At 70.3% G+C, this 57,671-nt stretch carries 51 protein-coding genes, 2 tRNA genes and 2 pseudogenes (2 of these 55 cut by a window edge); 20 read left to right on the top strand and 35 right to left on the bottom strand.

Features of this window, described 5'->3' with window-relative positions:
* On the top strand, positions 1-1,315 hold the 3' portion of the coding sequence (gene pknB / locus OOK31_RS20390; RefSeq protein WP_267088716.1) for a Stk1 family PASTA domain-containing Ser/Thr kinase. The gene continues 737 nt to the left of window position 1, outside the view; the window shows 1,315 of its 2,052 coding nt (coding positions 738-2,052); the start codon falls outside the window, past its left edge; it ends in the stop codon at positions 1,313-1,315.
* Between the two features lie 90 nt (positions 1,316-1,405).
* On the opposite strand, the gene OOK31_RS20395 is transcribed toward pknB, so the two are convergent.
* The 6 genes and pseudogenes from OOK31_RS20395 to OOK31_RS20420 all read right to left on the bottom strand — a co-directional run bounded on the left by OOK31_RS20395 (position 1,406) and on the right by OOK31_RS20420 (position 5,382).
* A complete protein-coding gene (locus tag OOK31_RS20395; protein WP_267088717.1) occupies positions 1,406-2,137 on the bottom strand; it encodes a class E sortase in 732 nt (243 codons plus the stop codon).
* Positions 2,138-2,149: 12 nt separating this feature from the next.
* Positions 2,150-2,947, bottom strand: a pseudogene (locus tag OOK31_RS20400) (class E sortase); the annotation flags it as partial.
* A 29-nt stretch (positions 2,948-2,976) separates the two neighbouring features.
* Positions 2,977-3,615, bottom strand: a complete 639-nt coding sequence (locus OOK31_RS20405; RefSeq protein ID WP_267088718.1) for an aminodeoxychorismate/anthranilate synthase component II — start codon at positions 3,613-3,615, stop codon at positions 2,977-2,979.
* A complete protein-coding gene (locus OOK31_RS20410; protein ID WP_030011120.1) occupies positions 3,612-3,788 on the bottom strand; it encodes a hypothetical protein in 177 nt (58 codons plus the stop codon). Before OOK31_RS20410 ends, OOK31_RS20405 begins: the two co-directional genes overlap by 4 nt.
* 90 nt (positions 3,789-3,878) lie before the next feature.
* The gene (locus OOK31_RS20415; RefSeq protein WP_267088719.1) at positions 3,879-4,637 is read right to left on the bottom strand and encodes a class E sortase; all 759 of its coding nucleotides are present in this window, start codon (positions 4,635-4,637) and stop codon (positions 3,879-3,881) included.
* Positions 4,606-5,382 (bottom strand): DUF881 domain-containing protein, encoded by a 777-nt coding sequence (locus tag OOK31_RS20420; RefSeq protein WP_267088720.1) that lies wholly within the window; start codon positions 5,380-5,382, stop codon positions 4,606-4,608. The genes OOK31_RS20415 and OOK31_RS20420 overlap by 32 nt, the downstream gene beginning before the upstream one ends.
* Before the next feature lie 92 nt (positions 5,383-5,474).
* Between OOK31_RS20420 and crgA the strand changes: the two genes are divergently transcribed.
* Positions 5,475-5,729 (top strand): cell division protein CrgA, encoded by a 255-nt coding sequence (crgA, locus tag OOK31_RS20425; RefSeq protein ID WP_030225155.1) that lies wholly within the window; start codon positions 5,475-5,477, stop codon positions 5,727-5,729.
* 117 nt (positions 5,730-5,846) lie between these two features.
* Here crgA and OOK31_RS20430 read toward each other — a convergent pair whose 3' ends face one another.
* Both OOK31_RS20430 and OOK31_RS20435 read right to left on the bottom strand, forming a co-directional pair.
* The gene (locus OOK31_RS20430; RefSeq protein WP_267088721.1) at positions 5,847-6,722 is read right to left on the bottom strand and encodes a rhomboid family intramembrane serine protease; all 876 of its coding nucleotides are present in this window, start codon (positions 6,720-6,722) and stop codon (positions 5,847-5,849) included.
* A 121-nt stretch (positions 6,723-6,843) separates the two neighbouring features.
* A complete protein-coding gene (locus OOK31_RS20435; protein ID WP_267088948.1) occupies positions 6,844-7,371 on the bottom strand; it encodes a peptidylprolyl isomerase in 528 nt (175 codons plus the stop codon).
* A gap of 172 nt (positions 7,372-7,543) precedes the next feature.
* Here OOK31_RS20435 and OOK31_RS20440 point away from each other — a divergent pair, with 172 nt between their 5' ends.
* Positions 7,544-8,221, top strand: coding sequence for a DUF5324 family protein (locus OOK31_RS20440; protein WP_267088722.1), 678 nt, complete (start codon positions 7,544-7,546; stop codon positions 8,219-8,221).
* A gap of 66 nt (positions 8,222-8,287) precedes the next feature.
* Here OOK31_RS20440 and OOK31_RS20445 read toward each other — a convergent pair whose 3' ends face one another.
* Together OOK31_RS20445 and OOK31_RS20450 are read right to left on the bottom strand one after the other, a co-directional pair.
* The gene (locus tag OOK31_RS20445) at positions 8,288-8,806 is read right to left on the bottom strand and encodes a LysM peptidoglycan-binding domain-containing protein (RefSeq protein WP_267088723.1); all 519 of its coding nucleotides are present in this window, start codon (positions 8,804-8,806) and stop codon (positions 8,288-8,290) included.
* Between the two features lie 125 nt (positions 8,807-8,931).
* Positions 8,932-9,411: a MarR family winged helix-turn-helix transcriptional regulator gene (locus OOK31_RS20450; protein WP_267088724.1), complete on the bottom strand. Its 480-nt coding sequence runs from the start codon at positions 9,409-9,411 to the stop codon at positions 8,932-8,934.
* 123 nt (positions 9,412-9,534) lie between these two features.
* Here OOK31_RS20450 and OOK31_RS20455 point away from each other — a divergent pair, with 123 nt between their 5' ends.
* Positions 9,535-10,995 carry an MFS transporter gene (locus OOK31_RS20455; RefSeq protein ID WP_267088725.1) on the top strand — a complete coding sequence of 487 codons (1,461 nt, stop codon included), beginning with the start codon at positions 9,535-9,537 and terminating at the stop codon, positions 10,993-10,995.
* A 125-nt stretch (positions 10,996-11,120) separates the two neighbouring features.
* Here OOK31_RS20455 and OOK31_RS20460 read toward each other — a convergent pair.
* Positions 11,121-11,193, bottom strand: a tRNA-Ala gene (locus tag OOK31_RS20460).
* 161 nt (positions 11,194-11,354) lie between these two features.
* On the opposite strand from OOK31_RS20460, the gene OOK31_RS20465 reads away from it, so the two are divergent.
* A complete protein-coding gene (locus OOK31_RS20465) occupies positions 11,355-11,903 on the top strand; it encodes a DNA-binding protein (protein WP_267088726.1) in 549 nt (182 codons plus the stop codon).
* A gap of 33 nt (positions 11,904-11,936) precedes the next feature.
* Complete coding sequence (locus tag OOK31_RS20470; protein ID WP_267088727.1) at positions 11,937-13,169, top strand: serine/threonine-protein kinase; 1,233 nt, start codon at positions 11,937-11,939, stop codon at positions 13,167-13,169.
* Here OOK31_RS20470 and OOK31_RS20475 read toward each other — a convergent pair.
* The 11 genes from OOK31_RS20475 to dnaA all read right to left on the bottom strand — a co-directional run bounded on the left by OOK31_RS20475 (position 13,166) and on the right by dnaA (position 28,176).
* Complete coding sequence (locus OOK31_RS20475) at positions 13,166-14,494, bottom strand: hypothetical protein (RefSeq protein WP_267088949.1); 1,329 nt, start codon at positions 14,492-14,494, stop codon at positions 13,166-13,168. The two genes, OOK31_RS20470 and OOK31_RS20475, sit on opposite strands and share 4 nt — an antisense overlap.
* Before the next feature lie 131 nt (positions 14,495-14,625).
* Entirely contained in the window at positions 14,626-14,760 is a 135-nt protein-coding gene (locus OOK31_RS20480; protein WP_208809277.1) for a DLW-39 family protein, read from the bottom strand.
* 146 nt (positions 14,761-14,906) lie between these two features.
* Positions 14,907-14,980, bottom strand: a tRNA-Ile gene (locus OOK31_RS20485).
* A gap of 83 nt (positions 14,981-15,063) precedes the next feature.
* Positions 15,064-15,714 carry a DUF3566 domain-containing protein gene (locus tag OOK31_RS20490; RefSeq protein ID WP_267088728.1) on the bottom strand — a complete coding sequence of 217 codons (651 nt, stop codon included), beginning with the start codon at positions 15,712-15,714 and terminating at the stop codon, positions 15,064-15,066.
* A gap of 2 nt (positions 15,715-15,716) precedes the next feature.
* Positions 15,717-18,329, bottom strand: a complete 2,613-nt coding sequence (gyrA, locus tag OOK31_RS20495; protein WP_267088729.1) for a DNA gyrase subunit A — start codon at positions 18,327-18,329, stop codon at positions 15,717-15,719.
* A gap of 40 nt (positions 18,330-18,369) precedes the next feature.
* Positions 18,370-20,439, bottom strand: a complete 2,070-nt coding sequence (gyrB, locus tag OOK31_RS20500) for a DNA topoisomerase (ATP-hydrolyzing) subunit B (RefSeq protein WP_267088730.1) — start codon at positions 20,437-20,439, stop codon at positions 18,370-18,372.
* 1,129 nt (positions 20,440-21,568) lie between these two features.
* The gene (locus tag OOK31_RS20505; RefSeq protein WP_267088731.1) at positions 21,569-22,102 is read right to left on the bottom strand and encodes a DUF721 domain-containing protein; all 534 of its coding nucleotides are present in this window, start codon (positions 22,100-22,102) and stop codon (positions 21,569-21,571) included.
* Positions 22,099-23,235, bottom strand: a complete 1,137-nt coding sequence (recF, locus tag OOK31_RS20510; protein ID WP_267088732.1) for a DNA replication/repair protein RecF — start codon at positions 23,233-23,235, stop codon at positions 22,099-22,101. Before recF ends, OOK31_RS20505 begins: the two co-directional genes overlap by 4 nt.
* 64 nt (positions 23,236-23,299) lie before the next feature.
* A complete protein-coding gene (gene gnd, locus OOK31_RS20515; RefSeq protein WP_323188241.1) occupies positions 23,300-24,178 on the bottom strand; it encodes a phosphogluconate dehydrogenase (NAD(+)-dependent, decarboxylating) in 879 nt (292 codons plus the stop codon).
* A 207-nt stretch (positions 24,179-24,385) separates the two neighbouring features.
* Positions 24,386-25,516, bottom strand: a complete 1,131-nt coding sequence (gene dnaN / locus OOK31_RS20520) for a DNA polymerase III subunit beta (RefSeq protein WP_267088734.1) — start codon at positions 25,514-25,516, stop codon at positions 24,386-24,388.
* Positions 25,517-26,379: 863 nt separating this feature from the next.
* Complete coding sequence (gene dnaA / locus OOK31_RS20525) at positions 26,380-28,176, bottom strand: chromosomal replication initiator protein DnaA (protein WP_267088735.1); 1,797 nt, start codon at positions 28,174-28,176, stop codon at positions 26,380-26,382.
* 359 nt (positions 28,177-28,535) lie between these two features.
* On the opposite strand from dnaA, the gene rpmH reads away from it, so the two are divergent.
* From rpmH to OOK31_RS20570, 9 genes and pseudogenes are all read left to right on the top strand, one after another.
* A complete protein-coding gene (gene rpmH, locus OOK31_RS20530) occupies positions 28,536-28,673 on the top strand; it encodes a 50S ribosomal protein L34 (RefSeq protein ID WP_008741645.1) in 138 nt (45 codons plus the stop codon).
* A 21-nt stretch (positions 28,674-28,694) separates the two neighbouring features.
* Positions 28,695-29,069, top strand: a complete 375-nt coding sequence (rnpA, locus tag OOK31_RS20535; protein ID WP_267088736.1) for a ribonuclease P protein component — start codon at positions 28,695-28,697, stop codon at positions 29,067-29,069.
* Positions 29,066-29,320 (top strand): annotated as a pseudogene (yidD, locus tag OOK31_RS20540) (membrane protein insertion efficiency factor YidD); the annotation flags it as partial. The gene rnpA and the pseudogene yidD, both read left to right, overlap by 4 nt.
* 30 nt (positions 29,321-29,350) lie before the next feature.
* Positions 29,351-30,457: a membrane protein insertase YidC gene (yidC, locus tag OOK31_RS20545; protein ID WP_267088737.1), complete on the top strand. Its 1,107-nt coding sequence runs from the start codon at positions 29,351-29,353 to the stop codon at positions 30,455-30,457.
* Positions 30,458-30,472: 15 nt separating this feature from the next.
* A complete protein-coding gene (locus tag OOK31_RS20550; RefSeq protein WP_249766856.1) occupies positions 30,473-30,985 on the top strand; it encodes a R3H domain-containing nucleic acid-binding protein in 513 nt (170 codons plus the stop codon).
* A 110-nt stretch (positions 30,986-31,095) separates the two neighbouring features.
* Positions 31,096-31,815, top strand: a complete 720-nt coding sequence (gene rsmG / locus OOK31_RS20555) for a 16S rRNA (guanine(527)-N(7))-methyltransferase RsmG (RefSeq protein ID WP_267088738.1) — start codon at positions 31,096-31,098, stop codon at positions 31,813-31,815.
* A gap of 244 nt (positions 31,816-32,059) precedes the next feature.
* Positions 32,060-33,157 carry a ParA family protein gene (locus OOK31_RS20560; RefSeq protein ID WP_267088739.1) on the top strand — a complete coding sequence of 366 codons (1,098 nt, stop codon included), beginning with the start codon at positions 32,060-32,062 and terminating at the stop codon, positions 33,155-33,157.
* On the top strand, positions 33,154-34,275 hold the full coding sequence (locus tag OOK31_RS20565; RefSeq protein ID WP_267088740.1) for a ParB/RepB/Spo0J family partition protein: 1,122 nt from the start codon (positions 33,154-33,156) through the stop codon (positions 34,273-34,275). The genes OOK31_RS20560 and OOK31_RS20565 overlap by 4 nt, the downstream gene beginning before the upstream one ends.
* Positions 34,276-34,354: 79 nt before the next feature.
* Positions 34,355-34,978, top strand: a complete 624-nt coding sequence (locus tag OOK31_RS20570; RefSeq protein ID WP_267088741.1) for a GNAT family N-acetyltransferase — start codon at positions 34,355-34,357, stop codon at positions 34,976-34,978.
* Positions 34,979-35,065: 87 nt separating this feature from the next.
* Here the strand turns inward: OOK31_RS20570 and trxA are convergent, their stop codons facing one another.
* From trxA to OOK31_RS20605, 7 genes are all read right to left on the bottom strand, one after another.
* A complete protein-coding gene (trxA, locus tag OOK31_RS20575; protein ID WP_267088742.1) occupies positions 35,066-35,401 on the bottom strand; it encodes a thioredoxin in 336 nt (111 codons plus the stop codon).
* Positions 35,402-35,451: 50 nt separating this feature from the next.
* Positions 35,452-36,417, bottom strand: a complete 966-nt coding sequence (trxB, locus tag OOK31_RS20580) for a thioredoxin-disulfide reductase (protein ID WP_267088743.1) — start codon at positions 36,415-36,417, stop codon at positions 35,452-35,454.
* A gap of 144 nt (positions 36,418-36,561) precedes the next feature.
* On the bottom strand, positions 36,562-37,542 hold the full coding sequence (locus tag OOK31_RS20585; protein WP_267088744.1) for a hypothetical protein: 981 nt from the start codon (positions 37,540-37,542) through the stop codon (positions 36,562-36,564).
* Positions 37,539-38,240 (bottom strand): RNA polymerase sigma factor SigM, encoded by a 702-nt coding sequence (gene sigM, locus OOK31_RS20590; RefSeq protein ID WP_267088745.1) that lies wholly within the window; start codon positions 38,238-38,240, stop codon positions 37,539-37,541. Before sigM ends, OOK31_RS20585 begins: the two co-directional genes overlap by 4 nt.
* A gap of 26 nt (positions 38,241-38,266) precedes the next feature.
* Positions 38,267-39,988 (bottom strand): protein kinase family protein, encoded by a 1,722-nt coding sequence (locus OOK31_RS20595; protein WP_267088746.1) that lies wholly within the window; start codon positions 39,986-39,988, stop codon positions 38,267-38,269.
* A 126-nt stretch (positions 39,989-40,114) separates the two neighbouring features.
* On the bottom strand, positions 40,115-42,289 hold the full coding sequence (murJ, locus tag OOK31_RS20600; protein WP_267088747.1) for a murein biosynthesis integral membrane protein MurJ: 2,175 nt from the start codon (positions 42,287-42,289) through the stop codon (positions 40,115-40,117).
* Between the two features lie 46 nt (positions 42,290-42,335).
* Positions 42,336-44,594, bottom strand: a complete 2,259-nt coding sequence (locus tag OOK31_RS20605; protein WP_267088748.1) for a DUF6049 family protein — start codon at positions 44,592-44,594, stop codon at positions 42,336-42,338.
* Positions 44,595-44,778: 184 nt separating this feature from the next.
* Between OOK31_RS20605 and OOK31_RS20610 the strand changes: the two genes are divergently transcribed.
* Positions 44,779-46,230, top strand: a complete 1,452-nt coding sequence (locus tag OOK31_RS20610; RefSeq protein ID WP_267088749.1) for a CCA tRNA nucleotidyltransferase — start codon at positions 44,779-44,781, stop codon at positions 46,228-46,230.
* A 118-nt stretch (positions 46,231-46,348) separates the two neighbouring features.
* On the opposite strand, the gene OOK31_RS20615 is transcribed toward OOK31_RS20610, so the two are convergent.
* From OOK31_RS20615 to OOK31_RS20625, 3 genes are all read right to left on the bottom strand, one after another.
* Positions 46,349-47,623 (bottom strand): MFS transporter, encoded by a 1,275-nt coding sequence (locus OOK31_RS20615; protein WP_267088750.1) that lies wholly within the window; start codon positions 47,621-47,623, stop codon positions 46,349-46,351.
* A gap of 103 nt (positions 47,624-47,726) precedes the next feature.
* The gene (locus OOK31_RS20620) at positions 47,727-48,809 is read right to left on the bottom strand and encodes an inositol-3-phosphate synthase (RefSeq protein WP_215139796.1); all 1,083 of its coding nucleotides are present in this window, start codon (positions 48,807-48,809) and stop codon (positions 47,727-47,729) included.
* A 50-nt stretch (positions 48,810-48,859) separates the two neighbouring features.
* Positions 48,860-49,462: a PadR family transcriptional regulator gene (locus OOK31_RS20625; protein ID WP_267088751.1), complete on the bottom strand. Its 603-nt coding sequence runs from the start codon at positions 49,460-49,462 to the stop codon at positions 48,860-48,862.
* 271 nt (positions 49,463-49,733) lie between these two features.
* Between OOK31_RS20625 and OOK31_RS20630 the strand changes: the two genes are divergently transcribed.
* Together OOK31_RS20630 and OOK31_RS20635 are read left to right on the top strand one after the other, a co-directional pair.
* The gene (locus tag OOK31_RS20630) at positions 49,734-52,337 is read left to right on the top strand and encodes a transglycosylase domain-containing protein (protein WP_267088752.1); all 2,604 of its coding nucleotides are present in this window, start codon (positions 49,734-49,736) and stop codon (positions 52,335-52,337) included.
* 88 nt (positions 52,338-52,425) lie between these two features.
* Positions 52,426-53,910, top strand: a complete 1,485-nt coding sequence (locus OOK31_RS20635) for a glycosyltransferase family 87 protein (RefSeq protein WP_267088753.1) — start codon at positions 52,426-52,428, stop codon at positions 53,908-53,910.
* Positions 53,911-53,916: 6 nt separating this feature from the next.
* Here the strand turns inward: OOK31_RS20635 and OOK31_RS20640 are convergent, their stop codons facing one another.
* From OOK31_RS20640 to OOK31_RS20650, 3 genes are all read right to left on the bottom strand, one after another.
* Positions 53,917-54,948: an alanine racemase gene (locus tag OOK31_RS20640; RefSeq protein WP_267088754.1), complete on the bottom strand. Its 1,032-nt coding sequence runs from the start codon at positions 54,946-54,948 to the stop codon at positions 53,917-53,919.
* A 73-nt stretch (positions 54,949-55,021) separates the two neighbouring features.
* Complete coding sequence (locus OOK31_RS20645; protein ID WP_267088755.1) at positions 55,022-56,140, bottom strand: peptidoglycan bridge formation glycyltransferase FemA/FemB family protein; 1,119 nt, start codon at positions 56,138-56,140, stop codon at positions 55,022-55,024.
* Positions 56,141-56,272: 132 nt separating this feature from the next.
* Positions 56,273-56,587 (bottom strand): hypothetical protein, encoded by a 315-nt coding sequence (locus tag OOK31_RS20650; RefSeq protein ID WP_267088756.1) that lies wholly within the window; start codon positions 56,585-56,587, stop codon positions 56,273-56,275.
* A gap of 248 nt (positions 56,588-56,835) precedes the next feature.
* Between OOK31_RS20650 and rpsF the strand changes: the two genes are divergently transcribed.
* Both rpsF and OOK31_RS20660 read left to right on the top strand, forming a co-directional pair.
* Positions 56,836-57,126 (top strand): 30S ribosomal protein S6, encoded by a 291-nt coding sequence (gene rpsF, locus OOK31_RS20655; protein ID WP_004950685.1) that lies wholly within the window; start codon positions 56,836-56,838, stop codon positions 57,124-57,126.
* Positions 57,127-57,198: 72 nt separating this feature from the next.
* Positions 57,199-57,671: the 5' portion of a single-stranded DNA-binding protein gene (locus OOK31_RS20660; protein WP_267088757.1), read on the top strand. It continues 136 nt past the right edge of the window; 473 of the gene's 609 nt are visible here — the first part of the coding sequence; its start codon is at positions 57,199-57,201; the stop codon falls past the right edge of the window.

Genomic DNA, 57,671 nt, shown 5'->3' on the forward strand with positions numbered 1-57,671 from the left:
GATGGACGCCATCGTCCTGAAGGCGCTGGTCAAGGACCCCGACTACCGCTACCAGTCCGCCGACGAGATGCGGGCCGACATCGAGGCCTGCCTCGACGGCCAGCCCGTCGCCGCGACCGCCTCCATGGGCACCGCCGGCTACGGCTACCCCGACCAGGGCGGCTACGGGCACCAGGGCTACGACCAGGCCACCACCTCGCTGCGCTCCCAGGACGCCGGCCAGACCTCGATGCTCCCGCCGATGCCCCCCGGCGGGGACGGCGGCTACGGCTACGGGGACCAGGGCCACGGCGGCTACGACCAGGGCCGCGGCCGGCGCCAGCAGCCGAAGAAGAACCGGGCCTCGACGATCCTGCTGGTCCTCGCCGGCGTGCTCGTCCTCGTCGGCGCGATCCTCATCGGGCGCTCCCTCTTCGACAAGGCCGACAACCGGCCCAACGTGCCCCAGCTGGTCGGCGAGACCCTGGAATCGGCGCAGCAGAGAGCCTCGTTCGTGGGGCTCAAGGTCGAGAAGGAAGCGGACGCTCCCTGCGACAACCAGCCCAAGGGCAAGATCTGCTCGCAGAACCCGGCGCCCGATCTGAAGGTGGACAAGAACTCCACGATCAAGGTCAAGGTGTCCGCGGGCGCGCCCAAGGTGACGGTCGTCGACGTCCTGCGGCTCCCGTTCAACAAGGCCGAGCAGACGCTCAAGGACAAGAACTTCCAGGTCGAGAAGAAGCTGGTGGAGTCCGAAGGGACCCCCGGCATCGTCCTGGAGCAGTTCCCCAAGGCCAACACCGAGGCCGAGAAGGGTTCGACGGTCACCCTGACCGTGGCGAAGGAAGCCGCCAAGGGCGTCGTACCGAACCTGGCCGGCCTGGACAAGGCCGCGGCGGCCAAGGCCCTCACGGACGCCAAGCTGAAGCTCGGTAGCACCACCGAGGTCGACTCTCCCGGGTCTCCGCCGCAGACGGTCGTCGCCCAGCAGTACAAGCCGGGCGAGGAACTCCCCAAGGACACCCCGGTCAACGTCAGCATCTCCAAGGCGTCCGTCGCGCCGACCGTGGTGCCGGCGCTGGTCGGGCGGACCGTCGCGCAGGCCAAGGACGACCTCAAGAAGGCCAACCTGACCTTCGGGGCGGTCCTGGGTGGCCCGACCGACGACAACGCCGTGGTGATGCTCTCCGAGCCCGTCGCCGGTACCCCGCTCGCCGCGGGCACGGTGGTCAACGTCCGCACCATGGCCGGCACCGGTCAGCAGGACGGCGGGAGCAACGGCAGCGACGCCGGAGGCGGCTTCTTCGGAGGCCTGACCGGCGGCGGCCGCCGCTGACCGGTCCACCCGCACGATGTTTCACGTGAAACAGGCCCGGCCCCCGTCGAGGGGGGCCGGGCCTGTTTCACGTGAAACGTAGGAGAAGGATCAGCGCAGCTCCGCCGGCGGGGTGCGCTTCGCGTCCACCTTCTCCGTCCGCACCAGCTCGCCCCACACCACGTAGCGGTACTTCGAGGTGTAGACCGGGGTGCAGGTCGTCAGGGTGATGAAGCGGCCGGGGGCCGTCCGCCCGGACTCCTTCGGGACGGGGTTGATGACGTCCACGTTGTACTTCGAGGTCTGGCGCAGGTCGGCGAAGACCTTGTAGACGTACCAGGTGTCCTTGGTCTCGAAGACGATCGCGTCGCCGTTCTTCACCTTGTCGATGTTGTGGAACTTCGCCCCGTGGCCGTCGCGGTGCGCGGCGAGCGCGAAGTTGCCCTTGTCGTCCCAGGGCAGGGCCGACTTCACCGGCTCCGTGTAGTAGCCGGCCACGCCGTCGTTGAGGACCTCGGGATCGGTGCCCGTCTTGACCAGGACCTCGCCGTTCTTCATGGCCGGTACGTGCAGGAAGCCGATGCCGTCCTGGGTGTCCAGGGCGCCGGGCCGGTCCGGGGTGCTCGCGGCCGGGGCGGGCGTCTGCCAGCGCTGGCGGACCTCGTCGCCCCGCGCGGAGGCCTGCCGGTCGGCGAGGACGTTCGTCCACCACAGGGAGTAGGCCACGAACAGGCCGAGGACCAGGCCCAGCGTGATCAGGAGCTCGCCCAGCAGGCTCAGGAACCCGGCGAGCACACTGCGGTGGGGAGGCGGCGGTGCGGAGCGGCGGCGGGCACGAGACACTGCGGGTCGTCCTTACGGGCTGGTCAGCGCGGGCGGAGCGCCCTGGCTGCGAGGGCGTTCCTCGATCATCCTGCCCCATACGATCATCCGGTAGGTGCTCGTGAACTCGGGGGTGCAGGTCGTGAGGGTGATGTACCGGCCGGGGCCGGTGAAGCCGGAGCCCTCCGGGACGGGCTTGATCACGGACACGTTCGCCGGGGAGGTCTGCGGCAGCGCCGAGGCCATCGCGTACGTGTAGTAGGCGTCCCGGGTCTCCACCACGATCGTGTCCCCCGGCACCAGCCTGTTGATGTAGCGGAACGGTTCGCCGTGGGTGTTGCGGTGTCCGGCCACTGCGAAGTTGCCCTGCTTGTCGGCGGGCATCGCCGTCTTCAGCGCGCCTTCGCCGTAGTGCCCGACCATCCCCCGGTCCAGCACCTTGGCCTTGCTGATCCCCTCCGCCACGGGCACCTTCAGGTCCAGCTTGGGGATGTGGAGCATCGCGAAGCCCTGACCCGGCTCGAAGGCGGCCACGGGCGGTGCGGCGGCCGCGTCCGGCGGCGGGTGTTCCCAGGTCTGACGCAGGGAGCCGGCGGCCCCGTCCGCGGCCCGCCCCGCGAGCACGTTCGTGTACCAGAGCTGGTAGGTGACGAACAGCAGCATCACGAGGCCGACGGTGATGAAGAGTTCACCGGCCGCCCGGCTCAGCACCACCACCGGGCCGCCGGAGCGCGGACGGCCGCGCCGACGGCCCCCGCCGCCCCGCCTGCGCGCCCGCCCGTGGGAGCGTTTCGCGGCCGCCTGCGCTGCCTTGCGCCGCGCGGCCCGGCCCTCGGTGGGGGCGGACGGCGCGACCGTCGTCACGCGACGGCCTTGCCCACCACCGGGGCCAGCCCCACCGACCGCTCGACGGCTCCGGCGTCACCGCAGCGCACGAGCCAGTTCGCGAGCATCCGGTGGCCCCACTCGGTCAGCACCGACTCGGGGTGGAACTGCACGCCCTCGACGTCGTGCTCCCGGTGCCGCAGGCCCATGATGATCCCGTCCTCGGTGCGCGCGGTGACCTCCAGCGCGTCCGGCAGGGTCTGCGGCTCGGCGGCCAGGGAGTGGTAGCGGGTCGCGGTGAAGGGCGAGGGGAGCCCGGCGAACACACCCAGCCCCTCGTGGACCACGGGCGAGGTCTTGCCGTGCAGCAGCTCGGGGGCCCGGTCCACGACGCCCCCGTAGGCGACCGCCATGGACTGCATGCCCAGGCACACCCCGAAGACGGGGACGCCGGTGGCGGCGCAGTGGCGGACCATGTCGACGCAGATGCCCGCCTCCTCCGGCGTACCGGGGCCCGGGGAGAGCAGGACGCCGTCGAAGCCGTCCTGGGCGTGGGCGAGTTCGACCTCGTCGTTGCGCAGCACCTCGCATTCGGCGCCGAGCTGGTAGAGGTACTGGACCAGATTGAAGACAAAGCTGTCGTAGTTGTCGACAACCAGAATGCGCGCGCTCACGGAGTGGCTCCCGATCCCTCGTCCACCGTCACGTCGTTGAACGGGAGGAGCGGCTCGGCCCACGGGAAGACGTACTGGAACAGCACGAACACCACCGCGAGGACCAGTACGAGAGAGATCAGCGCGCGTACCCACGCGTTGCCCGGCAGATGCCGCCAGATCCAGCCGTACATTCCGTCTGTTTCCTTCTTCGTCCACGATCGTTCCACGCACCGCGGAGGCGGTACCGCAACAGCCTAAAGGCAGCGGCCCCGCGGGGTGGGTCACCTGGGCAATCCCTCCGTCCTGCCCGGTGCGGCGGGACGGGTTCCGGTCAGTTCCGCCCAGACGACGAGGCGGTGGCTGTGGCCCCACTCGGGGTCGCAGGTGGTCAGGGTCAGGTATTTGCCGGGGGTGGTGAAGGGGGAGCGGGCGGGCACCGCCTCGACCACGCCGACCTCGCTGGGCAGGGTGCGCAGCGGCCGGGCTCGGACGGTGTACGTGTACCAGTCGGTCGCGTCGCGGACGATCACCGTGTCCCCGGGGCGCAGCTCGGGGATGTCCTTGAAGGGGTCCCCGTAGGTGCGCCGGTGCCCCGCCACCGCGAAGTTGCCGTTGCCCCCGGGGCGGGCCGTGCCCGGGTAGTGGCCCAGGCCCCTCTTCAGGAGTTCGGGGTCCGTGCCCTCCAGGACGGGCTTGCTCCACTCCTGGCCGAAGCGGGGGACGTACATCTCGGCGAAGGCCTGGCCTGCGGCCGGAGCGGCCGGAGCGGCCTGCTGCGGGGCCTGTGAGGGCGGTGTGGCGGCCTGCGGGGCGGCCGGCCGGTCACCCCGCGCCCCCGCCGGGGCGGCGGCCTCCCAGCGGTCGCGCAGCCGGGCGCGCTCGCCGTCCATGGCCCGGTCGGCCTTGACCCCGGTCCACAGCAGGACGTAGGCCACGAAGAGCACGATCAGTGTCCCGGCCGTCAGGCACACCTCGCTGAACGTCCGTACCACCAGGCGCAGTACGACGTCAGGGCGCGGCGGACTCCAGCGGCTTCGCATAGTGGAGGTCCACTGTGCCGGAGTAGCCCGGCAGTGTCAGCCTCTTGTCCTCGTCCACTTTCCAGCCGAGCCCGTACGCGTTGACGTACAGCTGATAGTTCTGCAGGGCGGGGGAGGCGGCGAGGGCCTTGCGCAACACGCCCGGGTCGCCGACCGCGGCGACCGTGTACGGGGGCGAGTAGACGCGGCCCTGGAGGATCAGCGTGTTCCCCACGCAGCGCACGGCGCTGGTGGAGATCAGCCGCTGGCCCATGACCTCGATGCCCTCGGCTCCGCCCTGCCACAGGGCGTTCACCACGGCCTGGAGGTCCTGCTGGTGGATCACCAGGTCGTTGGGCTGCGGTTCGGGCACGCCGGGGACGCGGGCGGTGGCGTTCGGCGGCGCGTCGTTGAGGGTGACGGTCAGGCCCTTGCCCGAGAGCTCCTCGGTGCCCGACGCCGTGCGCAGGGCGGCCAGCCGGGCGTCCTGGGCCTTGGTACTGCCGTCGTCGCGGTCGGCGAGGGCGTCCACCTGGGCGCGCGCGGCCGCGGCACTCTTCTCCAGCTCGGCGTTGTTGGCGCTGCGCTCGTGGATGAGGTCCGACAGCTTCAGGAGCGACGCGTCCGTCCGGATGTTCGTACCCTTGGAGGTGTTGAAGCTGGTGACGAAGATCAGGCCGGCCAGGGCGAAGACGGCGGCCGTCAGCAGCCGCACCGGTCCGGCCCGGCCACGGGGACCCGCGGAGGAGTCGTCGGAATTGCTCAACGTACCCTTCTCCTTCAACGCCACAGGTCCACTACGCTAACGGACGCCCGGGGCAGGCAAGGTCCCCCAGCGCATCGACAGGAGAGCCCCTCGTGCCGAAGTCACGTATCCGCAAGAAGGACGACTACACGCCGCCGCCGGCGAAGCAGGCGCAGACGATCAGGCTGACCAACCGCAGCTGGGTCGCCCCGGTCATGCTGGCGTTCTTCCTCATCGGTCTCGCGTGGATCGTCGTCTTCTACGTGACCGACACCCAGCTGCCCGTGGAGGCACTGGGCAACTGGAACATCGTGGTCGGTTTCGGCTTCATCGCGGCCGGATTCGGTGTCTCCACGCAGTGGAAGTAGTGCGCAAGTAGAGCCGGAACGCAAGCTCTCCCCATGAGTTATCCACAGCGTCATCCACACCTGAGGAAAAGACAGAAGATCTGTGGATAACTCTGTGGAGAGTTGACGCCGGTGTGATCAGGTGAGTTCGAGCGTCCGGACCACGATCAGCGCCGCTGCCAGCAGGAACACCGCCACGCAGGTCCCCGCCTGTACCAGTGTGCGCTTCCTGCCGGTGGCCGGCGCGAGCAGGCCCAGCGCGAGCAGGGCACCGGTGACCAGGCCTCCGATGTGGGCCTGCCAGGAAACCGACCAGCTGCCGCCGAAGGGCACGAAGGTCACCAGAAGCATCAGCGCGAGCGTGACCAGGACCGGCCGCATCTCGTAGCGCAGCCGCCGGGCCAGGACGACGGTGGCGCCCAGCAGCCCGCAGATGGCGCCCGAGGCGCCGAGGGTCGGCGTGTTCGGCGCGGTCAGCAGGTAGACGAGGGCGCTTCCGCCCAGACCGGACAACAGGTACAGGGCCAGGTAGCGGACCCGGCCCAGGGCCGCCTCCAGCGGGCCGCCGATCATCCACAGGGCCAGCATGTTGCCGAAGATGTGCCACCACTCGACGTGCAGGAACATCGAGGTCAGCAGCCGGTGGTACTGGCCGGTGGCCACGCCCTCGACGGGAGCCCCGGCGTAGAGCACGTACTGGCCGAGCAGCTCCAGCTGGACCGCCAGGCCCGGCATCAGGTACGCCGCGAGGAACACGGCGACGTTGAGCCCGATGAGGATCTTGGTGACGAGCTGCGGATCGGTCGCGACCAGGCCGCCCGCGACCGTGCGCGGGGCGTTCGCGGCCGCCGGGTGACCGGTCCCGGAGCCCTCCCGGACGCACTCGGGGCACTGGAAGCCGACCGAGGCGCTGATCATGCACTGCGGGCAGATCGGGCGCTCGCAGCGGGTGCAGCTGATCCCCGTGTCGCGGTCCGGGTGGCGGTAGCAGCCCGGCAGACGGTCGGTGTCCATCGGTCTCCTCGATCAGCGGCGAGGAAGAGAGGCTACGCCCCGCCGGTCCAGTACGTAACGAGGACGGACGGGCGGGGCCCAAAGGTTCCCGGCGGCGGGCAGCCCGCGGCCGGGAGCCCGGTCAGCGCCGCTCGACGACGACCGACTGGATGATCACGTCGTCGAGGGGCCGCTCGGTGCGCGGGTTGGTGGCGCCCGACGCGATCTTGTCGACGACCTTGCGGCTGACCGGGTCGGTGACCTCGCCGAAGATGCTGTGCTTGCGGGTCAGCCAGGCGGTGGGCGCGACCGTGATGAAGAACTGCGAGCCGTTGGTGCCCGGGCCGGCGTTGGCCATCGCGAGCAGGTACGGCTTGGTGAAGGCCAGGTCGGGGTGGAACTCGTCGGCGAACTGGTAGCCCGGGCCGCCGGTGCCGTTGCCGAGCGGGTCGCCGCCCTGGATCATGAATCCGCTGATGACGCGGTGGAAGACGGTGCCGTCGTAGAGCGGGGCGGTGGTCTTCTGGCCGTCCGTGGGGCGGGTCCACTCGCGGGCGCCCGTGGCGAGCTCCACGAAGTTCCGGACGGTCTTGGGGGCGAAGTTCTCCAGCAGCTCGATCTCGATGTCGCCGTGGCTGGTCTTCAGGGTGGCGTAGAGCTTCTCGGCCACGGGTCTGCCTTCCATAGTCATCACTGTCGGTTCCGATCCTCCCACGGAGGGCAGTACGGCGGAGAAATCGTCCACGGATGCCCTGTCACGCATGCCGGGCGGCGCTATGGCAGGCATGATCCGACAAAGGGTGGAAAGGTGAACTGTGTCCGCCACCGAGGAGGAGGATCCCGTGACCCGCAAGGACAGCGTGCGCCTGGCCGCCGAGAGCGCCAGGGACACCGTGAAGCACGCGGCGGATGTGGTGGCGCCGTACGCGGAGACCGCCAGGGACGCCGCCGTGCACTACGCGAACGAGGCGAACGAGCGGCTGGCGCCCAAGGTCGCGTACGTGGCCGGTGAGGCATCGCGCCAGGCCCGTACGGCGTACGACGTCCATCTGCATCCCAGGATGAAGGCGGCCCGCTGCCACGTGCCGCCGAACGTGGACCGGGCCGCGACGCAGGCCGTGGTGCAGACGCGGCTGGCGGCGCGGCACGCCGCCGAGTACACGCAGCCGCGCATCGAGAGCGTGATCGCGGCGGCCACTCCGATGGCCGAGGAGGCCGCGTCCCGGTCGACGGCGGCGCTGGCGGCGCTGCGCGGCCAGATCTCGGCGAAGGAGGTGCACCGGCTGGTACGGCGCCACGAGCGGCGGGCGCGCGCGGGCCGGGTGTTCAAGGGCGTGGCCCTGGTCGGCGTACTGGCGTGCGCCGCCTTCGCGGCGTGGCGCTGGTGGGACCAGCAGTCCAACCCGGACTGGCTCGTGGAGCCGCCCGCGGCGACGGAGCTGTCCCGGGACGCCGAGCCGGCCAGTTTCGACGACGAGCTGGCGGAGACGGAGCGCGAGGCGCAGGACAAGAACCACTGAGGCACGCGTCGCAACGGCAGGGGCCCGGATCCTCCACGGATCCGGGCCCCTGCCGTTGCGCCGGTGTCAGCTGGGGAGGGTCAGCACCATGCCCGGCCGGATGAGGTCGGGGTTGGAGCCGACGACGCTGCGGTTCATGGCGTAGAGCTCGCGCCAGCGGGCCTCGTTGCCCAGCTCGCGGCGGGCGATCGCGGAGAGCGAGTCCCCCGGCTTGACCGTGTAGGTGCGCTTCTTGGCGGCCGGCGCGGACTTGGGCGAGACGGGCACCGCCTTGTGCGCGGCCGACGTGGGGCTCGGCGTCGCGGGCGCCGTGGCCCTGGGCGGCATCGCGGCGGGCCTGGGCATCGCGGCGGGCTTCGGCGCCACGGGCACGGCCTTGTGCGCGGCCGACGTGGGGGTCGGCGAGGCGGGAGCGGCGGCCGCGGGCTTGGGCGGCGCGGCCGCGGCCATCCGCTCGGCCGCCGCCCTGGTGGCAGCCGCCGCGTCCGGGTACTTCTGCTCCGCCTGCTCCAGCTGTTCCTTGGCCTTCTCGGCGGCCTCGTGTTCCTTCTTCTTGTCGGACTTCAGGAAATCGAAGAGTCCCATGCGCGTGCGCCTCCGGCGTGGTGGTGCCCCCTGGACTCGGGGCCTCCTCCCACTGTCGGACACGGGAGGCCGACCGGCCCCGCGACTGGGCCGTTCGGGGGAGGGCCGCGAAGGGGCGGTGGCCGCTACTGGCGGGCCCGCCGGGCCGGGCGCGGGCCCTCGGAGGGGAGCTCGAGGGCGCCTTCGACCAGCAGCTTCAGCCCGCTGAGCAGGGCCTCGCGCTGGGGAGCGGCGAGGGAGCCGAGCGCGTCGGCGTGCACCCCGTCGACGATGCGGGTGCTCTCGGCGGCGAGCGCCGCGCCCTTGTCGGTGACGGCGATGATCCGGGCCCGGCGGTCAGTGCTGGAGGGCCGTCGCTCCGCCAGCCCGGCCTTCTCCAGGGCGTCGACGGTGACGACCATCGTCGTCTTGTCCATGTCACCGATCTCGGCGAGCTGGATCTGGGTCCGCTCCTCCTCCAGGGCGTGCACGAGCACGCAGTGCATACGTGCCGTCAGCCCGATCTCGGCGAGTGCGGCTGCCATGCGGGTGCGCAGCACGTGGCTGGTGTGGTCCAGGAGGAAGGAGAGGTCGGGCTCGGTCCGGGAGGAGGCCATCGCAGTCATGGGTCCACTCTAACAATTCGTTCCGAAGAAAATAGTCTGCAACAAAACCATCTGCTACGGTCTCACCAGTCGCCCACCGCCGCCCACCACCGCCCGACCGGACCGACCGGACTGGAGAGACCCATGCCCTCCGCTACACAGACCCCCGCACCCCCGGCCACCGCCACCACCACCGCCGCCCCCGGACCGCGCCTGCGCTCCCGCTGGACCGCGCTCGGCGTCCTCTCCACCGGCATGCTGATGACCGTCCTCGACGGCAGCATCGTCACCGTGGCCATGCCGGCCGTACAGAACGACCTCGGCTTCTCGCCCGCCGGCCTCAGCTGGGTGGTGAACGCCTACCTGATCGCCTTCGGCAGCCTCCTCCTGCTGGCCGGCCGCCTCGGCGACCTGATCGGGCGCAAGCGGATGTTCCTCGCCGGGACCGCCGTCTTCACGGGCGCCTCACTGCTCGCCGGGTTCGCCACCTCCCCCGCGATGCTGACGGCGGCCCGCTTCCTCCAGGGCGTGGGCAGCGCGATGGCCGCCGCCGTGAGCCTCGGCATCCTGATCACCCTGTTCACCGAACCCCGCGAACGCGCCCGGGCCATCGCCGTCTTCTCCTTCACCGGAGCGGCCGGCGCCTCCCTCGGCCAGGTGCTGGGCGGGGTCCTCACCGATGCCCTCGACTGGCACTGGATCTTCTTCATCAACCTGCCCATCGGCCTCGCCGCCCTGCTGGTGGCCCTGCCCGCGCTCCCCTCCGACCGGGGACTCGGCCTGCGCGCCGGGGCGGACGTCATCGGCGCCGTCCTGGTCACCGCCGGGCTGATGGTGGGCATCTACGCCGTCGTCCAGGTCGAGCAGTACGGCTGGACCTCCGCCCGCACCCTCGGCCTCGGGGTGCTCTCCCTGGCCCTCCTCGCCGCCTTCACCCTCCGCCAGGCCAAGGCCCGCACCCCGCTGATGCCGCTGCGGATCTTCCGCTCCCGCACCGTCGTCGGCGCGAACCTGGTGCAGATGCTGATGGTGGCGGCGCTGTTCTCCTTCCAGATCCTCGTCGCCCTCTACCTCCAGCGGGTCCAGGGCTACGGCGCCTCCGCGACCGGCCTCGCCCTGCTGCCCGCCGCGCTGTCGATCGGCGCGGTCTCCCTGGGCGTCTCGGCCCGGCTGAACGCCCGCTTCGGCGAGCGGACCGTACTGCTCGCGGGGCTCGGGCTGCTGGTGGTGGGCCTGGCACTGCTGACCCGGCTCCCGGTGCACGCCGACTACGCCACCGACCTGCTGCCCGTGATGCTGCTGGCCTCCGGCTTCGGCCTGGCCCTGCCCGCGCTCACCGCCCTCGGGATGTCCGGCGCGGGCGACGCGGACGCCGGACTCGCGTCGGGGCTGTTCAACACCACCCAGCAGATCGGCATGGCCCTCGGGGTGGCGGTCCTGACCACCCTGGCCGCCTCCCGCACCGAAACCCTGACGGCCGCCGGCAGCACCCCGGCCGAGGCCCTCACCGGCGGCTACCACCTCGCCTTCGCGATCGGCGCCGCCCTCCTCCTCACCGCCACGGCCCTGACGGCCACCCTCCTGCGCGCCCCCCGCACCCGCTGAACGCGAAGAACCTCCGCCCCCGCCGCGACGCAGAGTGCCTCCCCTCCCCCGGAGTTGAGGGCCCACGGAACGAAAAAAAGACCCCCCTGATCTGCGTTTCCGCAGATCAGGGGGGTCTTGTGCTGTGGAGCCTAGGAGATTCGAACTCCTGACATCTGCCTTGCAAAGGCAGCGCTCTACCAACTGAGCTAAGGCCCCTCACGACCGGAGGCGGACGTCCCCCATGAAGGAGTGTCCGCTCCGCATGACAGAGTACCCGGTGTACCCCCTCATCGCGCAAAATGATAGGGACTCCCGCCCCGCGACCACTCTCCGTAAGATGCTCGCGAGGTTCGCACCAGCGAAGGGGAGTAGTAAGAGTGGACGCAGTACAGCAAGAGGCCACGGCCAGAGCCAGAGAGCTCCAGCGCAGTTGGTACGGGGAGCCGCTGGGCGCACTGTTCCGACGGCTCATAGATGACCTCGGGCTGAACCAGGCTCGCCTCGCTGCCGTCCTCGGACTGTCGGCGCCGATGCTGTCCCAGCTGATGAGCGGGCAGCGCGCCAAGATCGGCAACCCGGCCGTGGTCCAGCGGGTCCAGGCCCTTCAGGACCTCGCCGGGCAGGTGGCCGACGGAAGCGTCAGTGCCGCCGAGGCCACCGACCGGATGGACGAGATCAAGAACACCCAGGGAGGCTCCGTCCTCAGCAACAGCGGCCAGACCACCACCGGTTCCGGCGCGCCCACCGTCAAGCGGGTCGTCCGCGAGATCCAGTCGCTGCTGCGGTCCGTCTCGGCGGCCGGGGACATCATCGACGCGGCGGACACCCTCGCCCCCACCCATCCGGAGCTGGCAGAGTTCCTCCGGGTGTACGGCGCGGGCCGTACCGCCGAAGCGGTGGCGCACTACGAGGCCCACCAGAACTGACGGGCACAGGTGTGACGGGGGACGGGCGCAGCGATGGGTGAGGTCTTCGCGGGCCGGTACGAGCTGGTCGATCCGATCGGGCGGGGTGGCGCGGGCGCCGTGTGGCGGGCCTGGGACCACCGCCGTCGCCGGTACGTGGCCGCGAAGGTCCTGCTGCGGAGCGACGCCCACACCCTCCTGCGGTTCGTGCGCGAACAGGCGCTGCGCATCGACCATCCGCACGTGCTGGCCCCGGCCAGCTGGGCGGCGGACGACGACAAGGTCCTGTTCACCATGGACCTGGTCGCCGGCGGTTCCCTCGCCCATGTGATCGGTGACTACGGGCCGTTGCCGCCGCGCTTCGTGTGCGTGCTGCTCGACCAGCTCCTGTCGGGGCTGGCGGCGGTGCACGCGGAGGGCGTCGTCCATCGCGACATCAAACCGGCCAACATCCTGATGGAGGCCACCGGAACCGGGCGGCCGCACCTGCGGCTGTCCGACTTCGGCATCTCGCTGCGCAAGGGCGAGCCCCGGCTGACCGAGACCGACTACGTGGTCGGCACACCGGGCTACTTCGCCCCCGAGCAACTCGCCGGCGCCGAACCCGACTTCCCCGCCGACCTCTACGCCGTCGGCCTGGTCGCCCTCTACCTCCTCCAGGGCGGCAAGCCCGACGCACAGGCGCTGGCGGCGCGCTTCCCGGCCCAGGGCACCCCCGAGGCCCCCGAAGGCGTCCCCGGGCCACTGTGGGGCGTCGTCTCGAACCTCCTGCACCCCGACCCCCAGAACCGGTTCCGGACCGCCACAGGGGCGCGCAGGGCCCTTGCCGAGGCCGCCGAGCTGCTACCGCCGCCCGCCCCGGACGAGGGCCCGGTCGAGGTGTTCGACCAACTCGGCCCGCTCCCCGACGGTTTCGGCCCGTCCGGCCCGCTGCCCACACCCCCGGCAGCCGCTTCCCCGGCGCTCCCGCACACCCCGGACCCGCGGACCTCACCCCCGGCTCCGTCACCCCCGGCCGCGCAGGCCCCGACCCCTGCGGCCCCGACCGCCGTGGAGGCGGCGCGGCAACCGCTCGCCGAGGCCCGAACGGCCCTGGCGCCCGCCGGATTCGGCCCGCCGCCCGGCCACGACCACGCCGGGACGGGCAGCTTCCACCTCCCGCCCCCGACCGCGCCCGCCCCCGTACGCCGTATCGCGCCGCCACCGCCGAAGCTCACGGTGGCGGTCCTCACGGCCGCCCTGCTGTGCTTCGCCGTCGGGGTCTGGGCCCTGACCCAACTGCCCTAGGGCCTGGCAGCGCCCCCGCGCCGGGCCAGCAGGAACCAGGCGCCGAGCCCGAGCAGCAGCACCGTCCCGGTCCCGAAGCCGGCGCCCGCCACCAGCCGCATCGTGGAGCGGGTGTCCTCGGCGGCGACGGCCTCGGGGACGGTGAGCCCGTCCTTCGCGGCGGCCCGGTCGGCGGGGGCGACCCCGAACCCGCCCGCGCCCAGGGGCTCCCGGTACGCGGGGCCCTTCCCGGCGTCGCCCCGCACGTCCAGCCGCAGGGTCAGCGGCACCGGGGTGGCGTCCTCGGTGAACTCCGCGACCTTGCCGCCCATGGTGACGGCGACGTAGTACCAGCCGGCCACCCGGACCGGCCGCACCTCGTTCACGTCGGACCAGCGGTTCTCGTAGGCGACGGGCACGGTGGTGGGCAGGGTGACGGCGGCCTGGCTGCCGTCGTAGGAGGCGTCCGCGGAGTCCACGAGCCCGCGGTAGGGCGTGTACAGCGAGACGGTGAGGCCGTTGGAGGCGGAGGCGTACTGCTTGGTGATCCTGGCCTTGGCGATCTCGGCGCCGACGCCGATCTTCTGACCCCAGTCCAGCGGGACCCGGTAGAACCGCGTCTGGCCGGGCCGCAGTTCGTCCCGCCACACCCCGGCGTCGACGGCCCGCGCGTCGTTGAAGCCGGTGCCGCCCGTACGGGCCACCGGGTCGGCGGTGGGCAGCGTCGGCGAGGCGGAGGGCCGCACGCTCGGCGCGGCCGTCGTCGGGGCGGTCGTGCCGGCCGGCGCCGGCTCGCGCTGGAGCAGGAGTTCCACGGGCCAGGCCGCCTGCGGCGAGCCCTTCGGGGCCTCGCGGGTCACCTTGGCGTAGTAGGTGCCCGCGGCCTGGCAGTCGGAGTCCTCCTGGAGCCTGCGGTGGCCCACCGCCGCGAGGGGCACGGGGTCGTAACCGAAGGTGGACCGGCCCGCGTTGTACGGGCAGGTGCGGCCCGCGGCGGTCATGATCTCGACCTCCAGGCCGTCGCTGTAGCCGACCTTGGTCCCGGCGGGCGGCCGCAGCACGGCGGAGAGGTACACGCTGGAGGCGCTGTCCAGGCTGAGGCGGTAGAAGCGCTCGCCGGGGGCGAGGGTGTCCTCGTAGACCGTCCCGACGTCCAGCAGGGGGGCGTCCGCGGTCGAGGGCCTCCCCGTGACGGCCTTGGCGCCCTCCGCCACCCGGTACTCCGGCAGCGGCTGCGCGCCGGGCTGCGTGCCCGGCCCGGCCGCCTGGGCGGCGGCCCCCTGCGTCCAGGCCGCCAGCCCGAGGAGCACCGCCCCCGCCAGCACCGTTCCCCGTACCCGAAGCATCGCGCCCACCCACGCCATCTCAATGTTGCTAAAGCAACCCAAATATTCGCATAACGGAAGTTTTCGTCACCGAGCAGCACGAAGCCCCGGCGGCAGCGGCAGCCGGGGCTTCATGAGATCAACCGTGGGTCTCACACACCGGAACCAGAGGGCACGGAGTCAGTTGCCTCCGTCCACAGGTCCTGCTCGGCGCGATCCGCCTGGATCTGGCGGTACACGAGGAGCCCGCCGATGGCGGCCAGTGCGACCAGGAGCAGCTTCTTCACCGCGCGACCTCGTCTTTCGTTGACGTTGGGGACTTCTGGCGGCCAACAATACACACCGACCGATACCGATCGGTGACCTGGGAACCCGTCAACTCCCCTTACGACAAAGACCCCCAGGCCGGTGGGCCTGGGGGTCTTCGACACTGTGGGGCTAACAGGATTTGAACCTGTGGCCTCATCCTTATCAGGGATGCGCTCTAACCAACTGAGCTATAGCCCCATCCGCGCTGCGCGCTGACTCCTGAAGATTAGCGCACAGACGCGGTCGAGCCAAAATCGCCTTCTACGACGCGTCCGCGCAGGTCATTCGTCCTCGGCGAGCGTGAGCTCCACGCCGCCCACGAAGCCCGCCGACAGGTTGTAGATGAAGGCGCCCAGCGTCGCCAGGGCCGTCATCAGGACCACGTCGATGACCGCGATCACCGAGGTGAAGATCAGCACGCGCGGCAGCGACAGGAACGACTGGAGGTCGAACCCGTTGCTCTCGTTCGAGCCGGTCGCCTCGCTGATCGTGCCGCCGACGGTCGAGAAGATGCCCATGGCGTCCATGACCATCCACAGCACCACCGACGCGACGATCGTGCACACGCCGAGCGCGATCGACAGCAGGAAGCTGACCTTCATGACCGACCAGGGGTCGGCCTTGGCCACCCGCAGCCGCGCCTTGCGCGTCCTGGGGACCGTACGGACGCCCGTGGAGGGCTTCCGCTGTGTGCCCGGGCCCTTGGGGGCCGGGTAGGCCTGCGGGGGCTGGTAGGGCTGTCCGGCGGCGGCCGGCGGGTTCGACTGCGGGTTCGACTGCGGCTTGGACTGCGGCTTCGGCTCGGCCTTCGGCTGCGGCTTCGGCTGCGGTCCTCGGGTGTCCGTCACGGTTCCCCCCTGGGAGTCCGCGGCGGGGCCACGGGCACCGTTCGCTCCAGTCTTGGCCGGTCCGGCGCCCGTGGCTCCACTCACGCTTACTCCTCGTGCTCCCCTGCCGGGGGCTCTGTGCCCTCGGCTGCCTCGGCGGCCTGTCCTTCGGCTGCCCCGGCCTCGATCTCTGACTCGATCTCGTCGGCCTCGTCAGCTTCCTGACCGGCCTCGGCGTTACGAGCGATGCCGACCACGGCATCGCGCTTGCCCAGGTTGATCAGCTGGACGCCCATGGTGTCACGGCCGGTCTCCCTGACTTCGTTGACGCGCGTACGGATCACACCACCGCTGAGCGTGATGGCGAGAATCTCGTCCGTTTCGTCGACCACCAGCGCGCCGACGAGCGACCCCCGGTCCTCCACGATCTTGGCAGCCTTGATGCCCAGACCGCCTCGTCCCTGGACGCGGTACTCGTCCACCGCGGTCCGCTTGGCGTAACCGCCGTCGGTCGCGGTGAAGACGAACGTACCGGGCCGGACCACGCTCATGGAAAGCAGCTCGTCCCCGCCCCGGAAACTCATGCCCTTCACGCCCGAGGTGGCGCGGCCCATCGGGCGCAGCGCGTCGTCGGTCGCCGTGAAGCGGATCGACTGCGCCTTCTTGCTGATGAGCAGCAGGTCGTCCTCGGCGGACACCAGCTCGGCGCCGATCAGCTCGTCGTCGCTGCCGTCCTCGGTCTCGCGGAGGTTGATCGCGATGACGCCACCCGAACGGGGAGAGTCGTAGTCCTTCAGCGCCGTCTTCTTCACCAGGCCGCCCTTGGTGGCCAGGATCAGGTACGGGGCGGCCTCGTAGTCGCGGATCGCGAGGATCTGGGCGATCTTCTCGTCCGGCTGGAAGGCCAGCAGGTTCGCCACGTGCTGCCCGCGCGCGTCACGGCCGGCGTCCGGCAGCTCGTACGCCTTGGACCGGTAGACGCGGCCCTTGTTCGTGAAGAACAGCAGCCAGTGGTGCGTGGTGGACACGAAGAAGTGGTCGACCAGGTCGTCCTGCTTCAGCTTCGTGCCGCGCACGCCCTTGCCGCCGCGCTTCTGCGACCGGTAGTCCTCGGTCTTGGTGCGCTTGACGTAGCCGCCGTGCGTGATGGTGACGACGATGTCCTCTTCGGCGATCAGGTCCTCCATGGACATGTCGCCGTCGAAGGGCACCAGCTTGGAACGCCGGTCGTCGCCGAACTTCTCGACGATCGCGGCCAGTTCCTCGCTGACGATGGAGCGCTGCTTCTCCTCCGAGGCCAGGATCGAGTTGTACTCGTTGATCTTGGCCTGGAGCTCGTCGTGCTCGGCGACGATCTTCTGCCGCTCCAGGGCGGCCAGGCGGCGCAGCTGCATCTCCAGGATGGCGTTCGCCTGGATCTCGTCGATCGACAGCAGGCCCATCAGGCCCTCGCGCGCGATCTCGACGGTGTTGCTGCGCCGGATGAGGGCGATGACCTCGTCGATCGCGTCCAGCGCCTTGAGCAGGCCGCGCAGGATGTGCGCGCGCTCCTCCGCCTTGCGCAGGCGGAAGCGCGTGCGCCGGACGATGACCTCGATCTGGTGCTGCACCCAGTGGCGGATGAAGGCGTCGATCGACAGGGTGCGCGGCACCCCGTCCACCAGCGCCAGCATGTTCGCGCCGAAGTTCGTCTGGAGCTCGGTGTGCTTGTAGAGGTTGTTCAGCACGACCTTCGCGACGGCATCGCGCTTGAGCACGATCACCAGGCGCTGGCCGGTCCGGGACGAGGTCTCGTCGCGGACGTCGGCGATGCCGCCGATCTTGCCGTCCTTCACCAGGTCGGCGATCTTCTGCGCGAGGTTGTCGGGGTTGGTCTGGTACGGGAGCTCCGTGACCACCAGGCACTGGCGGTTCTGGATCTCCTCGACCTCGACCACCGCGCGCATCGTGATGGAGCCGCGACCGGTGCGGTACGCCTCCTCGATGCCCTTGCGGCCCACGACCAGGGCGCCCGAGGGGAAGTCCGGGCCCTTGATCCGCTCGAGGAGCGCCTCGAGGAGCTCCTCGTGGGAGGCCTCCGGGTGCTCCAGCGCCCACTGGGCGCCGGCCGCGACCTCGCGCAGGTTGTGCGGCGGGATGTTGGTGGCCATACCGACGGCGATACCGGCGCTGCCGTTGACCAGCAGGTTCGGGAAGCGCGCCGGCAGGACCGTCGGCTCCTGGTTGCGGCCGTCGTAGTTGTCCGTGAAGTCGACGGTCTCCTCGTCGATGTCCCGGAGCATCTCCATGGCCAGCGGCATCAGCTTGCACTCGGTGTAGCGCATCGCGGCCGCAGGGTCGTTGCCCGGGGAGCCGAAGTTGCCGTTGCTGTCCACCAGCGGCATGCGCATCGACCACGGCTGGGCCAGGCGGACCAGGGCGTCGTAGATCGAGGAGTCACCGTGCGGGTGGTAGGTGCCCATGACGTCACCGACGACGCGGGCGCACTTGTAGAAGCCCTTCTCGGGCCGGTAGCCGCCGTCGTACATCGCGTACAGCACACGACGGTGGACCGGCTTGAGGCCGTCCCGTACGTCGGGCAGCGCGCGGGAGACGATGACGGACATCGCGTAGTCGAGGTAGGAGCGCTGCATCTCCGTCTCGAGCCCGACGGGCTCGATGCGCAGCACGGGCTGCTCCTCCGCGGCGTTTTCTGCGGTGGGGGTGGTTTCGTCGGCCATTGCTGGTCAGAAGTCCTTTCAGGCGGTCAGCTGAGCCGACTCAGATGTCGAGGAAGCGAACGTCCTTGGCGTTGCGCTGGATGAAGGAGCGCCGGGCTTCGACGTCCTCACCCATCAGCACCGAGAACAGGTCGTCGGCCTGCGCGGCGTCGTCCAGGGTGACCTGGCCGAGCACGCGGTGGTCGACGTCCATGGTGGTGACGCGCAGCTCCTCGGCGTTCATCTCGCCCAGACCCTTGAAGCGCTGGATCGAGTCTTCCTTGATCCGCTTGCCGTTCTGCTTGCCCAGCTCGACCAGGGCGTCGCGCTCGCGGTCCGAGTACGCGTACTCGAAGTCGTCGCGGCCCCACTTGATCTTGTAGAGCGGCGGGCGCGACAGGTACACGTGACCGGCCTCGACCAGCGGCCGCATGAAGCGGAAGAGGAAGGTCAGCAGCAGGGTGTTGATGTGCTGGCCGTCGACGTCGGCGTCCGCCATCAGGATGATCTTGTGATAGCGGAGCTTCTCGATGTCGAAGTCCTCGTGCACGCCCGTGCCGAAGGCGCTGATCAGCGCCTGGACCTCGGTGTTCTGGAGGATCTTGTCGATGCGCGCCTTCTCGACGTTCAGGATCTTGCCGCGGATGGGCAGGATGGCCTGGTACATCGGGTTGCGGCCGGACTTCGCCGAGCCGCCGGCGGAGTCACCCTCGACGATGAAGATCTCGCACTTGGTCGGGTCGTTCGACTGGCAGTCGGACAGCTTGCCCGGCAGCGAGGCGCTCTCCAGCAGACCCTTGCGGCGGGTCAGGTCGCGGGCCTTGCGGGCCGCGACGCGGGCCGTGGCCGCCTGGATCGACTTGCGGATGATGTCCGCGGCCTCGACCGGGTTGCGGTCGAACCAGTCGTTCAGGTGCTCGTGGACCACCTTCTGCACGAAGGTCTTGGCCTCCGTGTTGCCCAGCTTGGTCTTCGTCTGGCCCTCGAACTGGGGCTCGCCCAGCTTGATCGAGATGATCGCCGTCAGACCCTCGCGGATGTCCTCGCCGGCGAGGTTGTCGTCCTTCTCGCGGAGCAGCTTCTTGTCGCGCGCGTAGCGGTTGACCAGACCCGTCAGCGCGGCGCGGAAGCCCTCTTCGTGGGTACCGCCCTCGTGCGTGTGGATCGTGTTCGCGAAGGAGTAGACACCCTCGGTGTACTGCGAGTTCCACTGCATCGCGATCTCGACCGAGAGCATGCGCTCCTTGTCCTCGGCCTCGACGTCGATGACGGTCGGGTGGATCAGCTCGCCCTTGCGCGCGTTGAGGTACTTCACGAAGTCGACGATGCCGCCCTCGTAGTGGTACTTCACCGTGCGCGCCTGGCTGTCGTCGGCCTCCTCGGCCGAGTCCGCGCCCACCGTGGCCTTCGCCGACTCGCGCTCGTCCGTCAGCGTCAGGGTCAGGCCCTTGTTGAGGAAGGCCATCTCCTGGAAGCGCCGCGAGAGCGTCTCGAAGGAGTACTCGGTGGTCTCGAAGACGTCGCCGTCGGCCCAGAAGGTGACCGAGGTGCCGGTCTCGTCGGTCTCCTCGTTCTTGGCGAGGGCCGCCGTCGGGACACCGAGCTTGTAGTCCTGGGTCCAGCGGTAGCCGTCACGCCGGACCTCGACCGCGACCTTCGTCGACAGGGCGTTCACGACGGAGACACCGACACCGTGCAGACCGCCGGAGACGGCGTAGCCGCCGCCACCGAACTTGCCGCCCGCGTGCAGGACGGTCAGGACGACCTCGACGGCGGGCTTGCCCTCGGACGGGACGATGTCGACCGGGATGCCTCGGCCGTTGTCGACGACACGGACTCCGCCGTCGGCGAGGATCGTCACGTCGATGGTGTCCGCGTGGCCGGCCATGGCCTCGTCGACCGAGTTGTCGACTACCTCCTGGACGAGGTGGTGCAGGCCGCGCTCACCGGTGGAACCGATGTACATGCCCGGGCGCTTGCGGACGGCGTCCAGACCCTCCAGGACCTGGATGTTGCTGCCCGTGTAACCACCACCGGCTTCGCCGGCCGCGGCGTTCTCCTCGGTGGTGGACTCGTTCTTGTCGTTGGGGTTGCCGGAATCGGCCACGAAGCGCCCTTTCTGGCACAGCACAGGCCGTACTCCGGGCCAGCAGGCATGCAAGCAGGAGCGGCTGCGTCGATCTGCGTTGTCAGCGTGTAGTCGGCGTAAGTCGGTGTTACTCGACTGCCATCCCGCAAGCGGGCGGGATTGTCTCCAGTCTACCGGTACCACTGACATGAATGGGGGTTTGCCGGTACCTGAGTCCGCATGTGCCGCCCTGAACCTCCTCTCTCCGACTCCCCACATCAGGGGAGGGGCTCAAAGCGGCTCACACGGGCGTCCAGCGCTTCGGGCTGTCAACCCGTCACTACCGTGAGGGACACCACCCGCGAACACCCCGATCCGGAATCCGACGACCCCGCCCCCGCCCGTCTCCAGGAGGCCCCGCCCGACCAAAACGGAACCTACGCCTCCATCCCCGTCGCCCCTCCTGCCGAAAGCGGCGCGAGGAGGTCCGGGGGGCACGGGGGCAGGGGGCGCGGGGCCGGGGGCCAGGGGAGGCAGGGGGCCAGAGGGCCAGGGGGCCGCCGGGGCCTCGGGCCCGGGGCCTCGGGCCCGGGGACCGGGGGCCTCGGACCGGGGGCCTCGGGCCCGGGGACCGGGGGCCTCGGACCGGGGGCCTCGGACCGGGGGCCTCGGACCGGGGGTCAGGGGCCAGGGGCCTCGGACCGGGGGCCTCGGGCTGGGGGTCAGGGGCCAGGGGGGCCACCGGGCCAGGAGGGCCAGGGGGGCCAAGGGGGGCCAGGGGGGCCACCAGGGCCCGGGGGCCCACCAGGAGCAAGGGAACCACCGAAGGCCACGGGGCTACCGGCCAGGGGACGGCTCGCCTGCTCGGGCCGGAGGGCCGGGGGCCCGCACCGGGCCACGCACCACCCGTCGGGAGACTGCCCCGGCCGGCTCGGGCCGAACGCACGGCGCGGGAGCCCGCCTGCGGCCGCTGCGGCAGCGGACACCGGCCCGCTCGGGCCGCGAGGTCAGGGCAGTGGCCCGCCCGGGCCTCGAGGATCGGGGCAATGGCCCGGCCGGGGGCCGCCGGGCCCGCTCGGGCCGGGCCGGGGCGGGGTGGGCCCGGGCCGTTCGGGCCGGGCCCGGGGACCGTGACGCGGGTCGGGGTCAGCCGCCCGCCGTGCCCCGCCCGCCGCAGGCGAGCGGCGCCCGGTCAGCCGTACGTGTCGCCCGGGCCCGTGCTGCCCGGCGCGCGCCACGGCCCGTACCGCTTCGGCCGGCCCCCCGGCCCCTGCACCTTGATCAGCCGGACGGTGCCCTGCCCCAGGTCCGCGTTGAGCCGGGCCACCAGCTGCGGGGCCAGCAGCTTCAGCTGCGCCGCCCAGGCCGAGGAGTCGCACCGCACCACGAGCTCCCGGTCCTCGTAGCGCTCCGGCACGCAGTGCGCGGCGATGTCCGGGCCGACGATCTCCGGCCAGCGTTCCATCACCCCGGCCACCGCGATCGGCATCTCCCAGCCGCGCTCGGTCCGCAGCCGGTCCAGCGCCGCCATCAGCGGCATCGGGTCGCGGCCGTCCGCCCGCGCGCCCGAGCGGAGCCCCGGCTGGTACTGCCGTTTCTTCCCGCCTGCCACGTTGCCCCGGGCGCGGGCCTGCTCCCGCGCGGCGGCCAGTGCCTGCCGCGCCAGGTCCACCCCGGACGGCTCCGGGGCCTTGCGCGCCGCCTTGTCCTGCTCGCCCTCGCTCACAGCCGGGTCACCTCACCGCCGGACACCCCGAACCGCGTCCCCGAGAGCACGCCCGGAACGTCATCGTCCACTGCCGCCGTCACCAGTACCTGTTCGCCCGGCGCCACCAGTTCCGCGAGCCGCTCGCGGCGCCGCGCGTCCAGTTCGGCGAAGACGTCGTCCAGGATCAGCACCGGTTCCGTCCCCTCCGAGCGCAGCAGCTCGTACGAGGCCAGGCGCAGCGCCAGCGCGTACGACCAGGACTCGCCGTGGCTCGCGTACCCCTTGGCCGGCAGCTCGCCGAGCCGCAGCAGGACGTCGTCGCGGTGCGGGCCGACCAGGGTCACGCCGCGTTCGATCTCCTGCTTGCGCACCTCCACGAGGGCCGCGAGCAGCACCTCGTAGAGCGCCTCGCGGGTGCGTGCCTCGCCGCCGTCGACCGGCTCGCCGGCCGAGGAGCGGTAGGCGAGCCCGAGCGGCCCGCCGCCGGGCGCGAGCTGCTCGTAGGCCTTGTCGGCGAGCGGCAGCAGGGTCGCGAGCAGGTCGAGGCGCTGCGCGAGCAGCTCGGCGCCGGCGCGCGCCAGGTGCTGGTCCCACACGTCGAGGGTGGACAGGTCCATGGAGCGGCCGCCGTGCCGGCGGGCCATCGCGGCGGACTTCAGCAGGGTGTTGCGCTGCTTGAGGACCCGCTCGTAGTCGGAGCGGACGGCCGCCATCCGCGGCGAGCGCGCGGTGACGAGCTCGTCCAGGAAGCGGCGCCGCTCCCCGGGGTCGCCCTTGACCAGGGCCAGGTCCTCCGGCGCGAACAGCACGGTCCGTACGATCCCCAGCACGTCCCGGGGTCTGACCTGCGAGGACCGGTTGATCCGGGCCCGGTTGGCGCGTCCGGGGTTGAGCTCCAGCTCGACGAGCTGCTGCCGTTCCCCCTGGGTGACGGCGGCGCGCACGATCGCCCGGTCGGCGCCCATGCGGACCAGCGGGGCGTCGGAGGACACCCGGTGGCTGCCCAGGGTGGCCAGGTAGCCGATGGCCTCGACGAGGTTCGTCTTGCCCTGGCCGTTGGGGCCCACGAAAGCGGTGACGCCCGGGGCGAGGGGAACCTCGGCCCGGGCGTACGAGCGGAAGTCGGCCAACGAGAGATGCGATACATGCATACGGCGCCGACCTCCCCCGGCTTCCTGCTGTTCTGCTCTGTGGTGCTGCTGTGGTGCGGTGGTGCTACTTCTTCTCCACCGCGTGGCCGCCGAACTGGTTGCGCAGCGCGGCGATCATCTTCATCTGCGGGGAGTCGTCCTGGCGGGACGCGAAACGGGCGAACAGCGAGGCCGTGATCGCCGGCAGCGGCACGGCGTTGTCGATCGCCGCCTCGACGGTCCAGCGGCCCTCGCCGGAGTCCTGCGCGTAGCCGCGCAGCTGCTCCAGGTGCTCGTCCTCGTCCAGCGCGTTCACGGCGAGGTCCAGCAGCCAGGAACGGATGACCGTGCCCTCCTGCCAGGAGCGGAAGACCTCGCGGACGTCGGTGACCGAGTCCACCTTCTCCAGGAGCTCCCAGCCCTCGGCGTAGGCCTGCATCATGGCGTACTCGATGCCGTTGTGGACCATCTTCGCGAAGTGGCCCGCGCCGACCTTGCCGGCGTGCACGGCGCCGAAGTCACCTTCGGGCTTGAGGGCGTCGAAGACCGGCTGGACGGCCGCGACGTGCTCCGGCTCGCCGCCGTACATCAGCGCGTAGCCGTTCTCCAGGCCCCAGACGCCGCCCGAGACGCCGCAGTCGACGAAGCCGATGCCCTTGGCCTTCAGCTCTTCGGCGTGCTTCTCGTCGTCGGTCCAGCGGGAGTTGCCGCCGTCGACGACGATGTCGCCGGGGGAGAGCAGCTCCGCCAGCTCGTCGACGGTGGACTGCGTCGCCGCACCTGCCGGGACCATCACCCACACCACGCGGGGGGCCTGCAGGCTGTCCACAAGTTCCCGCAGGCTGTGGACATCGGCGAGGTCCGGGTTGCGGTCGTATCCGATGACGGTGTGGCCTGCGCGGCGGATGCGCTCGCGCATGTTGCCGCCCATCTTGCCGAGACCGACGAGACCAAGCTCCATCAGGTGGTTCCTTAAGCGTTGTGGCCGTCTATGCCGGGGCTCCCCTGGTGTCCCGTGGGTCCCTGGGGCCGCCCGCCGGATCCGAGCCTACGCCGGGCCGTGGCGCGGGGCCCCACGGGCGCTCCCGGCGCCGCCGGGGGATGGCCCCGGACGGGGACGGGCCCGGACCTCGCAGCCTGCGAGACCGGGCCCGGCGCCGACGTACGGGCGTCAGCCGGAGAGGCGGACCGGCATGATCAGGTACTTGTAGGCCTCGTCGGCCTCCGCGTCGACCGCGGGGCGGCCGCTGAGCAGCGCCGGCTTGGTGGACGTGGTGAAGCTGAGCTGCGCGGCCGGCGAGTCGATCGCGCTCAGACCGTCCAGCAGGAAGGTCGGGTTGAAGGCGATCGAGATGTCGTCGCCCTCCAGCTTGGCGTCCACACGTTCCACAGCCTGTGCATCGTCGGAGGAACCGGCCTCCAGGATGAGCACACCCTGCTCGAAGCTGAGGCGCACCGGGGTGTTGCGCTCGGCGACGAGGGCCACGCGCTTGACGGCCTCGACGAACGGCGCGGTCTCGATCACCGCGATGGAGTTGAACTCCGTCGGGAAGAGGGTGCGGTACTTCGGCAGGTCGCCTTCGAGCAGCCGGGTGGTGGTGCGGCGGCCCGCGCCCTCGAAGCCGATCAGGCCCTCGCCCTGGCCGGAGCCGGAGAGCGCCAGGGTGACGGTGTCACCGCTGGTCAGGGACTTGGCGGTGTCCAGGAGCGTCTTGGCGGGCACCAGGGCCACGGCCGAGGCGTCCGGGTTCTCCGGCTTCCACAGGAACTCGCGGACCGCGAAGCGGTAGCGGTCGGTGGAGGCCAGGGTGACGCGGTCGCCCTCGATCTCGATGCGGACACCGGTCAGCACGGGCAGCGTGTCGTCGCGGCCGGCGGCGATGGCGACCTGGGCGGCGGCGGAGGCGAAGACCTCACCGGGCACGGTGCCGGTCGCGGTCGGCATCTGCGGCAGTGCCGGGTACTCCTCCACAGGCAGGGTGTGGAGTGTGAATCGCGAGGAGCCGCAGACCACGGTCGCCCGTACACCGTCTGTGGAAATCTCCACCGGGCGGTTGGGGAGGGCGCGGCAGATGTCGGCGAGGAGCCGGCCGGAGACGAGGACGGTGCCGTCCTCCTCCACGTCCGCCTCGACGGAGACCCGGGCCGAGACCTCGTAGTCGAAGCCGGAGAGGGACAGGGTGCCGTCCTCGGCCTTCAGCAGCAGGCCCGCGAGTACGGGCACCGGCGGCCGGGCCGGGAGGCTGCGTGCAGCCCAGGCCACCGCCTCCGCGAGTACGTCGCGCTCCACCCGGATCTTCACCGGAACCGCCTCCTGCTGTTGCTCGCTCGTCTGCCGGCCTTCGTCGTCGGCTCGTCGATGCCTCGACCGATGCCGGGGACCAGTCTGACGTACGGCGCCGACAGTCGTCGCGGCTGGCGGTCAAGTCGGGAGCGAGGTGTCGGGGCGGCCGATCGACGAGTTGTGCACAGGACCCGCTTGAAAACCGAAACCGGCCTAACTCTCTATGGGGGTAGTAGTAGGGCCTGTGGAAACGGTGGATAAGCCCGTTTTCCCAGGTCAGCCCGCGTTTTTTATCCCCACACCCTGTGTACGGCACCGGTGGACAACAGGGGGTATCTGTGGAGAACGAAAACTTCTGCACAGGCCGTCCCCAGGTGACCCCCGGTACTCCACAGCTGCGTCCCCAGCTTTTCCCCAGTGGTCCACAGACCAAACGTCGACATCCGTGTGACCGCTTTCACTCGGGGCGGTGACAGGAGGTGCCGAGTTGCCGAACAGTGGACAACGGTGTGGAGAACCCCTCGGATCCTGTGCACAGCATGCGGGAACCTGTGGGTCTGCGGTGGACAGAGGAGTGGATGACCCTGTGGGCGAAATTTCTGTCCACAGCCTGTGGATGACGCTTCCTCACAATTCCACAGGGGGCTGACCTGCCCTGATGAGCCCTCAACCTGCGGTCCTGTGGACAGATTGTGGGCGACGAGGACTGTCCTCAGGCTGTGGACGGAAGAAAGTCCACCAATCTGTGGATGAAGGCCTCCTCCGGGGGCGCATTCGAACAGAGCAGGGGCGCGCGGACGAAGAAGGGCGCCCCCGGTTCGATCCGGAAGCGCCCTGTCGTGGGGTTTGAAGGGCCCCTGGCACGGCCGCCGGGGCCGGCCTCAGCCGTTCTTGATGCGGTTCGTGAGCTCCGTTACCTGGTTGTAGATGGAGCGGCGCTCCGCCATCAGGGCGCGGATCTTGCGGTCCGCGTGCATGACGGTCGTGTGGTCGCGCCCGCCGAACTGGGCCCCGATCTTCGGCAGTGAGAGGTCCGTGAGCTCCCGGCACAGGTACATGGCGATCTGCCGGGCGGTCACCAGGACCCGGCTGCGCGAGGAGCCGCACAGGTCGTCCACGGTCAGCCCGAAGTAGTCGGCGGTGGCCGCCATGATGTCGGAGGCGGTGATCTCGGGCGCGCTGTCCTCGCCGCCCGGGATCAGGTTCTTCAGCACGTCCTCGGTCAGACCCAGGTCGACCGGCTGCCTGTTGAGGCTCGCGAAGGCCGTGACCCGGATCAGCGCCCCCTCCAGCTCGCGGATGTTGCGCGAGATGCGGGAGGCGATGAACTCCAGTACCTCCGGCGGGGCGTTGAGCTGCTCCTGGACGGCCTTCTTGCGCAGGATCGCGATGCGGGTCTCCAGCTCGGGCGGCTGGACGTCGGTGATCAGGCCCCACTCGAAGCGGTTGCGGAGCCGGTCCTCCAGGGTGACGAGCTGCTTGGGCGGCCGGTCGGAGGACAGCACGATCTGCTTGTTGGCGTTGTGGAGCGTGTTGAAGGTGTGGAAGAACTCCTCCTGCGTCGACTCCTTGCTCGCGAGGAACTGGATGTCGTCGACGAGCAGGATGTCCATCTCGCGGTAGCGCTTGCGGAAGGCGTCGCCCTTCCCGTCACGGATCGAGTTGATGAACTCGTTGGTGAACTCCTCCGAGCTCACGTACCGCACCCGGGTTCCGGGGTAGAGGCTGCGCGCGTAGTGCCCGATGGCGTGCAGCAGGTGCGTCTTGCCGAGGCCCGACTCCCCGTAGATGAACAGGGGGTTGTACGCCTTCGCCGGCGCCTCCGCGACGGCCACCGCGGCGGCGTGCGCGAAGCGGTTGGAGGCGCCGATCACGAAGGTGTCGAAGAGGTACTTGGGGTTCAGCCGGGCGGTGGGCTCCAGCGGGCCCGAGGTGGAACCGCCCGAGGGCGCCGGGGGCGGCGCCGGCCGGCCGGGAGCCGGGCGCGGGGCGGGCTGCTCGTACTTCTGCTGCTCGTACTGCTGGGCCTCGTACTTCTGCTGCTCGTACTTCTGGGACTCGTACGGGGACTGCTCGTACTGCTGCTGGTCGTAGCCGCCCTGGTCGTAGCCGCCGGGCTCCGGCTGCTGGAGGTAGCCGGGCTGCGGGGAGGCGTACGGATCGCGCTCGGGGAAGCCGCCCAGGCGCTGCTGCTGCCAGCCGTAGTCGTCCTGCTGGCCGCCGCGGGGCCAGGCACCGGGCTCGGGGCGCGGCTGCTGGTAGTCCGGGTAGGCGGGGCGGGCGGTGGGCAGCTGGTCCTCGCCGGGACCGCCCGGGCCGGTGTGCCCGCCGGGGCGCTGGCCGCCGTACGGCTCGTAGCCCTCGCGGGGCGAGGGGGAGGGCGGCGCGGAGGGCGCGGGCTCACCGGCGGAGTCGTCCACGGTGATGGCGATCCGGATGGGCCGGCCGCACTCGCGGCTCAGGGCATCGCTGATGAGCGGGGCCAGGCGGCCTTCGAGAACCCGCTTGCCCCATTCGTTGGGGACGGCGAGGAGGGCCGTGTCGGCGACGAGGGCCAGGGGCTGGCAGCGTTCGACCCACTGCTTGTCCTTGGGCTCGATGCCTTGCTGACCCTCCCCGAGCAGCTTCTCGAGCACGCGTGGCCACACTGCGGCAAGATCGGCAGGTACGTCAGCCACAGAGCACGCTCTCTCACGGGGTCCCGTCCCACGAATGTGTGGTTCTTTGGGACGGTCGGGACAAAAAAACAGGGATCAGGCAACGGTAGTCAGGCCGGTGGGTAGGGTTCAAGTCGTTGTCCACAGCCTGTGCACAGTGTGGGGCAGCGAAGGCTCGGTTTGACCGGATGGCGTAGCCGCGCGTACCGTAACGAGGTCGAGTTGTCGATGGCTGCTGCCGCCTGCCTACCGATGGGCGAGATCACTGATTGTGATCGTTTAGCGGTGTCCACTCGGGCGAACACGCGAGTTCCTCGTGGGCGCACGGTGACAGCCAGGCGATGTAACGCCACACACGATTCATTCTCTGGAGCCCCCGAGTGAGCAAGCGCACCTTCCAGCCGAACAACCGCCGTCGTGCCAAGACCCACGGCTTCCGTCTGCGGATGCGTACCCGCGCCGGTCGCGCGATCCTCGCGAACCGCCGTGGCAAGGGCCGCGCAGCCCTTTCCGCGTAACAACGCGCAGGTCGTGACGTCGTGCTGTCTCCCGAAAATCGGCTGAGGCGGCGTGAGGACTTCGCGAGCGCGGTACGCCGGGGCCGGCGGGCAGGACGCCCGCTCCTCGTCGTCCACCTACGTACAAGCGGTGCAACGGACCCGCACGAGCCGGGGGAGATCGATCCCTCGCCGCGTGCGGGTTTCGTCGTCAGCAAGGCTGTCGGCATAGCGGTCGTCCGTAACCGGGTGAAGCGCCGTCTTCGGCATCTTGTCCGTGACCGGCTGGCCCAGCTGCCCGCCGGTAGCCTGGTGGTGGTGCGGGCCTTGCCCGGAGCGGGTGAGGCCGGCCTCGACGAGCTGGCCCGCGACCTGGATGCCGCCCTGGCGCGGCTGCTGGGAGGCGTGGCTCGATGAAGTACCCGCTGCTCGCTTTGATCAAGCTGTACCAGTGGACGATCAGTCCGCTGCTCGGGCCGGTGTGCCGCTATTACCCGTCGTGCTCGCACTACGGGTTCGCGGCCATCGACCGGCATGGTGCGGTGAAGGGGACGGTTCTGACCGCCTGGCGGATCCTGCGGTGCAATCCGTGGTCCCCGGGCGGTGTGGATCATGTCCCACCCCGGAAACGCCCGCGTTGGCACGAGCAGCTGCGCAGTGCGTTGCGTAGATCTCGCAATGCTCAAGGAGCCTGATTAGTGGACACGATTGCCAGTCTGTTCAGCTTTATCACCACACCCGTGTCGTGGATCATCGTCCAGTTCCACAAGCTGTACGGGGCGATCTTCGGTGCGGACAGTGGGTGGGCCTGGGGCCTGTCCATCGTGTCCCTGGTGATCCTGATCCGTATCTGCCTGATCCCGCTCTTCGTGAAGCAGATCAAGGCGACGCGGGGCATGCAGGCGCTCCAGCCGAAGATGAAGGCGATCCAGGAGCGCTACAAGAACGACAAGCAGCGTCAGTCCGAAGAGATGATGAAGCTGTACAAGGAGACGGGTACCAACCCGCTCTCCTCGTGCCTTCCCATCCTGGCGCAGTCCCCGTTCTTCTTCGCGCTCTACCACGTGCTCGCGAGCATCGCCAACGGCAAGACGATCGGTGTCATCAACCAGTCGCTGCTGGAGAGCGCCCGCCAGGCACACATCTTCGGTGCCCCGCTGGCCGCGAAGTTCACGGACAGCGCCGAGAAGGTCGCGAGCCTCAACGCGTCGATCACCGACGTGCGCGTCGTGACGGCCATCATGATCATCCTGATGTCGCTGTCGCAGTTCTACACCCAGCGCCAGCTGATGCAGAAGAACGTCGACCTCTCGGTCAAGACCCCCTTCATGCAGCAGCAGAAGATGCTGATGTACATCTTCCCGCTGATCTTCGCGGTGATGGGCATCAACTTCCCCGTCGGTGTCCTCGTCTACTGGCTGACCACCAACGTGTGGACCATGGGCCAGCAGATGTACGTCATCAACCAGAACCCGACGCCGGGCAGCAAGGCGCAGGACCAGTACCTGACCCGCCTGCTCAAGCACGTCTCCTCCCACGGAGACGTCAAGGGCCGGGGCAAGAAGAAGATCGTCGCGGCGATCGTGGCCAAGGGCCCGGACCGCAACGACAACGAGCGCAAGTTCATCACCGCGCTGACGAAGCAGGGCATGGCCGCACAGGCGGACGGCTCCGTGATCAAGAGTTCTGAGGCCACCGCCGATGCGGACGCGGCGAGCGGCGGTGTCGCGACCAAGCGGCAGCAGCCCAAGCGGCAGCCGAAGTCGAAGCGTCAGACGCCCCCCAGCAAGCCCTCCAAGAAGTAAGAAGGAGTCCCTCCCGTGACGGAAGGCACCACCACCGCCGCCGCTGAGAGTGGCGACACCCTGACCCGCCTGGAGCAGGAGGGTGAGATCGCGGCCGACTACCTTGAGGGTCTGCTGGACATCGCCGACCTGGACGGCGACATCGACATGGACGTCGAGGCCGACCGCGCCGCGGTCTCGATCGTCAGCGACTCCTCCAGCCGCGACCTGCAGAAGCTCGTGGGCCGCGACGGAGAGGTCCTCGAAGCCCTCCAGGAGCTGACCCGCCTCGCCGTGCACCGCGAGACCGGGGACCGCAGCCGGCTGATGCTGGACATCGCCGGGTTCCGGGCGAAGAAGCGCGAGGAGCTGGCGGCCCTGGGTGCCCAGGCCGCCGCCGATGTGAAGGCCTCGGGCGAGCCGCTGAAGCTGGCTCCGATGACGCCGTTCGAGCGCAAGGTCGTCCACGACGCCGTGGCGGCCGCCGGTCTGAAGAGCGAGTCCGAAGGCGAGGAGCCGCAGCGCTTCGTCGTTGTGCTCCCGGCCTGACCGGAACATGGAGTGGTCGGCCCCGTCTGTGTCGCAGACGGGGCCGATGTTTGTAAGCCTGACAGTTGGACGACACGGTCTTAGCGGTTCTGTACGGAAGGACGGTCCCCGTGACGGAGGCAGCGGAGCTTCCCCCGGCGCCTGAAGAGGCGCGCGCGGTGTTCGGTGAGTTTTTCCCGGAAGCTGTGCGGTATGCGGAGCTGCTGGCGGACGCGGGGGTCAAGCGCGGCCTGATCGGGCCGCGCGAGGTTCCCCGGTTGTGGGAGCGGCACCTGCTGAACTGCGCGGTGCTCTCCGAGGTGGTGCCCGAGGGCGTCACCGTCTGCGACGTGGGCTCGGGTGCCGGCCTGCCCGGTATCCCGCTCGCCCTGGTCCGGCGGGACCTGAAGATCACGCTGCTGGAGCCCCTGCTGCGCCGTACGAACTTCCTCCAGGAAGCCGTGGAGCAGCTGGGCCTGGACCACGTCACGGTGGTCCGCGGGCGCGCCGAAGAGGTACTCGGCAAGCTCCAGCCGGTGCACGTGGTGACGGCCCGGGCGGTCGCACCGCTGGACCGGCTCGCGGGCTGGGGCGTACCGCTCCTGCGCCCGTACGGCGAGATGCTGGCGCTGAAGGGCGACACCGCGGAGGAGGAGCTGGTGGCGGCGAAGGCCGCGCTCACCAAGCTCGGTGTGGTGAAGACCTCGGTCCTGCACGTGGGCGAGGGAATCGTCGACCCCCTGTCCACGGTGGTCCGGGTGGAGGTCGGGGAGAGCCCCGGCGGGGTGAGGTTCGCCGCCAAGCGGGCCAAGGCCGCTCGGGTGGGGCGGACGACCCGCAGGCGCCGTTGATCTTTCCGATTTCAGGGGTGTTGGGCCCTATAGGTATGGATTTCGGAGTGTCGTAGCGGCCTGAAGAGTCCGTCCGGGCATCGTGTTTCACGTGAAACGTCGCTCTCTGCTGCACGGAATCATCAGCCGCGGCCGTGCTGCTGCGGCCCCCCGTCACCGCAAGGACGCGGGGGGTACGGAGTTGTCCACAACGGTGGATTCATCCACAGGAGTACGGGCCCCGCTGGTTCGCGACCCAGGTGGCATGGCAGGCTCTGTTCATCGCGAGCCCGCTGCCGAGGAGAGTGACACCGTGCGGTCCGACGCCAACCTCGCGGGGCCGATGGCCGATCCGGTCCCCGGTCCCCGCTCTGAATCGCCGGGTGATGTTTCACGTGAAACATCACCCCCGCCGCTCGTCGACAACGACGAGATCGAGGACACCCCCATCGGCCGTGCCGCCCAGCTGGCCGTCGAGGCGCTCGGGCGCTCGGGGGGTTCCCTGCCCCGCCCCGCGCAGACCCGGATCATGGTGGTCGCCAACCAGAAGGGCGGCGTGGGCAAGACCACGACGACCGTGAACCTGGCGGCCTCGCTGGCCCTGCACGGTGCGCGGGTCCTCGTGATCGACCTCGACCCGCAGGGCAACGCCTCCACGGCACTGGGCATCGACCACCACGCGGACGTCCCGTCCATCTACGACGTGCTCGTGGACAGCCGCCCGCTGCTGGAGGTCGTCCAACCGGTCGTGGACGTGGAAGGGCTGTTCTGTGCCCCGGCCACGATCGACCTGGCGGGCGCGGAGATCGAGCTGGTCTCGCTGGTGGCCCGTGAGAGCCGCCTCCAGCGGGCGATCCAGGCGTACGAGCAGCCGCTCGACTACATCCTGATCGACTGCCCGCCCTCGCTGGGCCTGCTCACGGTGAACGCCATGGTGGCCGGCGCGGAGGTGCTGATCCCGATCCAGTGCGAGTACTACGCACTGGAGGGCCTGGGACAGCTGCTGCGCAACGTCGACCTGGTCCGGGCCCACCTGAACCCGACCCTGCACGTGTCGACGATCCTGCTGACGATGTACGACGGCAGGACCCGGCTGGCCTCCCAGGTGGCGGACGAGGTGCGCACCCACTTCGGCAAGGAGGTGCTGCGCACCAGCATCCCGAGGTCCGTGCGGATCTCGGAGGCCCCGAGCTACGGACAGACGGTTCTCACGTACGACCCGGGTTCCAGCGGCTCCCTCTCCTACCTGGAGGCGGCGCGGGAGATCGCGCTGCGAGGGGCCGGAATCCATTACGACGCCCAGAACGCCCATCCGGGCGCGGGCACGAACAGCACGCAGAGTGTGGCGGAGGGGATCCAGTGAGCGAGCGACGTAGGGGGCTGGGGCGGGGGCTCGCCGCACTGATTCCGGCCGCTTCTCAGGAGAAGACGCCGGCGGTCGGCTCGGGGTCGATGTCTCCGTCGGCGGTACCGGTGCTGACCTCGGAGCGGGGGATCGCCGCGGCCAAGGTCGCTGCCCTGACGCAGGCCGATGTTTCACGTGAAACATCGGTACCGGAGCCGGTCGGGCCGGTGGACGTGGCCGGTGCGGCCGGTGAGCCGGCGGCAGTGCCGGAGGCTGCCGAGGTCGCGGTGGCGACGTTCGCGGAGCTTCCCCTGGACGCGATCACGCCGAACTCGCGGCAGCCCCGCGAGGTGTTCGACGAGGACGCCATGGCGGAGCTGGTGACCTCCATCCTGGAGGTGGGTCTGCTCCAGCCGGTGGTCGTGCGGCAGACGACCCCGGACCGCTACGAGCTGATCATGGGTGAGCGCCGCTGGCGCGCCTGCCGTGAGGCCGGGCTGGAGCGGATTCCGGCGATCATCCGCGCCACGGAGGACGACAAGCTCCTGCTGGACGCGCTCCTGGAGAACCTGCACCGGGCGCAGCTCAACCCCCTGGAGGAGGCGGAGGCGTACGACCAGCTCCTGCACGACTTCAACTGCACCCACGACCAGCTCGCCGACCGGATCGGCCGTTCGCGTCCGCAGGTCACCAATACGCTGCGCCTGCTGAAGCTCTCTCCCCCGGTGCGCCGCCGGGTGGCCGCGGGCGTCCTGTCGGCGGGGCACGCGCGGGCGCTGCTGTCGGTGGAGGACTCCGAGGAGCAGGACCGCCTCGCGCACCGGATCGTCGCCGAGGGCCTGTCGGTGCGTGCGGTCGAGGAGATCATCACGCTGATGGCCTCGGAGCCCACGAGCACGGTGAAGCCCAAGGGCCCGCGTGCGGGTACCCGGGTGGCGCCGGCGCTCAGCGAGCTGGCGACGCGGCTCTCGGACCGCTTCGAGACGCGCGTGAAGGTGGATCTGGGCCAGAAGAAGGGCAAGATCACCGTCGAGTTCGCCTCCATGGAGGACCTGGAGCGGATCCTGGGGACGCTGGCCCCGGGCGAGGGCCGGGTGCTGGAGCAGGGACTTCCGGGGGAGTCCCCGGCCGAGTAGTTACGCCGCTTCTGTCCCCCTGCTCCTTCGAGGGATGTCCGCACTCGAAGAAGCGGGGGGCAGTGGTTACGATGCGGTCATGGGTCGTCGGCTGGTACCGCTCACGCTGGACAACCTCCAGGATCTGCCCAGGCGTTGCAGGAGCTGCGTCTTCTGGGAGCTGGATCCCGTCAGTGGTGCGGCCGCCGTCAAGGCGGGCACCCCTGAGCTGGAGAAGGAGGCGTGGATCTCCGCCGTCCTGCTGGATTGGGGTTCCTGCGGCCGGGTGGTCTACGTGGACGAGGTCCCGGTGGGCTTCGTGCTGTACGCCCCGCCCGCCTACGTGCCGCGCGCCGCTTCCTTTCCCACGAGCCCGGTCTCCCCGGACGCGGTGCAGCTGATCACCGCCTGGATCATGCCGGGGTACCAGGGGCAGGGGCTGGGGCGGGTGATGGTCCAGACGGTCGCGAAGGATCTGCTGCGCCGGGGGTTCAAGGCGATCGAGGCCTTCGGCGACGCGCGGTGGGAACGGCCCGCGTGTCTGCTGCCGGCCGACCATCTCCTGTCGGTGGGCTTCAAGACGGTGCGCCCGCACCCGTCCCACCCGCGGATGCGGCTGGAGCTGAGGACGACGCTGTCGTGGAAGGAAGACGTGGAGCTCGCCCTGGACCGTCTGCTGGGCGGGGCGAGAGCACGCAAGGAACCTGCACTGCGTCCGCTCTGAGCCGTAGCCGAGTGTCCTGGGCGCAGGTACGCGAACGGGGCCGCCCCTGGGAGGGGCGGCCCCGTTTCACGTGAAACATCGGGTGCGTCAGACGGTCTTGGCCGTGACGAAGTCGGAGAGGTCGCGCAGGATGGCGGCCTTCGGCTTGGCACCGACGATGGTCTTGACGACCTCGCCGCCCTGGTAGACGTTCAGGGTCGGGATGGACATGACGCCGTACTTGGCGGCCGTGTCCGGGTTCTGGTCGATGTTCAGCTTCACGATCTCGATCTCATCGCCGTACTCGGCCGCGATGGCCTCGAGGGACGGCGCGATCTGGCGGCACGGGCCGCACCACTCGGCCCAGAAGTCCACCAGCACCGGCTTCTTGCTGGCCAGGACTTCGGCGTCGAAGTCGGCGTCGGTCACGGTCTTGAGAGCCACAGTGGCCTCCAACTTTCCTGCGGGGTGTGGGGTGTGGGGATGAAGCGGGATCAGACGGCTGCGGACGCGGTGGCGTGCTCGGCGTCGGAGAGGGCGGCGAGGAAGCGCTCGGCGTCCAGGGCGGCGGAGCAGCCGGTGCCGGCGGCGGTGATCGCCTGACGGTACGTGTGGTCCACGACGTCGCCGGCGCCGAAGACACCGCTGAGGTTGGTGCGCGTGGAGGGCGCGGCGACCTTCAGGTAGCCCTCGTCGTCCAGGTCGAGCTGGCCGGTGAAGAGCTCGGTGCGCGGGTCGTGGCCGACGGCGATGAACAGGCCGGTCACGGGCAGCTCGGAGGTCTCACCGGTCTTGGTGTTGCGCAGGGTGAGACCGGAGAGCTTCTGCTCGCCGTGGATCTCGGCGACCTCGCTGTCCCAGGCGAACTTGATCTTCGGGTCGGCGAAGGCGCGGTCCTGCATGGCCTTTGAGGCGCGCAGGCTGTCACGGCGGTGGATGATGGTGACGCTCTTCGCGAAGCGGGAGAGGAAGGTCGCCTCCTCCATCGCGGTGTCACCGCCGCCGACCACGGCGATGTCCTGGTCCTTGAAGAAGAATCCGTCGCAGGTGGCGCACCAGGAGACACCGCGTCCGGAGAGGGTGTCCTCGTTCGGGAGGCCGAGCTTGCGGTGCTGGGAGCCGGTCGTGACGATGACGGCCTTGGCGCGGTGCACGGTGCCGGCGGTGTCGGTGACGGTCTTGATCTCACCGGTGAGGTCCACGGCGACGACGTCGTCCGGGACGAGCTCGGCGCCGAAGCGCTCGGCCTGGCCGCGCATGTTGTCCATGAGGTCCGGGCCCATGATCCCGTCCTGGAAACCGGGGAAGTTCTCGACCTCGGTGGTGTTCATCAGGGCGCCACCGGCGGTGACGGCGCCCTCGAAGACCAGGGGGTTGAGCGAAGCGCGTGCGGTGTACAGGGCGGCCGTGTAACCGGCCGGCCCGGAGCCGATGATGATCACGTTTCGTACGTCGCTCACGGGTTCTTCCTCGTTTCTGCGGACTTCGTGGTGCCTACCGGGGGCCGGTGCGGACTCTCACCCCACCCAACGGATCCTACGGCGCCCGCATTCCCCGTCCGTCCCGCACCGTCCCCGAACGTGTCAGGTCCCACCCCGAAGGTGTCAGGTCCGCGGATAGGTACCGGTCAGCAGGGGCTTTCCCGGGGCTGCCGACGGGGTGTCCGCACAGGCCGCGGCCACCACGTAGGCGTCCACCAGGGCCGGGTCGCCCGGATGGGGCAGGAGGACGAGGTAGCCGGGGGTCCCCTGGTAGCTGCCGAGCTCGGAGGCCAGCGGGGTGTCGGTACGTCCGGTGGCCTGCTGGACGCAGGGCGGGACGGCCGCGGACTCCGGCGGCGCCTGACGGTCCGAGGGGGCCAGGCCGGGGGAGGCGTTGTCCAGCCCCATCGTCTTGTTCGTTCCGTTGCCCGGGACGAGGAGCCGCCGGACCTCCTCCTGCATCCCCTCGGCGGTGTACCCGCCGAGGTCCGAGGAGCGGGCGGAGCTGCTCGAGGGGTCGTGGGAGGTGGTGACGCCCTGGGAGGCGGTGTCGTGGGTGCTGTCGGTGCCCAGGCCGGTGAAGAGGAGGACGCCGAGGGCGCAGGCGGCGGCCCCCGCGAGGCCCGCGACGACGGCGATCCGGCGGCGGGCGCGGCGACGGCCCGGTCCGCTTGGGCCGGACGGGTGACCGGAGGGCCGGTGGACCTCGGCCCGGCCTGCGGGAGCAGCGGCAGAGGCGGGCGATGTTTCACGTGAAACATCGCCGTCGGCGAGGTCCCCGGCGTCAGGTCGTTCGCTGTCGGTCCCACGGCCGGCGGTGGCGGTGGCGCGGGAGGCGGTCGAGTCGAGGAGGGCTTCGGCGGCCAGGGCCGCGTCGATGCGCCCGGCGACGGAGGAGGGCATCCGCGGCGGTCCCGGGAGGGTGCCCAGGAGGGAGCGGATCTCGTCCAGCGAGGCACGGACATCGGCGCACAGGGCGCAGTCCCCGAGGTGCCGGCGGACCTCGGCGGTGCGGGACGGGGAGAGGAGTCCTTCGGTCAGGTCGGAGATCTCCGAGACCTCCGGGTGCCGGATCGTGCCGGTCGTGCCGGTTGTCGGGCTCACGGTCGTCCACCTCCGCCCTTCACAGCGTCTGGGTCTGGATCTGGCTGCCTGGGATCCGTCGCTGGTGGGACGGGCGCTCCCGGCGTCCGGTTCCTTCCCCGCTCGGGAGCGGTGTTATCCCCGGCATTCGTGCGCAGATGAGTGAGCAACGGGAGGAGTTTCGCCCGGCCGCGTGCACACCGGCTCTTCACGGTGCCGACGGGGACGTCCAGGACGCGGGCGGCCTCGGCGACGGGGTATCCCTGCATGTCGACGAGGACGAGCGCGGCCCGCTGGTCGGCCGGGAGGGTGCTGAGGGCGGCCAGCAGCTGGCGATGGAGGTCCTGGCGTTCCGCGGGGGCCTCGGCGGACTCGTGGGGCTCCAGAAGGCGCTCCAGGCGGTCCGTGTCGTCCAGGGGGGAAGTCCGGCGGGAGGCGGCCTTGCGGGCCCGGTCGAGGCAGGCGTTGACGGTGATGCGGTGCAGCCAGGTGGTGACGGCGGCGTCACCCCGGAAGGTGTGGGCGGCCCGGTAGGCGGAGACCAAGGCGTCCTGGACCGCGTCGGCGGCCTCCTCCCGGTCGCCGAGCGTGCGCAGGGCGACGGCCCACAGCCGGTCCCGGTGGCGGCGTACGAGCTCACCGAAGGCGTCGGGATCCCCGGTGACGTGCAGCGCCAGGAGTTCCTGGTCGCTGTGGTCACCGGGTGCGGCTTGGTCCAACGGTGAGCCCCTCCCCCTGTCGTGCGTCAGCCCTTGAACTTCACTTCCGTGATGCCCTGCTTGAAGCCGGCGTTGCTGAAGTCGGCGTACGGGCCGTACGGCACGGCAGTGATCCACAGGAGCACGTAGCGCGCCTTGACCGGTGTTTCGGCGGTCAGGTCCGCCGTGTTGTCCTTGGTCGTCATGTCGGCGATCTTCTTCATGCCACCGACGGACCCCTTGGGGTGCATGGAGTCCGCCGCGTACAGGGCCAAGGTGGTGTGGTCCCCGCCGAACTTCAGGGCCACCGAGGCGGAACTGACCTCGTGCTCGGCGCCGAGGTCGTAGATGATCCCCACGCCGGACGTGATCTCGAGCTTCGGGCCCTCGTTGTAGCTCTTGGTCTTCCAGTAGGTGGAGGCGTCACCGTCGTACGACTTGCCGACGCCGTCGGCGTTCTGGGGCTTGCCGTCGGGGTAGTACTCCGCCGCTCCCTTGACGGCGAGCGGCACGGGGTCCTTCTTGGCCGGGGCGCCGTCGTTGCCCTGCTGCTGCGTCTGGCTGTTCTCGCCGCCGGTCCGCTTGCTCCGGTCCAGGATGGCGTCGGCGAGCTGCCAGCTGCCCAGGCCCAGGGCGGCGATCAGGAGGGCGGCCACGCCCCACTTGAGGGCCCGGCCCGTGCGGCTCTGCAGCGGCGGCGGCGGGGGTCCGACCGGGACCGCCTGGGTGAGCGGCACGCGCGGAGAGGCCGGGCGGCCGTAGCTGCCCTGCTGGTAGGTGGTGTGCTGGTACTCCGGGGGCGCGGTGAAGGCGGGCTCCGGCGGCCGGATGCGGGGGATCGCGGCGACGGCCTTCGCCAGCTCCTCCGGGGTGGTGCAGGCAGGCTCCTGACGGGACGCGGTGGCCCCGTCGTTGGCGAGGGCGCGCATGGCGAGCTCGCCGAGACCTCGGTGGACGCCCGCGCGGACCTGGTCGGGGGCGATCAGGCCGACCCCCTTGGGCAGGCCGGCGAGGCCGTACGCATCGCTCTCGTACGGCCAGCGCTGGGTCAGCGCGGCGTACAGCAGGGCGCCGATGGCCTCGGTGTCGGCCCGCTGCGGGGTGTCGCTGGTGATGCCGCGCAGGGCGGCGTTCACGGCGAGGCCGCGGATGCGGTACTGGCCGGTGGAGGTCCGGAGTATCGCGCTGGGCGTCAGGCGCAGGTGCGCCAGGCCCTCGCGGTGGGCCGCTGCCATGGCCTGGGAGACCTGGCTGACCAGCTGGTAGGCCTCGTGGGCCTCCAGCGGTCCGGCCGCGAGGAAGGCGGTGAGCTCGGTGGCGTCGGGCAGCCACTCGTGGACCACGTAGACGAGGTCGTTCTCCTCCACGGCGTCGAGGACCTGGACGAACCGGGGGTCGCCGAGCAGGGCGGAGGAGCGGGCGGCGGCCAGGACGGCACGGGCCCGGGGGTGGTCGGCGGGCAGCAGGTGGACGCCCACCGCGCGGCGGAGCTTCTCGTCCATCGCACGCCAGCTGCTGAATCCGTCCAGACGGGTGACGCACTCCTCCAGGCGGTAGCGCCGCGCGAGCTTGTGGCCGCTGTGGAGTTCGGGCGCGGCCGCGGGTGCCGCGCTTCTGCGTTCGCCGTCCTTCTCGGGCATGGGTCCGTCCGCGGCTCGTCCGTTCTGGGTGTCCACCCCGTCGGCCGTGGCCTTGGCCGCATCTGCGGCCAGCGGCTCATCGCCGCTGTTGTCGGCCACGTCGACGGCAGCCGTGCTACGTTCCGCCACCGTCGTCCCTGCCTCCCCATCCGTTGCGCGCTGTCGGCCAGTCTGCGAAGCCATGCCAATTGTGCCCACAGTCCGGCGCTCTGCACGACACGCGATGGCGGGCCGTTCTGTCGCCGGGTCCGGGCATCAGCGGCCCAGTCGTCCGCGCACCATACCGACCATCGAGTTGAGCTCCTCGATCCGCATCCGCTTAGCGGCGACGAGGAACACGGCACCGAGGGCGACGAAGCCCGCGACCAGGGAAACGAGGGAGCCGAAGGCCCCGTTGCCCAGCCACTGGGTGACCCCGTAGGCGACGGCGCCCGCGACCGCGGCGGCCGGAACACATGCCCCGATCAGACGCGTGTACGTGCGCATCACGTGGGCCCCGTCGAGGTCGCCGCCGAGGCGGGCCTTCAGCCGGCGCCATGCGACGCCGACGCCGACGACGTAGCCGAGCCCGTAGGCGGCGGCCATGCCGACGACCGCCCAGCGTGCCGGCAGCACGAAGAAGGCGAGGGTGGAGACACCGGCGTTGACCGCGGCGACGATGACCGTGTTGTAGAAGGGCGTCCGGGTGTCCTCGTAGGCGTAGAAGCCGCGCAGGACCACGTACTGGACGGAGTAGGGGATCAGGCCGAGGCCGAAGGCCATCAGGATGAAGCCGATGTTGCGGGCGTCGTCACCGGCGCTGGCGTAGAGCAGCGTGGACATCGGTACGCCGAGCGCGAGGAACGCGAAGGCGCAGGGGACGATGGCGACGGCCGAGGTGCGCAGACCGTAGGAGATGTCGTCACGGACGGCGGCCGCGTCCCCGTCGTGGGCCGAGCGGGAGATGCGCGGCAGGACGGCCGTCATGACGGAGACGGTGATGATGGCCTGCGGCATCTGCCAGAGCAGCAGCGCGTAGTTGTAGGCGGTGATGCCGGTGCCGCCGTGGCCCTGCGCCTTCGCGGCGGTGCCCGCCCAGGTGGCGAGCTGGGTGACGACGACGAGACCGATCTGGTTGGCGAGGACGAAGAAGAAGGTCCACTTCGCCAGACCAGCGGCCTTGCCCAGCCCGTGGCCCTTCCAGTCGAAGCGCAGTCGGAGCGAGAAGCCGGCGTCGCGCAGGTAGGGGAGCATCGCCAGGGACTGCACGACGAGCCCGAGCAGGGTGCCGATGCCCAGCAGGCGGACGCCCTCGGGGGTGATGGTCGTCTCCGAGACACCGGAGACGGTGGAGCCGCCGAAGGCCCAGATGAATGCCGCGAAGGTGGTGATGACCACGATGTTGTTGAGGACCGGGGTCCACATCATCGCGCCGAACCGGCCCCGGGCGTTGAGGATCTGACCGAGCACCACGTGGACGCCCATGAAGAACATGGTGGGCAGGCAGTAGTGGGCGAAGGCCACGGCGACCGCGAGACGCTGCGGATCGTCGGCGATCTCCCGCGACATCATGCCGATCAGCAGCGGGGCGGCGAGGACACAGATGGTGGTGACCGCGCCGAGCAGGACCACGACCAGGGTCAGCAGGCGGTTGGCGTAAGCCTCTCCGCCGTCGTCGTCGTTCTTCATGGCGCGGACGAGCTGGGGGATGAAGACCGCGTTGAGCGCGCCGCCGCCCACGAGGACGTAGATCATCGTCGGCAGGACGTTGGCGACCTGGTAGGTGTCGTTGAGGTTGGCGACACCGATGGCGCCGGCGATCACCAGGGTCCGGGCGAAGCCGGTGACGCGGGAGACGATCGTGCCGGCCGCCATCAGGGCGCTCGACTTGAGCAGGCCGGAGGCCTTCCCGGCGGGCTTCGCCGGCGCCGGGGCCGCGACGGGCACGTCCTCGACGGGGGTGCGAGGGGCTGCCTGCTGGTCCCGGTAGAGGTGGGTGAAGGCGTCCGGCTCCGGCTGGTCCTCCGCGGCCTTGGTCACGAGCGAGTCCACGCCCACGAACTGCGTCGTCGTGGCGTGGTCGCCGTAGGGCAGGTGCCGGGACGGGCCGTCGGGCTCGGGCGGCGGGGTCTGCGCCCACACGCGCGGGTCGGGACCGTGCGAGGGAGCCTGCGGGGCCGCGTAGAGCGGGCCGGCCTCCTGGAAGGTGCCGGGCGGCGGCGGGGGGTGGGAGGCGCGGTCGTAGAGCACCTCGGCTACGGGATCCTGGGCTGACAGGTCCTGCCCGCGGTACGGGTCGTAGTCGTAGGCGTCCTGGACATAAGGGTCGTGGTCCGGCGCGGGCGCGGGCGCCGGAACCTGTCCGGGCACCGGAGTGCCCGGGGCAGTGCCCTGGGAGGGCGCCGGCCCACCAGTGCCCTGCGCGCGGTCACCGTCGTACGGCGCGTTCATCGCAACCCCACCTCATCGTCCCCAGGCCGACCGGCCACGGCATCGCTCAACGGTCCACTGTCTCACCCGTGCCGGACCCCTCCGCGCTTTGCGGTCCGGTGTCCGGGGACTCGTCACTCGGCTGCATGCTGTCCTCGGCCGCCGCGCGCGCGGCGACGCGCTTGCGGCTGGCGTACATCTTGATGCCTGCCAGGACCAGCAGGAGAACACCGCCGGCGATGACGAGCATGACGGTGGGGGTGATCTCCGTGGCCTCTACGGTGAACTTTCGCTCCTTGCCGTAGGGCACGCCGTCCTTGGTGAAGAGCCGTGCCGTGACTTCGACCGGACCGCTCGCCGTGGCGTTGGCGGTGAACTTTACCGTCTGGCTGTGGCCGCCCTGGACGACGACCTCCTGCTCCGCCTCGGCGAACATCAGACGGGTCGGGTTGGCGGACTTCACCCGCAGCACGAGGTTGTGGACGTCCTGTACGAGGCTGTTCTGGACGCTGACCGGGATGGTCGCGCTGTGCCCGGACAAGGTGGCGTCGGACTTGGGGATGACCTTGACCTTCTCGGTCAGCCCGATCAGGTACGCCTGGACCTGGTTCCGGTAGAGGTCGGCCTCCTCGGGACGGCCACGCCAGGAGGTCGACATCTCCCGGTTGGTGGTGTTGCCGAAGGGGATCTCCACCCGGTCCGGCGCCGTGAGGATGACCTTGAAGTGGTCCAGCGTGTTCTGGGTGGTGCGGATCTTCTCGAAGGCCGACACCGGGAGTTCCTGCTTGCTCAGCGACTCCGGATACTGGCCCGCGCCCGGGACCTGGGTGGCGGCGCCCGGGTCGGGCTTCGCGGCGGCGGCCGCCTCCAGGTCGGAGGGCTGGGTCCAGCGGGCGGCCTGGAGCCCGCGCAGGGCGGTGGCCATCGACTCCGCCTGGCTGGCGGAGGGCCGGCGCTGGGGGGTGACCACGTAGCTGCGGGGTTCGTCGCTGTTCTGGAGGTTCAGAGCGAGGCTGTGGGCCAGGAACTGCTGGACGGCGAGCGTGGAGTTCCCCGCGCGGACCATGTCGCCCTCGAAGGCGGTGGAGAGGTCCGCGTCGGCGACGACGGCCGTGGTGCCCGCGCCGATGGGGCGGGCGGCCGTCGGGGTGTAGCCGAGGGACCCGGTCTCCTGGAGGCTGTCGCTGCGGGTCAGGACGTTGTGCGCGCCGGCCGAGGTGGCGACGTTGACGATGGACGGGTCGATGGCGCCGTCCACGGGCCAGGAGAAGTCGGTGGACGGGGTGACGTGCAGGACGGTCTCGACGGTCTGCTTCGCCTTGTCCGTCGCGGGCCGCAGCTGGCCCAGGGTGCCCGAGACGTCCTTGCCGTGGTGGGCGAGGGAGGCCAGGTCCGGGTCGGCGAAGGGCAGGGCGACGACCTTCTTGCCCTGGACGGCGCTCTCCAGGGCGTTCAGCCACTGCTCGGCGACGGCCTTGTACCGGCCCTGGACGGGCTTACCGCCCGGCTCGGGACTGCGGACCCGGTAGCCCTTCGTCATGGCGTCGACGGTGGTGAGCAGGTCGGGGTCGATGACCCAGGTGATCGGCAGGTCCTTGCCGAGGGAGACCATCCGCTCGAGGCGGCCGCCCGACCGCAGCTCGTCGGCGAGGGAGTCGTCGAGGAAGACGGGGGTCTGCAACTCGTCCGATCCGGTCTCCGCCGTGACGCGCGTGGTGGAGATCAGCGGCCATACGTAGGTGAGCGAGGACCGCTTGGCGGCGGGGTCGGGCTGCCACGGCAGGAAGGTCCGCTGGATGCCGAGGACCTGCTCGTGCGGGCGGCTGTCCGTCACCCCGGACAGAGAGACACCGAGCTGGTACACACCGTCCGCGCCCAGGTCCAGCTTGTTGACCGGGACCTTGATCGTGAAGTGCTGGTCCACCTTGGAGGGGAGCGAGTCGATCTTGACGGCGAAGGCCTCGTCGATCTCGCCCGGGTCCACACCCGGCCGGAAGCTCTTCCGGTCGGCCACCTCGCCGATGGACGAGCGGTCCCCGAGCATGGGCCCGACCCGCAGTCCGACGTGGGCGTTCTTGATCGTCTCGCGGCCGTTGTTGACCACCGTTCCCGAGATGGTCAGCGTGTCGCTCTTGACCGGGGCGCTGGGCGCCACCTCGGTGAGCTGGACGTCGACGGCGGAGTCGGCGGCCTGGGCCGGCGGGGCGGGGGCGTACACCAGGGCGGCCAGCACCGGCGTTCCGGTGAGCAGGACGACTGCCCGCCGCAGCCAGCGGCGCCGGGCAGGGGCAGGAGCTGCCCCCTGGATGTCTGCCGCCTCGGCCACGCGCTCGCCCGTCCCTCGAAGTGTCAGTGGTCGTCGGTTCTGCGTCCACGCATGGTAACGAGGTGCGCTGTGCGCGAGTGCCGCGCCTTGCTCCACATGATCGGGACCGCCTGGGGGGTGCGCGGAGCGGGGCCGTCGGAAACGGGGGAGCTCCTGCCGGGCGGGCCACGTACCCTTTTCTGTTGTGCCGAACGCCAATGAAGACAACCCCAGTGCCCTGAGTCAGGTGCAGCGCCGCGCGGTCAGTGAACTGCTGCGGGTCGCGCCTGTCGCCGACGAACTCGGCCGCCGGTTCCAGGAGGCGGGCTTCCGCCTGGCCCTGGTCGGCGGGTCCGTCCGCGACGCGCTGCTCGGGCGTCTCGGCAACGACCTCGACTTCACCACCGACGCGCGTCCCGAGGCCGTCCTGAAGATCATGCGGCCCTGGGCCGACTCGGTGTGGGACATCGGTATCGCCTTCGGCACGGTCGGAGCCCAGCGCGACGGCTTCCAGATCGAGGTGACCACCTACCGCTCGGAGGCGTACGACCGCACCTCGCGCAAGCCCGAGGTCTCCTACGGCGACTCGATCGAGGAGGACCTGGTCCGGCGCGACTTCACGGTCAACGCCATGGCCCTGGCCCTGCCGGAGCAGGAGTTCGTCGACCCGCACGGAGGCCTGGAGGACCTGGCCGCAGGGGTGCTGAGGACCCCCGGAACTCCCGAGGAGTCCTTCTCCGACGATCCGCTGCGCATGCTGCGCGCGGCCCGTTTCGCCGCGCAGCTCGACTTCGAGGTCGCCCCCGAGGTCGTGAGCGCGATGACGGAGATGTCCGAGCGGATCGAGATCGTCTCGGCGGAGCGCGTCCAGGGCGAGCTCAACAAGCTGCTGCTCTCCGCCCAGCCCCGCAAGGGACTGGGGCTGCTCGTGGACACCGGTCTCGCGGACCGGGTGCTGCCGGAGCTGCCCGCGCTGCGGCTGGAGAGCGACGAGCACCACCGGCACAAGGACGTCTACGACCACTCGCTGATCGTGCTGGAGCAGGCGATCGCCCTGGAGGAGGACGGCCCGGACCTGGTGCTGCGGCTGGCCGCCCTGCTGCACGACATCGGCAAGCCCCGCACCCGCCGGTTCGAGAGTGACGGCCGGGTCTCCTTCCACCACCACGAGGTGGTGGGCGCGAAGATGACCAAGAAGCGCATGACGGCGCTGAAGTACTCGAACGACATGGTCAAGGACGTGTCCCGGCTGGTGGAGCTGCACCTGCGCTTCCATGGTTACGGGGACGGGGAGTGGACCGACTCGGCGGTGCGCCGCTACGTCCGCGACGCCGGTCCGCTGCTGGAGCGGCTGCACAAGCTGACCCGGTCCGACTGCACCACGCGCAACAAGCGCAAGGCCAGCGCGCTCTCGCGTACTTATGACGGCCTGGAGGAGCGGATCGCGCAGCTCCAGGAGCAGGAAGAGCTGGACGCGATCCGCCCCGACCTGGACGGCAACGAGATCCAGCAGGTCCTGGAGATCGGCCCGGGCCCGATGGTGGGCAAGGCCTACGCCTTCCTGCTGGAGCTGAGGCTGGAGAACGGCCCCATGGGCCAGGAGGCGGCGGTGGCCGCCCTCAAGGAGTGGTGGGCCGCGCAGGCTCCCCAGGCCTGAGGCGGACGCCGGGGCGTCGATGTTTCACGTGAAACATCGACGCCGGATCGTCGCCGTAATGAGGCCGCATCGACACCGCGGACCGTCGCCGGGGCGATGTTTCACGTGAAACATCGCCCTACCGCCGGGGGGCTGCCTGCCCCTGTCGCCGCAGCAGCGCGGCCGTGGCGGCGTAGAGCAGGGCCACGCTCAGGATCAGCGTGACGGACCGGCCGTCGGCGGGAAGCATGAGCGAGGACACGGCGGCCGCCCCGACGAAGGCCACGTTGAAGAGCACGTCGTAGACGGAGAAGACCCGGCCCCGGAACGCGTCGTCCACCCGGGACTGCACCACCGTGTCGGTGGAGATCTTGGCGCCCTGGGTGGCGAGGCCGAGGACGAACGCGGCGACGAGCATCGGCCCGGGCGCGAAGAACAGGCCGAGGGCCGGGACCAGGACGGCTGCGCCGGCGGCGCAGGCGGTGATCCAGCCCAGTGGTCCAAGCCGGCTCACCAGCCATGGGGTGACGAGGGCGGCTGCGAAGAATCCGGCGCCGGAGACCCCGACGGCGATGCCGAGCAGGGCCAGGCCGTCGGACTCGTTGTCCGACCAGGAGTACCGGCAGAGCATCAGCAGCATCACCGTGAGCGCTCCGTAGCAGAACCGCATCAGGGTCATCGCGGTGAGCGCCTGGGCGGCTTCCCGGCGGGAGGCCAGGTGTCTGAGGCCCTCGGCCATCCCCCGCACCGTGAGGGAGATCCCCTCGGCGACCGTGGGGTGTGTCCGGCCGGGCGGGTGGTCGGGCCCGAGGAGGCCGACGGCAAGGCGCAGGGAGACCAGGGCCGCGCACAGGTAGAGCCCGGCGCCCAGCAGGACCACCAGGGCGTTGGAACCGGAGCCCAGCAGTCTGACGAGGAAGGCCAGCCCTCCGCCGGCGACCGCTGCGAGCGTGCCCGCGGTGGGCGAGAGGGCGTTCGCGGTGACCAGCTGGGCGGGGCCGACGACCCGGGGCAGCGAGGCCGCGAGCCCGGCCAGTACGAAGCGGTTGACGGCGGTCACGGACAGGGCCGAGGCGTAGAACAGCCAGTCCGGTACCTGCGCCACGATCAGCATGCCGGTCACGCAGGCGAGGAAGGCGCGCAGCAGGTTGCCGTAGAGGAAGACCTGGCGGCGCCGCCAGCGGTCCAGCAGGACGCCCGCGAAGGGTCCGATCGCCGAATAGGGCAGCAGCAGGACGGCCATGGCGGAGGCGACGGCCGCGGGCGAGGCCTGCTTCTCCGGGGAGAAGACCACGTAGGTGGCGAGCGCCACCTGGTAGACACCGTCGGCGGCCTGGGAGAGCAGCCGTACGGCGAGCAGGTTGCGGAAGTCCCTCAGGCGCAGGAGTACGCGCAGATCACGTACGACAGGCATGAGGGCAAGGGTCACATACGCCGTGGGTCCCCGGACACATTGCCCGGGGACCCACGGCGGAAGAACAGTCGAAGTCCAGGTGTCCTGAGGACCCTTGGTACGACTAGCGCTCGACCTCGCCCTTGATGAACTTCTCGACGTTCGCGTAGGCCTCGTCGTCGAAGTACTGCACCGGCGGGGACTTCATGAAGTAGCTGGAGGCCGAGAGGATCGGGCCACCGATGCCGCGGTCCTTGGCGATCTTCGCGGCGCGCAGGGCGTCGATGATGACACCGGCGGAGTTCGGGGAGTCCCACACCTCGAGCTTGTACTCGAGGTTCAGCGGGACGTCGCCGAAGGCGCGGCCTTCGAGGCGGACGTAGGCCCACTTGCGGTCGTCGAGCCACGCCACGTAGTCGGACGGGCCGATGTGGACGTTCTTCTCGCCGAGCTCACGGTCGGGGATCTGCGAGGTGACGGCCTGCGTCTTGGAGATCTTCTTCGACTCCAGGCGGTCGCGCTCCAGCATGTTCTTGAAGTCCATGTTGCCGCCGACGTTGAGCTGCATGGTGCGCTCAAGACGGACACCGCGGTCCTCGAACAGCTTCGCCATCACGCGGTGCGTGATGGTGGCGCCGACCTGCGACTTGATGTCGTCGCCGACGATCGGGACACCGGCCTCGGTGAACTTGTCCGCCCACTCCTTGGTGCCGGCGATGAAGACCGGGAGGGCGTTGACGAACGCGACCTTGGCGTCGATGGCGCACTGGGCGTAGAACTTCGCCGCAGCCTCGGAACCGACGGGCAGGTAGCAGATCAGGACGTCGACCTGGCGGTCCTTGAGGATCTGGACCACGTCGACCGGAGCCTCGGCGGACTCCTCGATCGTCATGCGGTAGTACTTGCCCAGGCCGTCCAGGGTGTGGCCGCGCTGCACGGTCACGCCGGCGTTCGGGACGTCGCAGATCTTGATGGTGTTGTTCTCGCTGGCGCCGATGGCGTCCGAAAGGTCGAGGCCGACCTTCTTCGCGTCGACGTCGAACGCGGCGACGAACTCGATGTCACGCACGTGGTAGTCGCCGAACTGGACGTGCATCAGACCGGGGACCTTGGCCGCCGGGTCGGCGTCCTTGTAGTACTCGACGCCCTGCACCAGCGAGGCGGCGCAGTTGCCTACGCCGACGATGGCTACGCGAACCGAACCCATTCCGGTTGCTCCCTGTTTGTTCTCGGAACGAGGCCTGCGAGATGCAGGCCTCACTTTGCAGTTTCGTCGGGCGGGCCGGGTCGTCTCCGATCCCGTCCTGCCCGCTCACTCTCGATGAGCTCGTTCAGCCAGCGCACTTCACGCTCCACGGATTCCATCCCGTGCCGCTGCAGCTCAAGGGTGTAGTCGTCGAGGCGCTCCCGTGTGCGGGCGAGCGAGGCGCGCATCTTCTCGAGGCGCTCCTCCAGCCGGCTGCGGCGGCCCTCCAGCACGCGCATCCGCACTTCTCGTTCGGTCTGGCCGAAGAAGGCGAAGCGGGCGGCGAAGGACTCGTCCTCCCAGGTGTCCGGGCCCGTGTGGGAGAGGAGCTCTTCGAAGTGCTCCTTACCTGCTGCCGTCAACCGATAGACGATCTTGGCGCGGCGCCCTGCGAGTGAAGCGGCCAGAGCGTCTTCCGGGGCGTTGCCCGGTTCTTCGATCAACCAGCCGTTGGCGACCAGCGTCTTGAGGCAGGGATACAGAGTCCCGTAGCTGAACGCCCTGAACACCCCCAGCGAGGTGTTGAGCCGCTTGCGGAGCTCGTAACCGTGCATGGGGGATTCGCGAAGCAGGCCGAGGACGGCGAACTCGAGGATGCCGGAGCGTCTGCTCATCCGCCTGCCCCTCTCTGCCTCTGAGTTTATGTCGAGCTGATGTATCGGCTCGATACATCCAGACGATAGAACGGGCGGCTGCCGACGACAAGCGGTGACGTGGTGACCGGCGTCACATCACCAATTCGTACGACGCAAGTTGCCTGATTTGGGGTGAACTTCGGCACTGGTCGGGTTTTGACCGTGCGTAGTCTGTGCGGCAGGACACCGGGGGAACCGGAATTCACCTGCCGCTTCCAGGCCACTCGCCTGCCCGAGGAGTAGTCGTTCGATGAGCGAGCACCGCCGCAAACCGCCGCAGTCCCAGGGTGGCGGCCGCGCCGCCTCCCGTCGGGCTGCCCAACAGCGTCCCGGCCGGGGCTCCGGCCCCGGACGTGACGTCACCACCGCGTCAGCCGGCGCACCGTACGGAGAACCGGCCGCCCACGGCAGCCGTGCCGATGCCCGCCGGGCCACCCAGCGAGGAGCCGCAGGACGCGGACGCGCAGGTGGGAAGGGGGGTAAGGGAGGTAACGGCAGCAGCCGGCTCATTAACTATCCCCGTGCGGAGAAGGACGGCTGGAAGCGCTTCGTACCGTCCTGGAAGCTGGTCAGCGGGACCTTCCTGGGCTTCTTCGCCGTCATCGTGGCCGGCGCCGGCATCGGTATCGCCAGCGTGGGGACGCCTGACGAGAACAAGGCCGCAAAGGCGGAGAACAACGTCTTCCAGTGGGCCGACGGCACCCAGATGGTGGCCACGGGCGGCTCGACGAACCGCCAGATCGTGTCCATCGACCAGATCCCCGTGTCGATGCGGAATGCCGTGATCGCCGCTGAGAACGAGTCCTTCGAGACGGACAAGGGCGTCGACCCGATGGGCATCGCCCGCGCCGTGGTGAACATGGCCACCGGCGGTTCCACCCAGGGCGGCTCCACGATCACCCAGCAGTACGTGAAGAACACCTTCCTGGACTCCGAGCAGACGGTGAAGCGCAAGGTCACCGAGCTGTTCATCGCGCTCAAGCTGGGCATGACCGAGGAGAAGGACAAGGTCCTCGCGGGCTACCTGAACACCGCCTACTACGGCCGGGACGCCTACGGCATCCAGGCCGCCGCCCGCGCCTACTTCGGCAAGGACTCCAAGGACCTCAACCCCTCCGAGAGCGCCTTCCTCGCCTCGATGCTCAAGGGCCCCAACCTCTACAACCCGGACGGCGGCCTCGGCTCCGCGGCCACCCCCGAGGCCAACGAGAAGCGCGCCCGGCTCCGCTGGGCCTGGGTCCTCGACCGCGAGGTCGCCGTGGGCCGGATGGACAAGGCCGAGCGCGCCAAGTACAAGGAGTCGGACTTCCCGGCGCGGGTGGAGTCCGAGCAGGCCCGGGGCATGAACGGCCAGATCGGCTACCTGGTCGACGTGGCCAAGACGTACGTGGTCAAGGGCGGCACCATCACCACGGAGAAGCTGGCGCTCGGCGGCTACACGATCAAGACCACCTTCGAGAAGCCCAAGGTGGACGCCCTCGTGAAGGCGGTCGAGGACACCCGCAACGACTTCCTCGACGAGAAGAAGCGCCCCGAGTACGACACCTTCGTCCAGTTCGGCGCCGCCTCGGTGGACGTGAAGTCCGGGGCCCTCGTGGCCCTGTACGGCGGCCCCGGCATCGACCAGAAGCACTTCACGAACAACGCCAACACCTCCGGCGTCCCGGTCGGCTCGACCTGGAAGCCGTACGTCCTGGCCGCGGCCATGCAGTACGGCACCCAGAACTCCAAGGGCGCCGGCATCTCGGCCGACAGCAAGTACAACGCCGACGACCTCACGGTGATCAACAACCGGGAGGGCAGGCCGCTCCTCGACAAGAACGGCGATCCCTTCCGGCAGAAGAACGAGAGCCCCGAGGCCCACGGCTACGTGACCCTCAACGAGGCGATGCGGCAGTCCATCAACGTGCCCTTCGCCCAGCTCGTCTTCGACGTCGGCCACAGCAAGGTCCGTGCCGTCGCGAAGTCCACCGGCATCCTGGAGGAGTCGATGGACAAGGGCGACAACGCCTCCTTCGCCCTCGGCACCTCGACGCCCAGCGCCATCCGCATGGCCGACTCCTACGCCACCTTCGCCGCCTCCGGTCTCCACCGCGAGCCCTACTCGGTGAAGTCGGTCGTGAAGAACGGCAAGGAGCTGCCCGGCTTCGAGCCCCCGAAGGAGGCCCGGGCCATGGACGACTCCATCGCGGACAACGTCACCGAGGTCCTGCAGAACGTCGTCGAGAACGGCACCGGCACCAAGGCCAAGAAGCTCGGCCGCCCCGCGGCGGGCAAGACCGGCACCACCGACCAGAACAAGTCGGCGTGGTTCGTCGGCTACACCCCGCAGCTGTCCACCTCGGTCACCCTCTTCCGCAGCGACCCGAACGCCAAGAAGAAGGAACTGCTGTCCATGAACCACGTGGGCGGGGTCGACTCCATCCACGGTGGTGACATCCCGGCGGTGATCTGGACCGAGTACATGCGCGAGGCCCTCAAGGGCGCCCCGGTCAAGCAGTTCCCCGAGGCCGAGGACATCGGCGTCACCGCGGACTCGGCCGGCGCCCCGACGCCCACGCCGCCGGCGCCCCCGTCGCCGTCCGCCTCGCCCTCCACCTCTCCCTCGCCGTCCCCCTCGACGGTGTCCCCGTCCCCCTCGGGCAGCGGCAAGCCGACCTGCAAGCCGTGGAACATCCGCCACTGCGACCCGGCGACGGTCACCGGCCAGGAGAACGGCGGAACCACCGACGGAGGCGCCGGTGGGCTGCCGGACGGCGGAACCACCGGAATGCCCTCCCCGTCGCCCACCGGCAGGCCGGGCCGCCCCGGCGGCTCGACCAACTGGGGATCCAACATGGGCATCACCGGCTGATCCCGCCACCCGCTCCACCGGCCGAGGGCCGTCGCACCCCGTGCGGCGGCCCTCGCCCGTGTCCGGTGCGGTACGGCAGGATGAGCCCATGACCAAGGTGTACGAGGACCCGCCGGTACTGCCCACCCAGCAGGACGAGGTCGCGGCGGCCGGCAGCGAGTTCCTCGGCGGCCCGATCGGCCGCCGCGCCCGGCTGGGAGGCCACTGGCTGGGCCCGGTCCGCGTCGTGGTCCTGGTCGTCCTCGGGATGTTCGCCCTCGGCATGGTGCAGAAGCTGCCCTGCTACGACTGGGCCTGGTTCCGGGGAGCGGGCTCGCAGTACACCCACGCCTGCTACTCGGACATCCCGCACCTGTACTCCGCCCGGGGCTTCGCCGAGGGCCTGGTCCCGTACTTCGACAAGTTCCCCGACCTCGCGCAGGACCCGAAGTTCGGCGGCATGCAGTACCTGGAGTACCCGGTGCTCACCGGGGCCTTCATGCAGGTGGCGTCCTGGCTGACGCCCTCGTCCGGCAGCATCCAGCACCGCGAGCAGATGTACTGGATGGTCAACGCGGGCATGCTGATGATCTGCGCCGCGGTCATCGCCGTCTGCGTCGCCCGCACCCATCGCCGCCGGCCCTGGGACGCCCTGCTGCTGGCCCTGGCCCCCGCCTTCGCGCTCAACGCGACGATCAACTGGGACCTGCCGGCCGTCGCCCTCGCCGCCGTCGCGATGCTGATGTGGTCGCGCAGCCGGCCACTGCTCGCCGGTGTCTTCATCGGCCTGGCGACCGCCGCCAAGCTCTACCCGGTCCTGCTGCTCGGGGTGCTCTTCGTGCTCTGCTGGCGCGCGGGCAAGTGGCGGGCGTTCGGCAGTGCGGCCCTCGGCGCCGTCGTCGCCTGGCTCGTGGTGAACGGGCCGGTCATGTACTTCGCCTGGGACGGCTGGAAGCGGTTCTACGTCTTCAGCCAGGACCGCCCCATCGACTTCGGCTCCGTGTGGCTGCTGATCTCCCAGCGCACCGGCAACCCGCTGGAGGGAGCCAACACGTACGCGACGGGGCTGACGCTGCTGCTGTGCCTGGCCATCGGCCTGCTCACGCTGACGGCCCCCCGCCGCCCCCGCTTCGCCCAGCTGGCGTTCCTGGTGGTCGCCGCCTTCATCCTGGCCAACAAGGTCTACTCGCCCCAGTACGTGCTGTGGCTCGTCCCGCTCGCCGCGCTCGCGCGGCCCCGCTGGCGCGACTTCCTGATCTGGCAGGCCGGCGAGGTCATGTACTTCCTCGGCATCTGGTTCTACCTGGCCTACACGACCAGCGGGGACAAGCACCAGGGGCTCCCCGTGGAGGGCTACCAGCTGGCGATCGCCGCCCACCTGCTGGCGACGCTCTACCTGTGCGCCGTCGTCGTACGGGACATTCTGATGCCCGAGCGGGACGTCGTACGGCGCGACGGCTCGGACGACCCCTCCGGCGGCGTCCTGGACGGGGCCGAGGACGTCTTCACGCTGTCGGAGACGCGGAAGGCGCCGCGGGACGCGGCGCCTTCCGAGGGACAGCGGGTCGACTGGGGCGTAGCCCCCAGGGACTGAGCGGGCTCAGGCGTCCAGGACCCGGTCGAACTGCGTGGTGGTGTGCCGCAGGTGCGCCACCAGCTCGTCGCCGACGTGCGGCTCGGTGGCGTCCGAGGGCACGAACAGGATCGACACCTGCATGTGCGGGGGCTCCGCGAACCAGCGCTGCTTGCCCGCCCAGACGAAGGGCGACAGGTTCCGGTTGACGGTGGCCAGGCCGGCCCGGGCGACGCCCTTGGCGCGCGGCATCATCCCGTGCAGGGCCTTGGGGGCCTCCAGGCCCACCCCGTGCGAGGTGCCGCCCGCGACGACGACCAGCCAGCCGTCCGAGGCGGCCTTCTGCTGGCGGTAGCCGAACCGGTCCCCCTTGGAGACCTTGGTGACGTCCAGGACCGCGCCCCGGTACTGGGTTGCCTCATGGTCGCCCAGCCACAGCCGGGTGCCGATGCGGGCCCGGAAGCGGGTCTGGGGGAACTGCTGCTGGAGCCGTGCCAGTTCCTCGGCCCGCAGGTGGCTGACGAACATGGTGTGCAGCGGCAGCCGCGCCGCGCGCAGCCGGTCCATCCAGCCGATGACCTCCTCGACGGCGTCGGAGCCGTCGGGGCGGTCCAGCGGCAGGTGCAGGGCGAAGCCCTCCAGCCGGACGTCCTCGATCGCCGACTGGAGCAGGCCCAGGTCCTGCTCCGAGATGCCGTGGCGGCGCATCGAGCTCATGCACTCGATGACCACGCGGGCGCCGACCAGACCCCGCACCCCGTCCACCGAGGACACCGAGCGGATCACCCGGTCGGGCAGCGGTACGGGGTCCTCGCCGCGCCGGAAGGGCGTGAGGACGAGCAGGTCGCCGCCGAACCAGTCCTTGATGCTGGCCGCCTCGTACGCCGTGCCCACGGCCAGGATGTCGGCGCCCATCCGGGTCGCCTCCTCGCACAGCCGCTCGTGGCCGAAGCCGTAGCCGTTGCCCTTGCAGACCGGGATCAGTCCGGGGAACTGGTCGATGATCTGCTTCTGGTGCGCACGCCAGCGCGCGGTGTCGACGTAGAGCGTGAGCGCCATGCCCGTCCGGAGCCTCTCTCGGAAAGCTGCGTGGTGCAGCGGTGCGGTGTGTGTGGGGCGGGGGGAGTGGGGGTCAGCGGCGGGACATGTAGATGTCGAGCGCCTTGTGCAGCATCTTGTTGAGCGGGAAGTCCCACTCGCCGACGTACTCGACGGCCTCGCCGCCCGTGCCGACCTTGAACTGGATGAGGCCGAACAGGTGGTCGTTCTCGTCCAGGGTGTCACTGATGCCGCGCAGGTCGTAGACGCTGGCGCCGAGCGCGTACGAGTCGCGCAGCATGCGCCACTGCATCGCGTTCGAGGGACGGACCTCGCGCTTGTGGTTGGCGGAGGCGCCGTAGGAGTACCAGACGTGCTGGCCGACGGTGAGCATCGTGGCGGCGGCCAGCGGCTCCCCCTCGTGCTTGGCGATGTACAGCCGCATCCGGTTGGGGTCCTCGGAATTGAGGGCCGTCCACTGGCGCTGGAAGTAACTGAGCGGGCGCGGGCGGAACTTGTCGCGCTCGGCGGTGATCTCGTAGAGGTGCTGCCAGGTCGGCAGGTCCTCGTAGCTGCCCTGGACGACCTCGACGCCGGCCTTCTCGGCCTTCTTGATGTTGCGGCGCCACAGCTGGTTGAAGCCCTTGAGGACGTCGTCCAGCGAACGGTTCGCCAGCGGCACCTGGAAGACGTAGCGCGGCTGGACGTCGCCGAAGCCGGCGCCGCCGTCCTCGGCCTGCTGCCAGCCCATGCGGCGCAGCTTGTCGGACACCTCGAAGGCGCGGGGCTCGATGACCGAGGCCTCCACGTCACGCAGGCGCTTGACGTCCGGGTCCTGGATTCCGGCCTTGATGGCGGCGGAGTTCCAGCGGCGGATGACGACGGGCGGGCCCATCTTCACGGTGAAGGCGCCCTGCTGCTTGAGGTGGGCCAGCATCGGCTGGAGCCATTCCTCCAGATTCGGGGCGAACCAGTTGATGACCGGCCCCTCGGGAAGGTACGCGAGGTAGCGCTTCACCTTGGGCAGCTGGCGGTACAACACGAGTGCGGCGCCGACGAGTTCGCCGTGCTGGTCGAACCATCCGAGGTTCTCCGAGCGCCACTCGTTCTTGACGTCGGCCCATGCCGGGACCTGGCAGTGGCTAGCCGACGGCAGGCTCTGGAGGTAGGCCAGATGCTGCTCTCGGCTGATGGTGCTCAGGGACAGGCTCATGCGGGGTGTCTCCTCCGGCGGCTTCGCTGGCTATGGCGCGAAGCCTACTGCGACGGGGGCACCACCCATCTGGGGGACAGGCCCTTGCCCGGGCCGGTGGCAGGCCGGTGCCCCGTCGCGGAGGTCCCCCGGTCAGCCCAGCCAGCCACCGAAGAGGCCGCCGTGCGCCATTCCGAGGAAGAAGCCGATGGCAGACGCGCCAAGGCCGATGATCAGTGCGAAGCGCTCGCGTGTCGTGACGGAGACGAACTGCCCGTACAGCCCGGTCACGATTCCGATCAGCCCGGTCCACGAGCTGATCAGGTGCAGATTGTGGAAGAACGCAGTGACGAACGCCACGGCGCCGAGGACGAGGGTGACCGCCACCAGGGTGTCCTGGAGGGGATGGGGCTTGCCATCGGTCGCGAAGAGCGAGATGGATGACTGGGGTCGCATGGCCTGTGCCATCGGAAGGCACCTCCTGGCTGAGCAGAGCGGTGCTGGGGCCGCCTCCGGCGGGAGCCGGGGGCATAGCACCGAGCACACCCGATGGATACAGATTGTGTCCCCCTGCCGTTGGATTTCAACCGGAAGGACGCGAGCAGGTAGTCTGTACAGCTGCGCGGTGTCTGCTCTGCTGACGCCGTGCGCACGCATCACGACCCTCCTGCCACGGAACGACCGTGGCCGCTGAGTCCAAAGGAGGTGGGTTCCACATGCGTCACTACGAAGTGATGGTCATCCTCGACCCCGATCTCGAGGAGCGCGCTGTCTCCCCGCTGATCGAGAACTTCCTCTCCGTCGTCCGTGAGGGCAACGGAAAGGTCGAGAAGGTCGACACCTGGGGCCGTCGTCGTCTCGCTTACGAGATCAAGAAGAAGCCCGAGGGCATCTACTCGGTCATCGACCTTCAGGCCGAGCCTGCGGTCGTCAAGGAGCTTGACCGACAGATGAACCTGAACGAGTCGGTTCTCCGGACCAAGGTCCTCCGCCCCGAGACCCACTGAACTTCGGTTCAGCGGTAATCGGGACCGAGTAGCACAGCAGCCCAGCAGCAATCCCCGCCGAGAGGTTCATCCATGGCAGGCGAGACCGTCATCACGGTCGTCGGCAATCTCGTCGACGACCCCGAGCTGCGCTTCACCCCCTCGGGTGCGGCGGTCGCGAAGTTCCGTGTCGCGTCCACCCCCCGCACCTTCGACCGTCAGACCAATGAGTGGAAGGACGGCGAGAGCCTGTTCCTGACCTGCTCGGTGTGGCGGCAGGCGGCGGAGAACGTCGCCGAGTCCCTCCAGCGAGGCATGCGCGTCATCGTGCAGGGCCGGCTGAGGCAGCGGTCGTACGAGGACCGTGAGGGTGTCAAGCGCACGGTCTACGAGCTGGACGTCGAGGAAGTCGGCCCCAGCCTGAAGAACGCCACGGCCAAGGTCGCCAAGACCACCGGTCGCGGCGGTCAGGGTGGATACGGCGGCGGCGGTGGCGCCCAGCAGCAGGGTGGCGGCGGCGGTGGCTGGGGCGGAGCCCCCAGCGGCGGCGGCGCACCTCAGGGTGG

The organism is Streptomyces sp. NBC_00249 (assembly GCF_026342355.1).
Lineage (GTDB): Bacteria > Actinomycetota > Actinomycetes > Streptomycetales > Streptomycetaceae > Streptomyces.

Bases quoted from the DNA above. Each gene is read 5' to 3' on its own strand.
- recF (WP_267088732.1), bottom strand. From the start codon at position 23,235: ATGCATGTATCGCATCTCTCGTTGGCCGACTTCCGCTCGTACGCCCGG.
- rpsF (WP_004950685.1), top strand. From the start codon at position 56,836: ATGCGTCACTACGAAGTGATGGTCATCCTCGACCCCGATCTCGAGGAG.
- OOK31_RS20650 (WP_267088756.1), bottom strand. From the start codon at position 56,587: ATGGCACAGGCCATGCGACCCCAGTCATCCATCTCGCTCTTCGCGACC.
- OOK31_RS20560 (WP_267088739.1), top strand. From the start codon at position 32,060: ATGGCAGGCTCTGTTCATCGCGAGCCCGCTGCCGAGGAGAGTGACACC.
- gyrA (WP_267088729.1), bottom strand. From the start codon at position 18,329: ATGGCCGACGAAACCACCCCCACCGCAGAAAACGCCGCGGAGGAGCAG.
- OOK31_RS20640 (WP_267088754.1), bottom strand. From the start codon at position 54,948: ATGGCGCTCACGCTCTACGTCGACACCGCGCGCTGGCGTGCGCACCAG.
- OOK31_RS20630 (WP_267088752.1), top strand. From the start codon at position 49,734: ATGAGCGAGCACCGCCGCAAACCGCCGCAGTCCCAGGGTGGCGGCCGC.
- OOK31_RS20470 (WP_267088727.1), top strand. From the start codon at position 11,937: ATGGGTGAGGTCTTCGCGGGCCGGTACGAGCTGGTCGATCCGATCGGG.
- OOK31_RS20415 (WP_267088719.1), bottom strand. From the start codon at position 4,637: ATGCGAAGCCGCTGGAGTCCGCCGCGCCCTGACGTCGTACTGCGCCTG.
- murJ (WP_267088747.1), bottom strand. From the start codon at position 42,289: ATGAACGCGCCGTACGACGGTGACCGCGCGCAGGGCACTGGTGGGCCG.
- OOK31_RS20410 (WP_030011120.1), bottom strand. From the start codon at position 3,788: ATGTACGGCTGGATCTGGCGGCATCTGCCGGGCAACGCGTGGGTACGC.
- OOK31_RS20625 (WP_267088751.1), bottom strand. From the start codon at position 49,462: ATGAGCAGACGCTCCGGCATCCTCGAGTTCGCCGTCCTCGGCCTGCTT.
- OOK31_RS20620 (WP_215139796.1), bottom strand. From the start codon at position 48,809: ATGGGTTCGGTTCGCGTAGCCATCGTCGGCGTAGGCAACTGCGCCGCC.
- OOK31_RS20645 (WP_267088755.1), bottom strand. From the start codon at position 56,140: ATGAGCCTGTCCCTGAGCACCATCAGCCGAGAGCAGCATCTGGCCTAC.
- OOK31_RS20615 (WP_267088750.1), bottom strand. From the start codon at position 47,623: ATGCCTGTCGTACGTGATCTGCGCGTACTCCTGCGCCTGAGGGACTTC.
- OOK31_RS20430 (WP_267088721.1), bottom strand. From the start codon at position 6,722: ATGGACACCGACCGTCTGCCGGGCTGCTACCGCCACCCGGACCGCGAC.
- OOK31_RS20635 (WP_267088753.1), top strand. From the start codon at position 52,426: ATGACCAAGGTGTACGAGGACCCGCCGGTACTGCCCACCCAGCAGGAC.
- OOK31_RS20475 (WP_267088949.1), bottom strand. From the start codon at position 14,494: ATGCTTCGGGTACGGGGAACGGTGCTGGCGGGGGCGGTGCTCCTCGGG.
- OOK31_RS20445 (WP_267088723.1), bottom strand. From the start codon at position 8,806: ATGGGACTCTTCGATTTCCTGAAGTCCGACAAGAAGAAGGAACACGAG.
- OOK31_RS20570 (WP_267088741.1), top strand. From the start codon at position 34,355: ATGGGTCGTCGGCTGGTACCGCTCACGCTGGACAACCTCCAGGATCTG.
- OOK31_RS20455 (WP_267088725.1), top strand. From the start codon at position 9,535: ATGCCCTCCGCTACACAGACCCCCGCACCCCCGGCCACCGCCACCACC.
- OOK31_RS20450 (WP_267088724.1), bottom strand. From the start codon at position 9,411: ATGACTGCGATGGCCTCCTCCCGGACCGAGCCCGACCTCTCCTTCCTC.